This is a genomic window from Streptococcus lishijunsis, assembly GCF_047290665.1.
Lineage (GTDB): Bacteria > Bacillota > Bacilli > Lactobacillales > Streptococcaceae > Streptococcus.
The window spans coordinates 113,899-171,569 of record NZ_JBLBUC010000002.1; the positions used below are offsets into that span (position 1 = coordinate 113,899).

At 41.2% G+C, this 57,671-nt stretch carries 56 protein-coding genes, 1 other RNA gene and 3 pseudogenes (3 of these 60 cut by a window edge); 56 read left to right on the forward strand and 4 right to left on the reverse strand.

Annotated elements, in window-relative coordinates:
• The 24 genes and pseudogenes from ACLN19_RS01865 to ACLN19_RS01980 form a co-directional block, all read left to right on the forward strand.
• Positions 1–334: the 3' end of a phage tail protein gene (locus tag ACLN19_RS01865; protein WP_413382638.1), read on the forward strand. It extends 1,085 nt beyond the left edge of the window; 334 of the gene's 1,419 nt are visible here — the last part of the coding sequence; its start codon lies beyond the left edge, outside the window; it ends in the stop codon at positions 332–334.
• Entirely contained in the window at positions 312–1,994 is a 1,683-nt protein-coding gene (locus ACLN19_RS01870; RefSeq protein ID WP_413382641.1) for a pectinesterase, read from the forward strand. Before ACLN19_RS01865 ends, ACLN19_RS01870 begins: the two co-directional genes overlap by 23 nt.
• Before the next feature lie 8 nt (positions 1,995–2,002).
• Entirely contained in the window at positions 2,003–3,358 is a 1,356-nt protein-coding gene (locus ACLN19_RS01875) for a right-handed parallel beta-helix repeat-containing protein (protein ID WP_413382644.1), read from the forward strand.
• Between the two features lie 13 nt (positions 3,359–3,371).
• The gene (locus ACLN19_RS01880; protein ID WP_413382647.1) at positions 3,372–3,764 is read left to right on the forward strand and encodes a phage holin family protein; all 393 of its coding nucleotides are present in this window, start codon (positions 3,372–3,374) and stop codon (positions 3,762–3,764) included.
• 87 nt (positions 3,765–3,851) lie between these two features.
• Positions 3,852–4,571: a peptidoglycan amidohydrolase family protein gene (locus ACLN19_RS01885; RefSeq protein WP_413382650.1), complete on the forward strand. Its 720-nt coding sequence runs from the start codon at positions 3,852–3,854 to the stop codon at positions 4,569–4,571.
• Positions 4,572–4,716: 145 nt separating this feature from the next.
• Positions 4,717–4,932 carry a hypothetical protein gene (locus ACLN19_RS01890; protein WP_413382653.1) on the forward strand — a complete coding sequence of 72 codons (216 nt, stop codon included), beginning with the start codon at positions 4,717–4,719 and terminating at the stop codon, positions 4,930–4,932.
• On the forward strand, positions 4,901–5,377 hold the full coding sequence (locus ACLN19_RS01895) for a DUF2335 domain-containing protein (protein WP_413382656.1): 477 nt from the start codon (positions 4,901–4,903) through the stop codon (positions 5,375–5,377). Before ACLN19_RS01890 ends, ACLN19_RS01895 begins: the two co-directional genes overlap by 32 nt.
• A gap of 56 nt (positions 5,378–5,433) precedes the next feature.
• Complete coding sequence (locus ACLN19_RS01900; RefSeq protein WP_413382659.1) at positions 5,434–5,619, forward strand: competence regulator inhibitor paratox; 186 nt, start codon at positions 5,434–5,436, stop codon at positions 5,617–5,619.
• Positions 5,620–5,965: 346 nt separating this feature from the next.
• The gene (gene rimP / locus ACLN19_RS01905; RefSeq protein WP_413382853.1) at positions 5,966–6,475 is read left to right on the forward strand and encodes a ribosome maturation factor RimP; all 510 of its coding nucleotides are present in this window, start codon (positions 5,966–5,968) and stop codon (positions 6,473–6,475) included.
• A gap of 35 nt (positions 6,476–6,510) precedes the next feature.
• Complete coding sequence (gene nusA, locus ACLN19_RS01910; protein ID WP_413382662.1) at positions 6,511–7,746, forward strand: transcription termination factor NusA; 1,236 nt, start codon at positions 6,511–6,513, stop codon at positions 7,744–7,746.
• Positions 7,747–7,761: 15 nt separating this feature from the next.
• Positions 7,762–8,058, forward strand: a complete 297-nt coding sequence (rnpM, locus tag ACLN19_RS01915) for an RNase P modulator RnpM (RefSeq protein WP_413382665.1) — start codon at positions 7,762–7,764, stop codon at positions 8,056–8,058.
• Complete coding sequence (locus ACLN19_RS01920; RefSeq protein WP_413382668.1) at positions 8,051–8,353, forward strand: YlxQ-related RNA-binding protein; 303 nt, start codon at positions 8,051–8,053, stop codon at positions 8,351–8,353. The genes rnpM and ACLN19_RS01920 overlap by 8 nt, the downstream gene beginning before the upstream one ends.
• 19 nt (positions 8,354–8,372) lie before the next feature.
• A pseudogene (locus ACLN19_RS01925) lies at positions 8,373–8,517 on the forward strand (translation initiation factor IF-2 N-terminal domain-containing protein); the annotation flags it as partial.
• A gap of 362 nt (positions 8,518–8,879) precedes the next feature.
• A pseudogene (infB, locus tag ACLN19_RS01930) lies at positions 8,880–11,087 on the forward strand (translation initiation factor IF-2); the annotation flags it as partial.
• Positions 11,088–11,142: 55 nt separating this feature from the next.
• Positions 11,143–11,496: a 30S ribosome-binding factor RbfA gene (gene rbfA / locus ACLN19_RS01935; RefSeq protein WP_413382671.1), complete on the forward strand. Its 354-nt coding sequence runs from the start codon at positions 11,143–11,145 to the stop codon at positions 11,494–11,496.
• A 102-nt stretch (positions 11,497–11,598) separates the two neighbouring features.
• On the forward strand, positions 11,599–12,039 hold the full coding sequence (locus tag ACLN19_RS01940; protein ID WP_413382674.1) for a CopY/TcrY family copper transport repressor: 441 nt from the start codon (positions 11,599–11,601) through the stop codon (positions 12,037–12,039).
• A complete protein-coding gene (locus ACLN19_RS01945; protein WP_413382677.1) occupies positions 12,032–14,266 on the forward strand; it encodes a heavy metal translocating P-type ATPase in 2,235 nt (744 codons plus the stop codon). The genes ACLN19_RS01940 and ACLN19_RS01945 overlap by 8 nt, the downstream gene beginning before the upstream one ends.
• A gap of 10 nt (positions 14,267–14,276) precedes the next feature.
• Entirely contained in the window at positions 14,277–15,170 is an 894-nt protein-coding gene (locus ACLN19_RS01950; protein ID WP_413382680.1) for a cation diffusion facilitator family transporter, read from the forward strand.
• A 12-nt stretch (positions 15,171–15,182) separates the two neighbouring features.
• Positions 15,183–15,386: a heavy-metal-associated domain-containing protein gene (locus ACLN19_RS01955; RefSeq protein ID WP_413382683.1), complete on the forward strand. Its 204-nt coding sequence runs from the start codon at positions 15,183–15,185 to the stop codon at positions 15,384–15,386.
• A 225-nt stretch (positions 15,387–15,611) separates the two neighbouring features.
• A complete protein-coding gene (locus ACLN19_RS01960) occupies positions 15,612–17,624 on the forward strand; it encodes a DUF1430 domain-containing protein (RefSeq protein ID WP_413382686.1) in 2,013 nt (670 codons plus the stop codon).
• Positions 17,625–17,626: 2 nt separating this feature from the next.
• Positions 17,627–18,274, forward strand: coding sequence for an ATP-binding cassette domain-containing protein (locus ACLN19_RS01965; protein WP_413382689.1), 648 nt, complete (start codon positions 17,627–17,629; stop codon positions 18,272–18,274).
• A gap of 148 nt (positions 18,275–18,422) precedes the next feature.
• Positions 18,423–19,253, forward strand: coding sequence for a Cof-type HAD-IIB family hydrolase (locus tag ACLN19_RS01970; RefSeq protein WP_413382692.1), 831 nt, complete (start codon positions 18,423–18,425; stop codon positions 19,251–19,253).
• Positions 19,243–19,374, forward strand: coding sequence for a hypothetical protein (locus tag ACLN19_RS01975; RefSeq protein WP_413382695.1), 132 nt, complete (start codon positions 19,243–19,245; stop codon positions 19,372–19,374). Before ACLN19_RS01970 ends, ACLN19_RS01975 begins: the two co-directional genes overlap by 11 nt.
• A gap of 224 nt (positions 19,375–19,598) precedes the next feature.
• Complete coding sequence (locus ACLN19_RS01980) at positions 19,599–20,444, forward strand: DegV family protein (RefSeq protein WP_413382697.1); 846 nt, start codon at positions 19,599–19,601, stop codon at positions 20,442–20,444.
• A 28-nt stretch (positions 20,445–20,472) separates the two neighbouring features.
• Here ACLN19_RS01980 and ACLN19_RS01985 read toward each other — a convergent pair whose 3' ends face one another.
• The gene (locus tag ACLN19_RS01985) at positions 20,473–21,051 is read right to left on the reverse strand and encodes a hypothetical protein (protein WP_413382700.1); all 579 of its coding nucleotides are present in this window, start codon (positions 21,049–21,051) and stop codon (positions 20,473–20,475) included.
• Between the two features lie 412 nt (positions 21,052–21,463).
• On the opposite strand from ACLN19_RS01985, the gene glyQ reads away from it, so the two are divergent.
• From glyQ to pepC, 20 genes are all read left to right on the forward strand, one after another.
• Complete coding sequence (gene glyQ, locus ACLN19_RS01990; RefSeq protein WP_413382703.1) at positions 21,464–22,381, forward strand: glycine--tRNA ligase subunit alpha; 918 nt, start codon at positions 21,464–21,466, stop codon at positions 22,379–22,381.
• A complete protein-coding gene (gene glyS / locus ACLN19_RS01995; protein WP_413382706.1) occupies positions 22,381–24,420 on the forward strand; it encodes a glycine--tRNA ligase subunit beta in 2,040 nt (679 codons plus the stop codon). Before glyQ ends, glyS begins: the two co-directional genes overlap by 1 nt.
• A 25-nt stretch (positions 24,421–24,445) precedes the next feature.
• Positions 24,446–24,703 (forward strand): DUF896 family protein, encoded by a 258-nt coding sequence (locus tag ACLN19_RS02000; protein ID WP_002916326.1) that lies wholly within the window; start codon positions 24,446–24,448, stop codon positions 24,701–24,703.
• Between the two features lie 179 nt (positions 24,704–24,882).
• Entirely contained in the window at positions 24,883–25,617 is a 735-nt protein-coding gene (locus ACLN19_RS02005) for an ABC transporter ATP-binding protein (protein WP_413382709.1), read from the forward strand.
• Positions 25,618–25,627: 10 nt separating this feature from the next.
• A complete protein-coding gene (locus tag ACLN19_RS02010) occupies positions 25,628–27,241 on the forward strand; it encodes an ABC transporter permease (protein ID WP_413382712.1) in 1,614 nt (537 codons plus the stop codon).
• Between the two features lie 71 nt (positions 27,242–27,312).
• Positions 27,313–28,128 (forward strand): glutamate 5-kinase, encoded by an 816-nt coding sequence (gene proB / locus ACLN19_RS02015; RefSeq protein WP_413382855.1) that lies wholly within the window; start codon positions 27,313–27,315, stop codon positions 28,126–28,128.
• A complete protein-coding gene (locus ACLN19_RS02020; RefSeq protein WP_413382715.1) occupies positions 28,125–29,375 on the forward strand; it encodes a glutamate-5-semialdehyde dehydrogenase in 1,251 nt (416 codons plus the stop codon). Before proB ends, ACLN19_RS02020 begins: the two co-directional genes overlap by 4 nt.
• 75 nt (positions 29,376–29,450) lie before the next feature.
• Positions 29,451–30,401: a 16S rRNA (cytosine(1402)-N(4))-methyltransferase RsmH gene (gene rsmH, locus ACLN19_RS02025; RefSeq protein ID WP_413382718.1), complete on the forward strand. Its 951-nt coding sequence runs from the start codon at positions 29,451–29,453 to the stop codon at positions 30,399–30,401.
• Between the two features lie 11 nt (positions 30,402–30,412).
• The gene (gene ftsL, locus ACLN19_RS02030; RefSeq protein ID WP_413382721.1) at positions 30,413–30,739 is read left to right on the forward strand and encodes a cell division protein FtsL; all 327 of its coding nucleotides are present in this window, start codon (positions 30,413–30,415) and stop codon (positions 30,737–30,739) included.
• 3 nt (positions 30,740–30,742) lie between these two features.
• The gene (gene pbp2x / locus ACLN19_RS02035; RefSeq protein ID WP_413382724.1) at positions 30,743–32,965 is read left to right on the forward strand and encodes a penicillin-binding protein PBP2X; all 2,223 of its coding nucleotides are present in this window, start codon (positions 30,743–30,745) and stop codon (positions 32,963–32,965) included.
• 1 nt (position 32,966) lies between these two features.
• Positions 32,967–33,965: a phospho-N-acetylmuramoyl-pentapeptide-transferase gene (mraY, locus tag ACLN19_RS02040; RefSeq protein ID WP_413382727.1), complete on the forward strand. Its 999-nt coding sequence runs from the start codon at positions 32,967–32,969 to the stop codon at positions 33,963–33,965.
• 103 nt (positions 33,966–34,068) lie between these two features.
• The gene (locus ACLN19_RS02045) at positions 34,069–35,412 is read left to right on the forward strand and encodes a DEAD/DEAH box helicase (RefSeq protein WP_413382730.1); all 1,344 of its coding nucleotides are present in this window, start codon (positions 34,069–34,071) and stop codon (positions 35,410–35,412) included.
• A gap of 139 nt (positions 35,413–35,551) precedes the next feature.
• Positions 35,552–36,367: a transporter substrate-binding domain-containing protein gene (locus ACLN19_RS02050; protein ID WP_413382733.1), complete on the forward strand. Its 816-nt coding sequence runs from the start codon at positions 35,552–35,554 to the stop codon at positions 36,365–36,367.
• Between the two features lie 170 nt (positions 36,368–36,537).
• Positions 36,538–37,344, forward strand: a complete 807-nt coding sequence (locus ACLN19_RS02055; protein WP_413382736.1) for an amino acid ABC transporter permease — start codon at positions 36,538–36,540, stop codon at positions 37,342–37,344.
• Positions 37,344–38,087 carry an amino acid ABC transporter ATP-binding protein gene (locus tag ACLN19_RS02060; protein ID WP_413382739.1) on the forward strand — a complete coding sequence of 248 codons (744 nt, stop codon included), beginning with the start codon at positions 37,344–37,346 and terminating at the stop codon, positions 38,085–38,087. The genes ACLN19_RS02055 and ACLN19_RS02060 overlap by 1 nt, the downstream gene beginning before the upstream one ends.
• Positions 38,088–38,194: 107 nt before the next feature.
• On the forward strand, positions 38,195–38,419 hold the full coding sequence (locus ACLN19_RS02065; protein ID WP_413382742.1) for a DUF4059 family protein: 225 nt from the start codon (positions 38,195–38,197) through the stop codon (positions 38,417–38,419).
• A 93-nt stretch (positions 38,420–38,512) separates the two neighbouring features.
• Positions 38,513–39,427, forward strand: a complete 915-nt coding sequence (gene trxB / locus ACLN19_RS02070) for a thioredoxin-disulfide reductase (protein WP_413382746.1) — start codon at positions 38,513–38,515, stop codon at positions 39,425–39,427.
• 122 nt (positions 39,428–39,549) lie between these two features.
• Positions 39,550–41,010 (forward strand): nicotinate phosphoribosyltransferase, encoded by a 1,461-nt coding sequence (locus ACLN19_RS02075; RefSeq protein ID WP_413382749.1) that lies wholly within the window; start codon positions 39,550–39,552, stop codon positions 41,008–41,010.
• Positions 41,007–41,831: an NAD(+) synthase gene (gene nadE / locus ACLN19_RS02080; RefSeq protein ID WP_413382752.1), complete on the forward strand. Its 825-nt coding sequence runs from the start codon at positions 41,007–41,009 to the stop codon at positions 41,829–41,831. The genes ACLN19_RS02075 and nadE overlap by 4 nt, the downstream gene beginning before the upstream one ends.
• A gap of 151 nt (positions 41,832–41,982) precedes the next feature.
• Entirely contained in the window at positions 41,983–43,320 is a 1,338-nt protein-coding gene (pepC, locus tag ACLN19_RS02085) for an aminopeptidase C (RefSeq protein ID WP_413382755.1), read from the forward strand.
• A 29-nt stretch (positions 43,321–43,349) separates the two neighbouring features.
• On the opposite strand, the gene pbp1a is transcribed toward pepC, so the two are convergent.
• Both pbp1a and recU read right to left on the reverse strand, forming a co-directional pair.
• Positions 43,350–45,572 carry a penicillin-binding protein PBP1A gene (gene pbp1a / locus ACLN19_RS02090; protein ID WP_413382758.1) on the reverse strand — a complete coding sequence of 741 codons (2,223 nt, stop codon included), beginning with the start codon at positions 45,570–45,572 and terminating at the stop codon, positions 43,350–43,352.
• Positions 45,559–46,172: pseudogene (gene recU / locus ACLN19_RS02095) on the reverse strand (Holliday junction resolvase RecU). Before recU ends, pbp1a begins: the two are co-directional and overlap by 14 nt.
• A gap of 81 nt (positions 46,173–46,253) precedes the next feature.
• On the opposite strand from recU, the gene ACLN19_RS02100 reads away from it, so the two are divergent.
• From ACLN19_RS02100 to ACLN19_RS02120, 5 genes are all read left to right on the forward strand, one after another.
• On the forward strand, positions 46,254–46,775 hold the full coding sequence (locus tag ACLN19_RS02100) for an SLOG family protein (protein WP_413382761.1): 522 nt from the start codon (positions 46,254–46,256) through the stop codon (positions 46,773–46,775).
• 122 nt (positions 46,776–46,897) lie between these two features.
• Positions 46,898–47,236 carry a cell division regulator GpsB gene (gpsB, locus tag ACLN19_RS02105; RefSeq protein ID WP_413382764.1) on the forward strand — a complete coding sequence of 113 codons (339 nt, stop codon included), beginning with the start codon at positions 46,898–46,900 and terminating at the stop codon, positions 47,234–47,236.
• A gap of 11 nt (positions 47,237–47,247) precedes the next feature.
• Positions 47,248–47,621, forward strand: an RNA gene (gene rnpB, locus ACLN19_RS02110) — RNase P RNA component class B.
• A 68-nt stretch (positions 47,622–47,689) separates the two neighbouring features.
• Positions 47,690–48,850 (forward strand): THUMP domain-containing class I SAM-dependent RNA methyltransferase, encoded by a 1,161-nt coding sequence (locus tag ACLN19_RS02115; RefSeq protein ID WP_413382767.1) that lies wholly within the window; start codon positions 47,690–47,692, stop codon positions 48,848–48,850.
• 11 nt (positions 48,851–48,861) lie between these two features.
• On the forward strand, positions 48,862–50,316 hold the full coding sequence (locus ACLN19_RS02120) for a cell division site-positioning protein MapZ family protein (RefSeq protein ID WP_413382770.1): 1,455 nt from the start codon (positions 48,862–48,864) through the stop codon (positions 50,314–50,316).
• A 48-nt stretch (positions 50,317–50,364) separates the two neighbouring features.
• Here the strand turns inward: ACLN19_RS02120 and ACLN19_RS02125 are convergent, their stop codons facing one another.
• Positions 50,365–50,847 carry an S-ribosylhomocysteine lyase gene (locus ACLN19_RS02125; RefSeq protein WP_413382773.1) on the reverse strand — a complete coding sequence of 161 codons (483 nt, stop codon included), beginning with the start codon at positions 50,845–50,847 and terminating at the stop codon, positions 50,365–50,367.
• Between the two features lie 162 nt (positions 50,848–51,009).
• On the opposite strand from ACLN19_RS02125, the gene ACLN19_RS02130 reads away from it, so the two are divergent.
• A complete protein-coding gene (locus ACLN19_RS02130; RefSeq protein ID WP_413382776.1) occupies positions 51,010–52,617 on the forward strand; it encodes a ribonuclease Y in 1,608 nt (535 codons plus the stop codon).
• 118 nt (positions 52,618–52,735) lie between these two features.
• Complete coding sequence (gene gmk / locus ACLN19_RS02135) at positions 52,736–53,359, forward strand: guanylate kinase (protein ID WP_413382779.1); 624 nt, start codon at positions 52,736–52,738, stop codon at positions 53,357–53,359.
• A 27-nt stretch (positions 53,360–53,386) separates the two neighbouring features.
• Entirely contained in the window at positions 53,387–53,701 is a 315-nt protein-coding gene (gene rpoZ / locus ACLN19_RS02140) for a DNA-directed RNA polymerase subunit omega (protein WP_413382782.1), read from the forward strand.
• Between the two features lie 72 nt (positions 53,702–53,773).
• The gene (locus tag ACLN19_RS02145; protein WP_413382785.1) at positions 53,774–56,152 is read left to right on the forward strand and encodes a primosomal protein N'; all 2,379 of its coding nucleotides are present in this window, start codon (positions 53,774–53,776) and stop codon (positions 56,150–56,152) included.
• A gap of 11 nt (positions 56,153–56,163) precedes the next feature.
• Entirely contained in the window at positions 56,164–56,718 is a 555-nt protein-coding gene (locus ACLN19_RS02150) for a hypothetical protein (protein ID WP_413382788.1), read from the forward strand.
• 26 nt (positions 56,719–56,744) lie between these two features.
• Positions 56,745–57,671, forward strand: the 5' portion of a protein-coding gene (gene fmt / locus ACLN19_RS02155) for a methionyl-tRNA formyltransferase (protein ID WP_413382791.1). The gene runs 9 nt beyond the window's last position; only the first 927 of its 936 coding nucleotides appear in the window; it begins with the start codon at positions 56,745–56,747; the stop codon falls past the right edge of the window.
• Positions 57,634–57,671: the beginning of a 16S rRNA (cytosine(967)-C(5))-methyltransferase RsmB gene (rsmB, locus tag ACLN19_RS02160; RefSeq protein WP_413382794.1), read on the forward strand. Its footprint extends 1,318 nt past the window's final position; only the first 38 of its 1,356 coding nucleotides appear in the window; it begins with the start codon at positions 57,634–57,636; the stop codon falls past the right edge of the window. Before fmt ends, rsmB begins: the two co-directional genes overlap by 47 nt.

The following is a 57,671-nucleotide window of genomic DNA, read 5'->3' on the forward strand; positions in this document are numbered from 1 at the left end:
ACCGCAGACGGTAGAGCTTGAAATTGGAGCGGATAGTTTGACTATATCCGCTTTTCAATTGCAACAAGCGGCGGCTCAAAAGTCTATTGAGAAGCTTAATCAAGACCTCAAAGCCCAGCAAGCTAAAAATGAAGCAGAAAGACAGCGTCTCTTAGCACAGATTACTAGCCTGACACAAGAGCTGGAGCGTCAACAGAATCTGCTTAATAACTCTGAGGCTAATCAAGAAGTCGTCGCACAGCAGATAGCGAGACTTCAAAGTCAGATTGCGGTATTGCAAGAGCAACTGAACAGTAAAGAAGGGAGAACAGATGAGCTACAACAGTCTGAGTAGTGAGCAGAATCGTCAAAGAGAAGCGCTTGACTCTAATAAAACGTATGACTACACGCATATAGATGCTAGTGTCTTACATCAAATCTCAGAACTTGCGGATTTCGTAAGGTCTAAAGGCTATGGTGTTGATGTCCGAGAAGCTATCGCACAAGGTTTTGAGCGGATATTTGTCGAAGCGACTAAAGCAGGCAATGCTAACATGGAAGTGTCTCAAGCCAGAGGTGCTTTTGAGACTTTGGCTAAGCGCCTAGAGGCTATTGTCTATGACATAGCCACTTCAAAGAATCGTTTAGACAATCTGACGAGTCTGTCTAGCGGTTCAACGACGGGTGATGCAGAATTGATGGATATTCGAACAGCCTTTAACGGTAATAAATATCCTAATGCAGGTACGTCCGTGAGAAAGCAGATGGAGGATATCGTAGCGCTTATGAGAAACTATGTACATGTCATATCAGAACATCTTTTAGAGGTTAATAAGATAGAAGGTGGGATTTATTCGCACAATACGTCAACAGTAGTCCCAGGAACAGCAGATGGTTATATCGCCTACAAGCCTTTTAGGGTAGTTAAGGGGCAGTCTTATCATCTGTGGAATATTGCGCTGTACTTCACCAAAATTCAGTATGACGATGGCTCTATAGCTATGCTATCTGAGAGCTCTAGTCCCATGTCAGTTTCAACGCCTTGGACCCCTGTCAAGTCAGGTATGCTTTATGTCACCGTTACTAAATCGACCTACGATTCCAAAAAGTTTGGGATTTCGAACGGTCCAAGGAAATGGACTGCCTATAATGACAAGAATTCCTATGTCGATAACTACGATGAGTCTAGACAGTATGATCTGACAGTCAAGAAAGATGGCTCTGGTGATTTTACGTCAGTGACCGCAGCGGTTAATGCTATTCCTGATTTTAGTGAGAAGCCTTATACCATTACTATCTACACAGGGACGTATGATTTACTTGCAGAAGCGGGTGGAGATAGCTTCTTAGCCAAAGCAGAAAGTGGTGGTAATCGAAATGGGTTGAGCTTGATTAACAAGAATGTTCGGTTGGTTGGTCTTGGCAGTGTCATTTTGAATATGATTATTCCTGATGAGAAGACGACCGCAAACACCGCCCAGAACATCTCAGCTATTGAGTGCGCTTATCATAATGAGTTAGAGAACATCACGGTTAACGGGCAAAATATTCGTTATGTCGTTCATGATGAAACGGGCAATAGTGCTAAATACAATAATACAGTTCATCGTTTCAAGAACTGTAAGTTTAAGCATCTAGGCAATAAGTCGGGTGTTTGGATTAATGTCGCAGCTTATGCGGCAGGAACGTCATCAGGTTGTCAGTATGAATTCGATAATTGTATCTTTATCTCACCGACCTACTGCGCTTGGTCTATGCATAATAATAGCCAGCAGGAATCCTGTCGCATCAGCTTTGACGGTTGCGTCTTTAGCGGTACTTACACCTTTGACAGAGAACCGCTAGCAGTGAAATTTGGCTATTATGGCCGTAATACTAGTCAAAGTGACATCTTCTTCAAGAATTGTGAGCTAGTAAGGGGGAACTTGGGCATTCGTAAAGAGACGTCATCGGTCGCTTCAGACAATGTCTGGTCAGCTCATAATTTCACAACGTACCCTTTGATTATTTTATAGGAGGTCTTATGACAGATAATTTACTTGATTTGGGATTTACTTATGATGAGGCTAGCGCAGAATCTAGTAACAATAGGCTATTTAAGGAGTTATTGCAAAACGACGAACAACTTTCTATATGCATTCCTGCTAAAAAACGTCTGTGGCTTGGTGATGTTACGATAGAACGTGGCGATATCACGATTTATGGTGGGGGAAGCTTAACTGCTAATTTGACATTTAAAAGTAATAAGATTAAGAGTAATGTTCACGTTAGAGATATAACGTTTATGTACGATACGTTGAAAGAAACAAATTGTCCTCTTATCTTTGAGAAAACAACTCGAGGAAGTATCAAGGATTGTCACTTTAAGAATTGTTATAAAGCTATTAGTTACACATCTCTTGATAGTGCTCAGCACTTTAGCCGATTCGTAATTGAAAGAAATTATTTCCTAGGTGTTCATTATGCACTTTATGGTGAGAAAAGTGTTTCTGGGAAACAGCCTTTGATTGCGGCGGACATTCACTTTATAGACAATATTGTTGAAGAGTGTTTTGTCACACACCTTCACTTAGAGGGATTTGACGGTGGTATTATCTCAAATAATACTTTCTTCTTCCCCTCCTATATGAGACGTCCGATGGATAAGAAGTACAATATTTACATTGACTATTGCGATTGGACCGTCATTTCAAATAATAACTTGTTTGAAGCGGGTCTGGATGCTATTCATGTAGAACATGGGCAACATTTAAACATCACTGGTAATAATATTGCTTGGTGTGGTCAACGCTTGGGAGGTTCTGGAATTAAGATACTTAATCTAGATAACGCTGGAGGACGTTTCAACATTTCTACTATATCGAACAATATTATCATGTACCCAACCGAATCTGGTATTTATCTTGACAATGTTGGTCACATTAATATGACTGGAAATAATATTTTTAGTGCGGGCAATTCAGGATATTATTATGGTGAAAAAGTCAACCTATCTTCTCTTGAGAAATGGGGAATCTATCTAGGTAGTCATTCAACAACTAACCTTATCACTAATAACATGTGTGCTCAAAATGCTATTAACAACCTTGGTTTAAAAAATTTACTTAAAGATAACGTTACTGCAGACGCTAGTGGAAATATTATCCAACCCAAATATAAAGATATCCAAGTCAGCTTGGAGAAGGATAGTAGAGTAGCAACAATCGGTACAGGAATTCCTAAAGATAAATTATTAGGAGCTACAGTTATTTATTCAGATGATGTTTATTACAATGTAGTAACTGCTTGTATTAACGAAGATGGATCAGTGACAGTAGTGAGTCCAGTAGCTTCACCGATGAAGCGAAATTATACCATTAGATTGAATCTATTGAAATAAGGAGGAAAGTAAAGTGCAAAATATACCAACAACGATTGATGTTGTTCGTTTTTTCTATATCTACCAAACCAATATTTGGATTTGGGTAACTATTGGTCTTGTCTTTTGTGATATTTTCTCAGGTCTTATCAAGGCTTGGGTTATGCATAGCATCAATTCGAGTATCGGTGTCAAGGGGCTTGCGAAACATTTTAGTGTGATTTTATTGACCATTGTTATCTATCCTACGGTGGTCTATCTGACTTTTGAGGAAGTTGCATGGATGATGTTAGCTCTAGTCATGGTGACCTATGCTATTTCTATAACAGAGAACTTTAGCGAAATAGGTGTTCCTATGCCTAGGGCAGTAGTTAGTCGCTTGAAAAAACTAAAGGATAATATTGATCCTGATGAGGACAAACCATGATTCTAGGACTTATTATCATGGTGTTTTATGGTATTGCATTTCTAGGGCTACTCTTAAGCCCGTTTGACACAGAAAAGGAGAAAGACGATGACAGTGAATACTGAAGCAGCAATCGCATGGATGATGGCACGTAAAGGTCGTGTAACTTACTCAATGGACTATCGCAATGGTCCCTCTAGCTATGACTGTTCTAGCTCTGTTTACTTTGCCTTACGCAGTGGTGGAGCTAGCGACAATGGCTGGGCAGTCAATACGGAGTATGAGCATGATTGGTTGACTAAGAATGGCTATCAGTTGATTGCAGAGAATAATGACGTTGTGGCACAGCGTGGTGACATCTTTATCTGGGGACGTCGTGGGCAGTCGGCAGGCGCCTTTGGCCATACAGGAATTTTCATTGACCCCGACAATATCATCCACTGTAATTTTGGTGACAATGGTATTTCCATCACCAACTACGACCGCACGGCACAAGCTAACGGTTGGCCATACATGTACATTTACCGTTACACGGGTGCACCTAGTGCGACGACAGGTGTCCAGCAAGCAGCGCAGTCACAGTTTGAGCGTGAGTTGGATGTTAATACCCCACTAGCCAAGTCTGATATGCCTTACTATGAGGCGAGTCTCTCCACAGACTACTACGTGGAAACGAGTCCTGACGTCAACTCTAAAGATAAGGAGTTCCTACCAGCAGGAACGAGAGTACGTGTCTATGAGAAGCAGAACGGTTGGGCACGTATCAACCATCCTCAAGCAGACCAGTGGGTAGAAGACAGCTACCTCATCAATGCGATGGATATGTAACGAGACAACCTCCCTACCAGATGGTAGGGAGGTTTTTTTATGTGTAAAAAATGGGCTATCTGGTAAAAAGAAATAAAAAGTATTGAAAAATCGAAAATAATGTTATAATCTAAATAGATAAGCAGAAGAAAGGAAGGGTAGCCTTATGAATAGGAAGACAACTTTTTTAGTCGCTGAAAATAGTTTTTTCAAAGGTATGGCTAGAGTTTTAGATGTAGGCTCTACTCGAAATAAACATGCTTATAGTGCTTCAAAGTCAGCAGAAGAAGCTGATACAAGAGCAATACTAAACGATTGGTCTATGGTTGGTCAAGATATTTGGAGAGCGTATGGGGAATTTAAAGAAAAAATCGAAGCCTAATAAAGAAGGACACCTATCAGAACAACAAGTTCTTGATATTATTGAAGAACAGCCGGAAGAAGTTCAAGAAGCTGTTGCTAACATGTTAATATCTGAGCAGGTGACTTATAAAGGGCCAATTCCTCCTCCCTCTCTATTACAACAATTTGATAACATCATACCTGACGGTGCGGATAGAATTATGAAGATGGCAGAAGCCCAATCTGGTCATCGAATCGAGATGGAGAAACTTGTTGTTAAAGCAAACAATAGGGATTCTTTCGCGGGAGTTCTTTTTGGGGGAACTATAGGTGTTGTTGCTATCTTAGGCTCTATTTGGCTGATTGCGAATGACAAAAATATTCAAGGTTTTATTTTGTTAATCGGTACTCTAGCTAGTTTGATATCTGTTTACTTAAAGGGCAATATGAGTGATAAAGAAGAATTAAGAGATAAAAATAGCTAAAAAAGCCTTTCAAAGGCTTTTTCTTTTACGAACAGATAGATAAGGAGGACAGAGCTATGCTTTATTATGATGATGTGAAACAAGCGATTGATAATGGTTATATTCAAGGAGATACAATCAATATTGTTAGAAGGGATGGAAAGATATTTGATTATGTATTGCCTGATGAGGAAGTCCGACCTTGGGAAGTGGTGACTGCGGAGAAGGTGGATGATGTTCTTAGGGAGTTGTATGGAGGGTAATTTTACCATTGGCAACACCCGTCAAACACCCGTCAATTGATTTTTATTTGTCATATTTTATCAGCTGATAGTTGTTAAAACTCTTGAAATATCAAGAGTTAATAGAGGATATGTAAGGATAAAATAGGTTGTTTTATCCCCTCCTCTCCTTTGTTAGCAAGGGGTATTTTAAGCACGCTACTAGCTACTATTGTGGTTAAACTATTTTTAGTGCTTGCATTGTGTGTTATTTATTGCTATAATACACTTAGAGTAATACAGATAGGAGGGGCGAAGTTAAGATTGACTTCGCCTCTTACTGTGTATGAAAATGTGCTTAGCACAAGTATTGATACAATTAGCAGCTATGCTAAGATTTGAGAAAAAGGAGGGAAAAATCATCGCAGCAGCAGATATTATTGCACGTGTAATCGAGGTTGTAACCCCAGCTATTATGGAGCCTTTTGAGTTGGTTGATGTGGAGTATGGTAAGTTGGGGAGTGACTATGTGCTCAGTATCTTGGTCGATAAGCCAGGAGGCATAACGGTTGAGGATACGGCAGATTTGACAGATATTATTAGTCCATTATTAGACACTATCAAGCCTGATCCTTTCCCAGACCAGTATATGCTGGAGGTATCAAGTCCAGGTTTGGAGCGTCCCTTAAAGACAAAAGAGAGTCTTGTCAATGCTGTCGGTCAGTATGTCAATATCAGTCTTTATCAAGCAATAGATAAAAGCAAGGTGTTTGAGGGAGACTTGGTAGCCTTTGATGGTGATACATTGACTCTTACTTATATGGATAAGACGCGTCAAAAAACCGTTGATATTCCTTACAAAACAGTAGCTAAAGCCCGTTTGGCTGTTAAACTTTAAGAAAGGACTTTTCTGGCTAGGAGAAGTAAGATATTATGAGCAAAGAAATGCTAGAAGCCTTCCGTATTTTGGAAGAAGAAAAACACATTGATAAGGCCGATATTATTGACGCTATTACTGAATCTCTAAAGGCAGCTTATAAGAACCGCTACGGTCAGTCTGAGAGCTGTGTCATTGAGTTTGACGAAAAGACAGCAGATTTTAAGATTTTTACTGTTCGAGAAGTCGTAGATGAAGTGTTTGATAGTCGTCTAGAGATTAGTTTAGAGGATGCTAGGGCGATCAATGCTGTCTATGAGCTTGGAGATAAGATTCGTTTTGAAGAGTCTGTGGCTGAGTTTGGACGCGTAGCGGCTCAAGCAGCTAAGCAGACTATCATTACCTTGATGCGTCGTCAAATGCGTGAGGTCACTTATAATGAATACCTAGAGCATGAGGGTGAAATCATGATAGGGACAGTAGAGCGCTTTGATGATAAGTATATCTATGTCAATCTAGGAACACTAGAAGCTCAGCTCTCTCATAAAGACCGTATTGTAGGCGAGCATTTCAAATCACATGATATGATTGATGTTTATGTCTATAAGGTTGAAAACAACCCTAAAGGTGTCAATGTTTTTGTTAGCCGTAGTCATCCTGAGTTTATCAAACGTCTTATGGAGCGTGAAATTCCAGAAGTGTTTGATGGCACAGTTGAGATTATGAGTGTTGCTCGTGAAGCGGGTGATCGTACAAAAGTCGCTGTGCGTAGCCACAATGCCAATGTCGATGCTATCGGAACGATTGTCGGTCGTGGTGGTAGCAATATTAAAAAAATTGTGAGCAATTTTCATCCAAAGCGTGTTGACCAAAAGACTGGTGTTGAGATACCTGTTGAGGAAAACATTGATGTCATTCAGTGGGTAGAGGATCCTGCTGAGTTTATCTACAATGCGATTGCACCTGCTGAGGTAGATATGGTGCTCTTTGATGATGAGGATAGCAAGCGTGCCACAGTGGTTGTTCCAGATAATAAGTTGTCGTTAGCTATTGGTCGTCGTGGGCAAAATGTTCGCTTGGCAGCGCACTTGACGGGCTATCGTATCGACATCAAGTCTGCCAGTGAGTATGAAAAGCTAGAAGCAAAGAAAGCTCAAACATTAGAAGAAGCACTTGATGCAACTATTGCTCTAGAAGAGAGTGAAGAAGTTGCAAAAGAGTTGACGATGATTGCAGATGAGCTGACTCAAGAAGCTAAAGAGCTTGTTGATACTGAGGATGCTCAAGCATAGAAATCGAGGTATTCTATGGCTAAGACAAGAAAAATACCTTTACGAAAATCGGTGGTGTCAGGCGAAGTCATTGATAAGCGAGATTTACTGCGTATTGTAAAGACCAAAGAAGGTGAGGTTTTTATCGATCCTACGGGTAAGCAAAATGGTCGGGGTGCTTATATCAAGCTAGACAATGACGAGGCTGCCTTAGCCAAAAAACAAAAGGTGTTCAATCGTAGCTTTGCAATGGATGTGCCAGATAGCTTTTATGATGACTTGATTGCTTATGTTGATCGCAAGATAAAAAGAAGAGAGTTGGGTCTTGACTAATATTGAGAAGTTATCACATATGATTGGACTAGCTCAGAGAGCTGGACGTGTTATTTCTGGAGAAGAGTTGGTCGTTAAAGCGATTCAAACGCAAAAAGCACAGCTTATTTTTCTGGCAAATGACACTAAGAGCAATCTAAGTAAAAAAATCACCGATAAAAGTAATTATTATCAAATAGAAGTCTCCACAGTGCTTTCGGCACTGGAATTAGGCGCTGCATTAGGTAAACCAAGAAAGGTTATTGCCATTACAGACGCTGGATTTTCAAAGAAAATGAGGACTCTTATGGACTAACAGAATAGGAGGACATAATTTGTCAAAAAAGAGATTATACGAAATCGCTAAAGAAGTGGGTAAGCCCAGTAAGGAGATCGTCTCTTACGCTAAAGAGCTAGGTTTGGCTGTAAAAAGTCATTCGTCTAGTGTTGACGATGCAGATGCTAAGCGTATTGCTGGGCATTTTACTGGCGCAAGTACATCAACATCTGTGACAAGTCCTAAAGCAGACATTAAAAAAGACAGCTCTAAGCCTACTAAAAGCGTAGAGAAGGCTAAAGTAGAGCCAAAAGAGCAAGATACGACAGCAAAAGTAGCTAGTAAGCCTCAAAGCCGTAATTTTAAGGCGGAGCGTGAAGCGAGAGCTAAAGAGCAGGAGCAGCGTCGTAAGCAAAGACGTCAGCATAATCGCAAGCCAGAAGGGCGTGCTAAAGAAGATGTCGCTAAGCCAAAGGCAGAGCGCAAGGAAAAATCCTCAAATGCTAAGTCTTTTAGTCATAAAGACAAATCTAATCGTCCTAACCAAAAGCAAACGCAGCAAGGACGCATTGATTTTAAAGCTCGTGCTAAAGCGCTCAAGGCTGAGCAAAATGCAGAATATTCACGCATGAGTGAAGAGCGTTTCCATAAAGAACAAGCTGCCAAGGAAGCTAGGAAAAAAGAGCAGAGAGCTGCTAAGGCTGAAAAATCACGTGACCAAAAAGAAGCGGTACCTCAAAAGCCAAAAGCTCCAGTCTCTCAAGTGGCAGCTCCTGTACAACAGGCTGTGGATACCCGTCGTAAAAAACAAAGTCGTCCTGAAAAATCACGTGATTATCAGCGTGATAACGAAGATGGACCAAAACAAACGAAAAATAAGAGAAGTTGGAATAGTCAAAACCAAGTGAGAAATCAACGAAATAGTAACTGGAACCCTAAGAAGAATAAAAAAGGGAAAAATAACCGTAATGCTGCTCCAAAACCAGTAACAGAGCGTAAGTTCCATGAATTACCGAAGGAATTTGAATACACAGAAGGCATGACGGTCGCTGAAATTGCTAAACGTATCAAACGTGAACCAGCTGAAATCGTCAAAAAACTCTTTATGATGGGAGTTATGGCGACTCAAAATCAATCTTTAGATGGTGAGACCATCGAGCTGTTGATGGTTGACTACGGTATTGAAGCACGTGCTAAGGTAGAAGTTGACGAGGCTGATATTGAGCGTTTCTTTGTTGATGATACTTATATCGATAAGGATAAGCTAGAAGAACGTCCGCCTGTTGTAACCATTATGGGACACGTTGACCACGGTAAGACTACCTTGCTAGATACCTTGCGCAATTCTCGTGTCGTGACAGGCGAAGCTGGAGGAATCACTCAGCATATCGGAGCCTATCAGATTGAAGCAGACGGCAAGAAAATCACCTTCCTTGATACACCAGGACACGCGGCCTTTACCAGCATGCGTGCGCGTGGTGCCTCGGTCACTGATATTACCATTTTGATCGTAGCCGCTGATGATGGTGTTATGCCACAAACTATCGAGGCCATCAACCACTCTAAAGCAGCGGGTGTTCCTATCATTGTGGCTATCAATAAAATTGATAAACCAGGTGCTAATCCTGAGCGTGTTATTGGTGAGTTGGCAGAGCATGGTGTTATCTCGACTGCTTGGGGTGGTGAGAGTGAGTTTGTTGAAATTTCAGCCAAATTTGGGCAAAATATCGATGAGCTCCTTGAGACAGTGCTTTTAGTAGCTGAGATGGAAGAACTCAAGGCAGACCCTAGTGTACGTGCTATTGGTACAGTTATTGAAGCACGTCTTGACAAAGGAAAAGGGGCAGTTGCGACTCTCCTTGTCCAACAAGGAACGCTTCATGTGCAAGATCCTATCGTTGTCGGAAATACCTTTGGGCGTGTGCGTGCTATGGTCAACGATCTTGGACGACGTGTCAAGTTAGCTGGTCCATCAACACCTGTCTCTATCACTGGTCTAAATGAAGCACCTATGGCAGGCGATCACTTTGCGGTTTATGCTGATGAAAAAGCAGCGCGTGCAGCTGGTGAAGAGCGTGCCAAACGTGCTCTTCTCAAACAACGTCAATTGACTCATCGTGTGAGCCTTGAGAACCTCTTTGATACGCTCAAAGCAGGTGAAGTGAAATCAGTTAATGTTATCATCAAAGCTGATGTACAAGGGTCTGTTGAAGCCTTGGCAGCGTCTCTTCTTAAGATTGATGTTGAAGGGGTTAAGGTCAATGTCGTCCATTCAGCAGTCGGTGCTATCAATGAGTCTGATGTGACCTTGGCAGAAGCAAGTGATGCCTTTATCATTGGTTTCAATGTTCGTCCGACTCCACAAGCTCGTCAGCAAGCTGACGCAGATGATGTCGAGATTCGCTTGCATTCTATCATCTACAAGGTCATCGAAGAAGTCGAGGATGCTATGAAGGGTATGCTAGATCCTGAATTTGAAGAAAAAATCATCGGAGAAGCTATTATCCGTGAGACCTTCAAAGTATCTAAAGTGGGTACTATCGGTGGTTTCCTTGTCACACGTGGTAAAGTGACACGTGATTCAAGTGTCCGTGTTATTCGTGATGGTGTGGTTATCTATGACGGTAAATTGGCAAGCCTTAAGCATTATAAAGATGATGTCAAAGAAATCGGTAATGCTCAAGAAGGTGGTCTTATGATTGAAGGCTACAATGACATTAAGATTGACGATGTGATTGAAGCTTATATCATGGAAGAAATCGAACGTCGCTAAGCTCATCATCTCATCATAAAGGCTAATAGTTAGCCTTCTAAGAAAAGAGGAAGTTATGGTAAATGCATTTCGTGCGGACCGTGTCGGAATGGAAATCAAGCGTGAAGTCAATGAGATTTTGCAAAAAAAAGTGCGCGATCCTCGTGTACAGACGGTCACTATTACAGATGTTCAAATGCTGGGTGACTTGTCTATGGCAAAAGTCTATTACACTGTCATGAGTGATTTGGCTTCTGACAATGAAAAAGCACAAATTGGGTTAGAAAAAGCCAAGGGAACGATTAAACGTGAGCTTGGTAAGCGTCTAACATTGTATAAAATCCCAGATTTAACCTTTATCAAAGATGATTCTATTGCTTATGGCAATAAGATTGATCAAATGTTAAGGGATTTGGAAAGAAAAGAGTAAGAAAAAAGGCGTTTAGCCTTTTTTCTTGTTTATTGTGTTGACAATTGTAGATAAAAGAGTTATATTATATCTACAAACGTAGATGAAAAAGGAGTGCTTAAGATGGGAATATCAAATGCAGAATGGGATGTGATGCGAGTTGTTTGGGTGAGAGAAGAGGCGACTAGTAATCTCATCTTTATGATTTTGTCAAGTCAGCGTCAGTGGAGTTTATCGACTATTAAGACTTTGTTAAAGCGTTTGGTGGATAAGGGCTATCTAAGGACAAAAAGGCAAGGGAAAGGCTATGTATATTCCGCACTTATCTCTGAGGATGAGGCTATGAATGTCCAGATTGATGCTCATTTTGCGAAGTATTGTGCACAAAAGCACCCCTTTATACTAGGACATTTACTTGAAAAAACGGATATGACAAAAGCAGATATTCTAGCATTGCAGACAATCTTAGCACAAAAAAAAGAAGTGGATGTGATTCTGTGTGATTGTATCCCAGGACAATGCCAATGTAAGGAACACTTAGAAGGAGACGCAAAGCATGAGTGATCAAGAGAGTGTATTTAGTATTGAGGGCATGACGTGTGCCTCTTGTGCCTTGACGATTGAAAAAGCTGTTACTAAACTCGAGCACGTAGATAGTGCTGTGGTGAATTTGACTACGGAAAAAATGACCGTGAGCTATCATGGGCAGAAGCAGACACAAGCGATCGAAAAGGCAGTAGCAGAGGTTGGTTATCAAGCCAAACCTTATGATGAGTCTTCCAGTCAAGACGACAGACAGCGTAAACAAGATGCTATTAAGCGTATTTGGTGGCAGTTTGTAGCTATGGCTATTTTCACGCTACCTCTTCTTTACATTTCCATGGGTTCTATGGTTGGTTTGTGGCTGCCTGAAATCCTGTCGTTTCATCACGCGCCTTTAGCGTTTGCAACGAGCCAATTGCTGTTGACTCTTCCTGTGATGGTTATTGGCTATCATTTTTATAAAAATGGTCTTTTGTCTCTCGTTAAAGGCCATCCTAATATGGATTCGCTTGTTGCTATAGCGACTCTAGCAGCCTTTTTATACAGTCTTTATAGTCTCTCTCATATCGCTATGGGAGATGTTCATCAAGTTCATGACTTGTATTTTGAGTCAGTAGCTGTTATTTTGACTTTGGTGAGCTTAGGAAAATATTTTGAAGGCTTATCTAAGGGAAGGACTTCATCAGCTATTGAAAAATTACTGACCCTATCTGCTAAGGAAGCTCGTCTTATCCGTGATGGTCAAGAGACTATGATTGCCATTGACAAGGTGCAAAGTGGTGATATTCTCATGGTCAAACCTGGAGAGAAAATTCCTGTCGATGCGACGGTATTATCAGGTGTGTCGTGGTTGGATGAGTCGATGTTGACAGGAGAGTCTATCCCCGTAGAAAAAGCTAAGGATAGCTATGTCTATGGTGGCTCTATCAATGGTCAAGGGGCTTTAGAGATTCGTGCGGATAAGGTCGGTAAGGAGACTCTGCTCGCTCAGATTATTCACTTAGTCGAAGAAGCTCAGCAAAGCAAGGCACCGATTGCTAAAATAGCAGACCGTGTTTCAGGTGTCTTTGTGCCGATTGTGATTTTGCTTGCGTTAGCGACGGGCTTCTTTTGGTATTTTGTCATGGGAGAGAGCTTTGTTTTTGCCCTTAAGACAGCTATTGCAGTCTTAGTCATTGCCTGTCCTTGTGCACTAGGCTTAGCAACACCTACAGCTATCATGGTGGGAACAGGTCGTGCAGCTGAAAATGGGATTTTATTTAAGCGTGGTGATATCCTAGAGATGGCACATCACGTGGATACCATTGTCTTTGATAAGACGGGTACCTTGACACAGGGTAAGCCAGAAGTGATTAAGATATCAAGCTATGGTATCTCTAATGAGCAATTGCTCCAAGAAGTGGCTTCTATAGAGCGTTTATCAGAGCATCCTTTGAGTCAAGCTATCGTCGCTAAAGCAAACGCCCTTGAATTGGAGGTTTTGGATGTGACTAACTTTGAGTCCTTGACAGGCTATGGGCTTAAGGGAGATGTCAATGGACACACGCTCTATATTGGTAATGATAAATTGATGCGTGATAAAATCATCAATATCCTACCAGCTCAAGAGGCGGTCCTTGAGAGCAGTCAGCTGGGACAGACACCGATTTATGTGGGTAGTGGCACTCAAGTGCTAGGCGTTATTGCTGTGGCTGATAAGGTCAAAGCAGACAGTCAAGAGACCATTGCTAAGCTAAAGGCAAGTGGCTTAGAGGTAGTTATGTTGACAGGAGACAACCCTCAAACAGCTCAAGCTATTGCCAAAGAACTGTCCATTGATAAGGTGATTAGTGATGTCTTACCAGACCAGAAAGCTAAAGCCATAGAGGACCTTAAAGCAGATGGACGAAAGGTTGCGATGGTGGGAGATGGTATCAATGATGCACCAGCTCTGGCTAGTAGTGATGTTGCTATTGCCATGGGAGCTGGGGCTGATATAGCGATTGAGTCTGCAGATATCATTTTGATGAAGCCATCCCTAGCAGATGTGACAAAGAGCTTGACGTTGAGTCGTCTGACAATCAGAGTCATCAAAGAAAATCTTTTTTGGGCTTTTATCTATAATATCTTAGCCATTCCTGTGGCTATGGGCGTATGGCATCTTTTTGGTGGACCTTTGCTCAACCCTATGCTAGCTGGGCTTGCTATGGGTTTTAGCTCGGTATCTGTGATTTTAAATGCCCTGCGTCTAAAAATTATGCGTTTATAAGGAGATATGTATGCAACACCATCATCATCCTAGGCTTGACAGCACTAAGCCCATTTTCATTGCTTTTATCTCTAATCTTGCTTTCTCCATTGTAGAGCTTATCTTTGGGACAATGTTTAACTCAAGTGCTATTGTAGCGGATTCTGTCCACGATTTTGGGGATGCTTTAGCCATTGGTTTGTCGTATTATTTTGAGCGTTTCTCTAAAAAAGAAAGTGACGGCGACTATACACTTGGTTATCTACGCTTTAGTCTTTTGGGGGCTATGTTGACATCGGTTATTTTGATTTTAGGTTCTTTATTTGTCGTTGTTGACAATATCGGAAAGCTAGCTCACCCAGAGCCTGTCAACTATAATGGGATGCTCATTTTAGGTATTGTGGCTATTATTGTCAATAGTTTAGCTAGTCGTGTGCTTGATGGGGAGCATTCAGAGCAGGAGTCTATCCTTAGTCTTCATTTTTTAGAAGATACCTTAGGTTGGTTTGCGGTGATTGTAGTCTCTATCATCTTGCGGTTTACCGATTGGTATATCTTAGATCCTCTCTTATCTTTGGCTATTGCGATTTTTATCCTCTATAAGGCTCTTCCTAAGTTTGTGACCAATTTGCAGGTCTTTTTGGAAAAACGTCCTGAGAGTTTAGCCATTGAGCCTTTAAAGCAAGAATTATTAGCCATTGACGGACTAAAGCGTATCAATCAGCTCAATGTCTGGTCAATTGATGGGCGTCATCACATTGCTATGGTGCATATCCAGTGTGATGAGAAAGCAGAGGTGGATTTGATTCGAGACCAAGTTCATCATCTTTTAGAAACACATCAGATTATCGAGTCAGCTGTTGAGTGTGATCGCAGTCGTTTTGAGCACCGCCATCATTGTCATCAGACAAAAAAGACTACATAGAAAGAGGTCATCATGGAACAAACGTATAGAATATCAGGACTAAAATGTCAAGGGTGTGTTGATACAGTGACCCAAAAGCTCTCACAAGTTAGAGGTGTGGAGCAGGTCAGTGTTGATCTTGACAAGTCTCAAGTCACGATCAGTGGCAAGCCCTTTAAACTCTCTTTAAAGAGAGCCCTAAAAGATACTAAGTATCGCTTAGGCGATAAGGTATAATATAATTGAGCCATCAGTGAGACATGACTGGTGGCTTTTAAGGTATCTTGTAAACGAATCCGATTTTTCTAAAAAGAATTGACAGTTTTAGTTGACTATGCTAAAATTAAATAAAGAAAACGTTTTCAATAATTTATCTTTTAGCGAGAAGATAGTCGTGTTTTAGGGTGTGTATAATGACGAGTTGAGTTAGGTCTATCCTAGCTTTTCTTATAGGAGATGCGTATGAAACGGTTGTTTATCTTTTTATCGAGCCTTTTTCTGGCAATGTTTACGATCATCCTCCTCAGGCAAAATAGTGATCAGCTTCTCTTTTCTCAGTACGAAATAGTTGATGTGATAGGTATTTTGCCAAATAAAGAAATAGCAGATAAAGCGATTGTCAACGCTAGGCTTGAGACACTAGCTAGAGAGACAAATAGTGTCATTGCAAGGCGCATTAGAGAACCCAATGCTTCTTTAGAGATTAGCTTTAGCTATGCGACTTATGGTGAGGGCAAGCTTGCTTTAGGCTTACAAAAAGCTTCACAGACTAGTCGTGAGGCTAGTGATATGATTAGTAGCTATCTCATCGTATCAGGCCCGCTAGAACAAGACGAGCTACTTAAAATGCTAAATAGCTTGGGCTACAATGCTGTGGCAATGCCTGCTCAGTCTTTGTTGAGCTTAGTCATTTATCTGATAGGTGATGAGATGGCTATCATGAGCCTTTTCTTGTCATTTTTGACGTTTGTAGCACTCACAATCATCTATCGTATCAAAGACCTTCGCTCAGCTGCTATCAAGCTAGTCAACGGTCAGTCTCTTTTAAATATTTTGTGTTTTGATATTAAGCGCGATAGCATCTCTAGCTTACTTAGCTTTGTGATTATAGCTGTTGGTGGTCTGCTGACTTTATTCTTCTTAGGGCTTTTTTACCCTATCATGCTGAGTCTTTATGTGATTCTCCTTGGTGCTTATCTTCTGGCCTTACTTTTTATATCAATAGCTTTATCCTTGATTTATATCTGTGGCTTGAAAGGAAGCTCTCTGGGACTTGTGTTAAAAGGCAAATTGCCTTTAAGGAGTCTGTTGAGTCTGATGCTTATGGCTCAAGCTTTTGCGGTACTCTTGGTTGGCTGGAGTCTTCAGCGCTTGACCAGTAGCTATGAGCAGTTGCAAGTAACCCAGTCGGCAAAGGCCCACTGGGATAAGGTAGATGATTATTATAGTTTGGAGTATAGCTATAGTGCTGGCTTTGATAATCAAGATAGCTTAGCCAATGCTTTTTATCACTTTGGACAAGAAGCGCTAGATGAGGGAGCTATCTATGTTTATACCCCTTTATTTCAATCAGCGTTAGCAGGTGAGATACAGCTTGCTAGTCCATCAATATATAGTCCAGAGGGCAATACCCTTTACGTGTCTGCATCTTATTTGGAAAAGGAAGCTATCTCTGTGTCATCTGCTTTTTTAGATAAGATGAAAGCATTGTCTTTAGGGGAGTTTGGGCTTATCATCCCTGATAAGCTGTCAGATAGAAAGGATGAGCTTACGGCTATCTATAGTGATTATATGGCGTCTTTTTCTAAAGAGACTGTCTATCAGGATAGCCAGATGACTTATGAAGTATCTGCCATGTCTGAGGTTATCTCAAGTGGTCACAAGCGCTTTACCTACACGACCAACCCTTTTGTGCCATTTTATGAAATCACAGACCCCATTATTGTGGTAACGAGTCCTAAGGCTATGGGCGCAAGACCTAATAATCAGCTTTTTTGGAGTAATACCTTAGCTGATGGCTTGAAAATCTTAGGCTATGATAGGGGGTTAGGCTTATTGAAAGACTACAATGTGTATCACTGGGTATCAGGCTTAACTAAAAGCACAGCCATTTATGACAGCCGCCTAATTGAGGCGTTGAGCCGTTTTGTGGTACTTGCTTGCGGTGTTATTCTTGGTGTAGTGACGTCTATCTTACTCTTTAATAGCATGAATCTGCTTTATTTTGAGCAGTTTAGACGTGAGATTTTCATTAAGCGTCTATCAGGCTTGTCTTTTGTAGCGATTCATGGCTATTACCTCTTAGCACAGACCCTCCTTATCCTTCTTGCTATAGGTGCTCTAGCTTATTTGAGGACAAGTAGCCTTGTTTTACTGAGTCTTATGCTAGTCTTTATGTCCAATATGCTTGTGATTTTAGCCCTCCAACACCATCAGCAAGAAAAGCTGGCTATGACTGTATTGAAAGGAAAGTAGCGATGATAAGAATCAATCATATGAGCAAATCATTTGCAGGCAGAGCCATTTTTGAGGATTTGTCGTTGACATTTGATAAAGGGTATATCTACGTGTTAAAAGGCGAGAGCGGAAGTGGTAAGACGACCTTGTTAAATATCATAGCCAAGTTAGAAGCCTATGATAGCGGAGAGGTGGACTATGAGGGAGAGTCTCTACGGAGTCTATCTTCTCATCGCTATTTTCGAGATGAGCTAGGTTATTTGTTTCAGAATCTAGGTCTTTTAGAAAATGAGACCATAGATGCCAATCTAGACTTGGCATTTACAGGAAAAAAGATGCCTAAAGCTGCTCGTCAGTCGGCAAAAGAAGCTGTGCTAGGTGCTGTTCATCTAGAGCATCTAGCGCTTGGCCAAAAGATATTTGAGCTCTCAGGAGGAGAGCAGCAACGCATAGCACTGGCCAAGCTCTTTTTAAAAGACCCACCGCTTATCCTAGTTGATGAGCCAACAGCTTCGCTAGATGAGACCAACAGCCAGGCAGTGATTGACCTTCTTTTAGCCCTGAAAAATGAGCATCGTCTGATCATCATCGCAACACATGACCCACAAATCTATAAAATAGCTGATAAGCTTATTGATGTGAAGGATGTCAAATCCTCTAAATCTTAGTAATCACCTTAGGAAACGTAAAAACTAGTCTTTGCTAGCTTAGTGTCATAGCGTAATATTATAAGGTGTCCTCTTTTAGTGTTAGTCTTTCTTTTTAGGCTTAAAAGTGCTACACTAAAGACAGTACAAAGATGAGATTGGAGAGCAGATGACGGTAAAATTGATTGCTATTGACTTAGACGGGACGCTTTTAGATAGCCATAAAGAACTGCCAAAAGCTAACATTGAGGCTATTAAAAAAGCGGTTGCGGCAGGTATAAAGGTTGTCTTATGTACAGGACGTCCAAAATCAGGTGTTCTACCTTATTTTGAGCAGCTAGGCTTGACGGGTCAAGAATACATCATCATGAATAATGGTTGCAGTATCTATCAGACCAGCGATTGGAGCTTGTTGCATTATGAGCGTCTGCTAGAGGATGATATTAGTTATCTAGTGCAGTTGTTAAATGAGTATCCACAGATTTCGTTGACCTTGACAGGTGATAAGAGTTATTATGTTTTGGCTGATTCTGTGCCAGAGCTTGTTGCTTATGATGCGAGTTTGGTCTTTGATGAGGCGAGAGCCGTTGATATGGCTCAATTAAAAGCCGAGCAGGAAGTCATTTTTCAAGCTATGTATATGGGAGAGGCAAAAACCCTTGATGCTTTTCAAGACCACATGGCAAAAGAGCTAAAGCGCTCCTTTAGTGTCGTGAGAAGTCAAGAGTATATCTATGAAGCGCTACCCAAGGGAGCGACCAAAGCGAGTGCTTTAGCGATTTTAGCACGAGATTTACAGATAGAAGCTAGCGAGATTATGGCTATCGGAGATGCGCTAAATGACCTTGAAATGCTGACCTTTGCAGGCGTAGGCGTTGCTATGGAAAATGCTAGTGAGGAGATTAAAAAAGCGAGCAACTTTGTAACCAAGACCAACGACCAAGCAGGTGTTGCTTATGCTATTTGTCACTATGCTTTGGGAGGTCGTGATGAAGTTTAGTTCACGCTTTATCTGGAGTGCTGTTTGCCTAGTGGCTATGCTTTTGAGTTTTGGCTTTAGGCAAGCTTCTCTTGGACTCGTCTTTTTGATTTTGGCAGCGGCAGCTGTCACAATCAAGTAACCATTCTCTTATTTTTAGAATATAATCTTTAATATACATTTTTATAAGAATATGATGAGATTCGAATGTTTTTCTTAGTATCTGAGGGCAAGCCATGCTATAATAAAAGTAGAGAAAAGGGTGAGAATTCGTCTATCAAAGGTTTTCTGCCAGAGATAGACTAATTCTTATTTTTATCGCAGATACTTTGTTTATCAAACTAATTGAGAGTCTGGAGGATGGATATGACGTGGAAAATAGTAGTGGATTCAGGATGTGATATTAAGCAATTAAACGATGGAGCGATTCCTATTGCTTATGAGAGGGTACCTTTCACCCTCCAAGTTGGGACAGAGGTCTTTATGGATGATGAGGGATTGGTTGTCGATGAGCTGATGGGAGCGCTAAGCCACAGTGATAAGGCGGCTTCTTCGGCTTGTCCTAGCCCAGATGCTTTTTTGAGAGCTTATAGAGGGTATGACAAGGTGATAGCCATCACGATTACCAGTCAACTATCAGGTAGTCACAATAGTGCCCAAATAGCCAAGCAAATGCTTTTAGAAGAGCATCCAGATACTCAGATTCATCTCATAGATTCCTTATCCGCAGGTGGTGAGGTTGACCTTTTGGTGATGACCTTGCAGGCACTTATCAATCAAGGTTTGTCCTTTGAGGAAGTGGTGGAGGCGATAACTCGCTATCAAGAGAGGACCAAACTTCTTTTTGTCCTCTCAAGTGTTGATAACTTGGTTAAAAATGGTCGTCTTCCTAAGTTAGTGGGAAAGGCGATTGGTTTGTTAAATATTCGCTTAGTTGGTGAGGCAAGTGATAAAGGAACACTAGAAGTTCTTGATAAGCCACGTGGTGCCAAAAAAGCGCTTAGAGTAGCTTATGAGCGTCTGAAAAGCTCAGGCTATAAAGGCCACAGCATGGTCATAGCTCATCAAGACAACCAAGTCTTTTGCCAGCAATTATCAGACATGATAAAGGGCGATTTTCCAAGTGCAGAGATTACTTGTCTTGAGACATCTGGCTTATGTAGCTTTTACGCTGAGAAATCAGGTGTCTTGATTGGGTACGAAACAATCTAAAAAAAAGAGCATGTGAATGCTCTTTTTTTTAGGGATTATAGGTATATGTATCTGTGGCAAGTGGTTGACTTGTCGTCGTGTCCTCAGAAGTAGCTGTCGCTGGGCTATAATAAGTGTCAAGGCTAGCTTGAGAGCTTTGGACAGGGGCAACAAGGCTTTGTCTCAAGCTATCTAGTTGCGCTTGAAGGTTGGCTTTGTTGGTAGGATCACCAATTTTTTCGATAGCTTCTTGGGCAAGAGCAAGGCTATCTGCTGTCTGTTGGGTATTAGCAAGGGTCAAGGCAAAGTCAGCTGCAAGGACATTTAGCTCTTCTTGGAGCTGTGCTTTGTTAGAGCTGTCTGATAGGGCGTTGATTGCTGCTTGTAAGCTCTCAATGCCTTCTTGAGTTGGATTTTCCTTGACTTGCTCTAACTGCTGAGTGATAGCACTGGTATCTTCTTGGCTACTACTGGTTGTTGTTTTACTGCTTGAAGAGGTACTTGCGTTTGCACTTACTGTGCTTGTGTGACTCTTTTCGCCTCTAAAAAGGAAAAAAGCGCTCGCTAAAAAAACGATAAGAATAAGACTCAAAATAAAAAAGAAAAATTCACTCTTTGACTGTCTCATAGAAACTCCTTAAAAATGATACGTTGCCCTTATTATACCGTTAATAACTGCAAATGAAAAGTAAATTTAGGTAAAAAAAGAAGAAAATATAGAAAAGACTTTCTTTAAGAGCATATGCTTAGGGATTTTGCCTAGACAGTGTCTATCTTTTGTGTTACAATAACTAGCAGAAAGAAGGACTTGTGCTAATCTTTTAGCGAGCCTGTGGTGGTGAGAGACAGGTAGAGGGACATAAGATTTTGGCGCTTTCAATAGTATGATTTTGTGACAGTAAAAAATGAAGTAATAAAATAGGGTGGAACCGCGTTTTAACGCCCCTTGTCTCTGTGGCAGATGGGCTTAATGTGCGGTTTTTTCGTCTTTTTAGGCTCTCTGCTAGGGTCAGGTCACATGGAAGATGAGGAGAATGTAGATGTCCAACAAATTGACGTTTCAAGAGATTATCTTGACCTTACAGCAGTATTGGAATGAACAAGGTTGTATGCTAATGCAAGCCTATGACAATGAAAAAGGGGCGGGTACTATGAGTCCCTATACGTTTTTACGTGCCATTGGTCCAGAGCCTTGGAATGCTGCTTATGTAGAGCCTAGCCGTCGTCCTGCCGATGGTCGCTATGGTGAAAATCCGAACCGTCTGTATCAGCATCACCAATTTCAGGTTGTGATGAAGCCTAGTCCGAGTAATATCCAGGAACTCTATCTCAAATCCTTGGAGTTACTAGGCATCAATCCTCTAGAGCATGATATTCGTTTTGTAGAGGACAACTGGGAAAATCCTTCCACAGGCTCTGCTGGGCTAGGTTGGGAAGTGTGGCTTGATGGGATGGAGATTACCCAATTCACTTACTTCCAGCAAGTCGGAGGGCTTGAGACCTCTCCTGTAACAGCTGAGGTCACTTATGGTTTAGAGCGTCTAGCCTCTTATATCCAAGAAGTTGATTCGGTTTATGATATCGAGTGGGCTCCTGGGGTAAGATATGGTGAAATTTTCAAACAACCTGAATATGAGCATTCTAAATATAGCTTTGAAGTGTCTGATCAAGCCATGCTTTTAGACAATTTTGATAAGTTTGAAGGAGAAGCAAAGCGTTGCTTAGAAGAAGCCTTGGTTCATCCAGCTTATGACTATGTGCTAAAATGCTCACACACCTTTAATTTGCTTGATGCGCGTGGTGCGGTATCTGTGACAGAGCGTGCTGGCTATATCGCTCGTATTCGTAACTTAGCGCGCTTGGTAGCCAAAACCTTTGTCAAGGAGCGTAAACGCCTTGGGTATCCTTTGTTAGATGAGAAGACCCGTGCCGAATTGTTGAAGGAGGAGACGAAATAATGACAAAGAATCTATTAGTGGAACTTGGTTTAGAGGAGATGCCTGCTTATGTTGTGACACCTGCTATGGAGCAGCTTAAACAAAAAATGGCAGCCTTTCTAAAAGCAAATCGTCTAGCCTATGAGACGATTCAAGTCTTTTCAACACCACGTCGCTTGGCTGTACGTGTGCTTGGCTTGGCTGATAAGCAAGAGGATTTGACCGAGGACTTTAAGGGGCCGTCAAAGAAAATTGCACTTGATGATAAAGGGCATTTTACAAAAGCAGCGCAAGGTTTTGTACGTGGTAAAGGCCTTACTACAGACGATATTACCTTTCGTACTGTAAAGGGTGAGGAGTATGTCTATGTCACTAAGCAAGAGCTAGGAAAGCCAGCTAAAGAAGTCTTGAAGGCAGTTGGTGACGTCTTTTTAGGCTTGAGCTTTCCTGTCAGTATGCATTGGGCAAACAATTCATTTGAATACATCCGTCCTGTGCATACTTTTAGCGTTCTTTTAGAGGATGAGGCCCTTGACTTGGACTTTTTAGACATCAAGTCAGGTCGTGTTAGTCGTGGGCATCGTTTTCTTGGTAAGGACATTTTATTGACGCATGCAGACAACTACGAGGCAGATATGGCTGAGGTCTTTGTTATTGCGGACAGCCATGAGCGTAGAGAGATGATTATTGAGCAAATCAAAGCCATCGAAGCGGATAAAGGGGTTGTTGTTGATATTGATGAGGATCTATTAGACGAGGTGCTCAATCTTGTGGAATATCCAAGTGCTTTTATGGGAAGTTTTGATGCCAAATATCTAGATGTGCCAGAGGAAGTCTTGGTGACATCAATGAAAAATCATCAACGTTATTTTGTCGTGCGTGATAAAGAAAGCAAGCTCCTTCCAAACTTTATTTCAGTGAGAAATGGTGACCAACACGCTATTGAAAATGTCATCAAGGGTAATGAAAAAGTGCTAGTAGCACGTCTTGAAGATGGCGCGTTTTTCTGGCGCGAAGATCAAAAATTACGCATTGCTGACTTGGTTGAAAAACTCCAACAAGTGACTTTCCACGAAAAAATTGGCTCTTTAAAAGAGCATATGGTGCGTACAAAAGCTATTGCAGCTTATCTAGCTGAAAAAGTAAGCTTGTCAGAAGAAGAGACTGAAGCACTGCTGCGTGCAGCCGATATCTACAAATTTGACCTGTTGACGGGTATGGTTGGAGAGTTTGATGAGCTGCAAGGGATTATGGGTGAAAAATACGCCACATTGGCAGGTGAGTCGCCTATGGTCGCAAGTGCCATTCGTGAGCACTATTTGCCAGACTCAGCAGATGGTGCCTTGCCAGAGAGCAAGGTCGGTGCGCTTTTAGCGTTAGCAGATAAGCTAGATACTCTCTTGTCATTCTTTTCAGTAGGCTTGATTCCAAGTGGGTCTAATGACCCTTATGCGCTACGCCGTGCAACACAAGGAATTGTGCGTATTTTGGAGCATTTTGGTTGGGAGCTTGCGTTTAGTGAGTTACTAGATGATTTGTATGCTTTAGATCTGTCTAGTCTTAGCTATGCTCATCAAAAAGAGGTCGAAGACTTTGTGGCAGCACGTATTGAAAAGATGATGGATAAGGCTATTGAAAAGGATATCCGTGAAGCTGTTTTGGCCTCTTCTACTTCAGTTGTGACTAAACTATTAGCGGCGAGTCTATTGCTACATGAAAAGAGCAAGGAAGAGGGCTATAAATCAGCTGTTGAGAGCTTATCACGTGTCTTTAATCTAGCTGAAAAAGCGGACAGCTCAACTGTTATCAAGCCAGAGCTATTTGAAAATGACTCTGAAAGAGCCCTTTATCAAGCCGTTGTTGACTTAGAGTTGGGTGCTGATTTGTCAGAAAATCTTGAAAAGCTCTTTAGTCTCAGCCCTGTTATTGACGCTTTCTTTGATAATACCATGGTTATGGCAGAGGATGAAGCCCTTAGAGAAAATCGCTTAGCTCTTTTGGCTAGTCTAGTGGCTAAGGCGCAGACTATTGCTGCCTTTAATAAACTCAATACAAAATAACGATTTATCATAAGGAGGATAGAAAATGGATCCTAAGAAAATTGAACGTATCAATGAGCTTGCTAAGAAGAAAAAGACAGAAGGCTTAACTGCTGAAGAAAAGGTTGAGCAGGCAAAGTTGCGTGAAGAGTACATTGAAGGGTATCGTCGTTCGGTTCGTCATCATATCGAAGGTATTAAGATTGTAGATGAGGATGGCAACGACGTGACCCCTGAAAAGCTACGTCAAGTCCAACGTGAAAAGGGACTTCATGGTCGTAGCTTAGATGACCCTGAATCTTAAATAATGATTAAAAAGTTTGTTTTTTGGCACAACGATGCGAAAAACAAGCTTTTTTTATGAGCTAAAAAACCAACAACAAAGCATGAAAGCGATTGCCTATTTTTTCTAAAAGAGTTATAATGATAGTGATATAAGTTTATAGTAGCGCTAATATCTGTTCTAGTGAAAAGGAGAAGGTTATGATTAGGTTTGAGCATGTTTCTAAATATTATGGAGATAAAGAAGCGCTTTCAGATTTGCAGTTGACGATTGAAGACGGTGAAATTTTTGGTTTGATTGGGCATAATGGTGCTGGCAAGACGACGACTATTAGTATTTTGACGTCTATCATCGAGGCAAGCTATGGTGAGGTTTATGTGGACGATCTTTCTTTGTCTAAGCATAGAGATGTTATTAAGCATAAGATAGGCTATGTCCCAGATTCGCCCGATATGTTTCTCAACTTAACGGCACAGGAGTACTGGCAGTTTCTTGCCAATATCTATGGTGTAGCTAAGGAGCAATCAAAAGAGCGTATTGACCAGTTGGTAGATTTATTTGATTTATCTGAGCAACGCTATGAGGTGATTGATAGCTTTTCGCATGGTATGCGCCAAAAGGTTGTTATTATCGGTGCTTTAGTGTCCGATCCAGATATTTGGGTCTTAGACGAACCCTTGACAGGGCTTGATCCACAAGCGTCCTATGATTTAAAAGAAATGATGAAAGCCCACGCTAAAACAGGTAAATGTGTTCTTTTTTCAACCCATGTCTTAGCTGTTGCTGAGCAGTTGTGTGATCGCATTGCTATTTTAAAAGAGGGGAAGCTTATCTATGTAGGCACTGTTGAGGAGCTAAAAGACCAGCATCCAGATAAGGATCTTGAGACCATTTACTTAGAGATGGCAGGTCGTAAGGCTAAAGCAGAGGATTAGGAGGTCTCTTATGAACTGGTCAACTATTTTTGAACTCGTTAAAGTCAATATCCTCTACTCAAATGCGACAGCCTTAGCCAGTCTCCGTAAGAAACAGAAAAAGCGCCCTAAAGCTCATTTTTCTATCGCAAAGGCCATGATAAGACAACAAGTGCTGGGAATTATCTTAGTAACTGTTATTTACAGTTTCTTGTTTTGGGGGATTGATTATAGTCAACATACAGCTCTTTTTAGCCTGCAGATAGCCGTGTTGACGGCCCTAACAGTGTTGACAGGCTTTTCAACCATGTATAGCATCTTTTTTGATAGTGATGATATTAAGCGTTATGTTTATCTACCAGTTAAGCCTAGCGAGTTGTTTGTAGCTAAATTGATAGCTTCTTTGGGGATGACACTGGCTTATCTTATTCCTATTTTGCTCTTGTTTATCGTGGCTTATTGGCAGATAACGGCCAATATCTGGTCTTTGCTACTAGCTGTCCTTAATTTTTTACTCTTAGCTAGTGCTTCGATTAGTCTTTCGGTGATTCTGACACAAGGTATGGGAAGTTTGATTTTTCGTAGTCGTCATCGTAAGCGCATTAGCTCTATCATGACAGCAGTGGTGACTATAGGGAGCTTAATTCCTTTGATGTATCTCAACTTTACGATGGGTGAACGTACCGGTGCAGGGCTGGCAGGTGCCAAACACATCAGTCAGGGAGTAGAGGGACTGCCCTACTTTAAAGGCTTTTTATCTATTTTGGTAACACCTTTTAGTCTGGAGAGCCTTCTACATTATTGGTTAGGACTTTTAGTGAGTGCTCTTTTACTAGCTCTTATCGTCAGTTATATCATGCCACGCTATTATCATAATAGTCTTTATCAGCTGCCTAAAAATGCTTCTAAAAAGAAGGTAAAACAAGCTAGGGAGCGTAGCTTAAAGAAAGCTCTATGCTATCATCATTTCGCAACATTAGGACATGCTCCTTTAATTATTCAGACTTACGTCCTTCCTATGATTATAATCATATCAGGCCTGTTTCCCTTGCTTAACAATGGAGTTAATCCTTCTCTTTTAAGCAATCAATTTGTTGGTTTCTTTTTTGTCATGGGCTTGTTCATGGGTGCCATAATGATCTCACCTCAAAGTTTTTTAGGCGTAGCCATATCCTTAGAGAGGAATAATTATCTCTTCTTACGCAGCTTACCCCTTAACTTTAAAGTCTTTATCAAAGGTAAGTTTTGGACGGTTTTAGCCGTGCAGATCTTACCTGTTATGTTGTTAGTGGTTGGTGCGGCGGTTACGTTAGGCTTGTCTGTATGGCTGGTGCTGATGCTTCTTTTGGGAATGAGCTTATCAGCTGTGCTTCAAGGACAGTACATCTATGCTAGAGATTACAGGCTTCTGGATTTAAATTGGCAAGATGTGACCCAATTATTGACCAGAGGGTCATCTCAGTGGCTTACCTTTATCATCATGCTAGTTGAGCTGATTGTCGGAATAGGCGTGATGATAGCGATCGTATTTTTGACAATGAGCCTGCCTATATTGGCTAATGCCCTTATTTTTGTACTTAGTCTGATTGTATTTTTTGTCTTGCAATGGTGGCTTTATAAGCGCTTTTGGCGTCTTATTTCTTAAGAGGTTGGTCAATACCAACCTTTTTTAGTTAAGAGATGGCTGAAAAGAAGGCTTTATGCTATAATCGTTACATGAGACGAAATTTTGAACATGTAAAAAAACTAGTCATTAAGGTAGGGACAAGTTCTTTAGTTATGCCTAGTGGTAAAATCAATCTGGATAAAATTGACCGCTTAGCCTTTGTGATTGCTAGTCTGATGAATAAAGGGCTAGAGGTTATCTTAGTCTCCTCAGGAGCTATGGGCTTTGGCTTGGATGTGCTAAAGAGAGATAAGCGTCCGCAAGATATGGCAAAGCAACAAGCTGTCTCTAGCGTGGGACAGGTGGCTATGATGAGCTTGTACTCGCAGATTTTTTCGCATTATCAGACGCATGTATCACAGATTCTTTTGACAAGAGATGTGATTGAGTACCCCGAAAGTTTAAAAAATGTAACCAATGCTTTTGAGAGCTTACTTGCTATGCGTATCTTACCTATTGTCAATGAAAATGATGCTGTGAGTGTGGATGAGATGGACCACCAGACTAAGTTTGGAGACAATGACCGTCTGTCAGCTACGGTTGCTAAGATTACAGGGGCAGATCTTCTTATCATGCTCTCAGATATAGATGGGCTTTTTGATAAAAATCCTAATATCTACGATGATGCTAAACTTCGTAGTCATGTTTCGGTGATTACAGAGGCGATTTTAGAGTCTGCTGGTGGTGCAGGTAGTAAGTTTGGTACAGGGGGGATGTTAAGCAAGATTAAAAGTGCTCAGATGATGTTTGAGGATGGTAAAGAGATGGTTTTGATGAATGGTGCTGACCCTAGAGATATTTTGCGTGTCTTAGCTGGTGAGCAACTGGGGACTTATTTTGCACAGAAAAGAGAGACATCACGATGAAAACAATTACAGAAATGGGACAAAAGGCAAAGGCAGCTAGTTTTGATTTAGCCGCTTTGGGCAGTCAAGCTAAAAATGCAGCATTAGTGCAACTTGCCAAGGATTTACTGAAAGAAGAATCCTATATCTTGGCTGAAAACGCTAAAGATTTACAACAATCGATAGAACACGGTATTTCAGATATTATGCGTGATCGCCTAGCTCTTAATCATGAGCGTCTGCTTTTAATTGCAAAAGGTGTGGAGCAGGTAGCCAAGCTTAGTGACCCTATTGGGCAGGTGATTAAAGGCTATACTAATAGTGATGGTTTGAAGATTGTCCAAAAGCGCGTGCCTTTAGGCGTGATTGCTATGATTTTTGAGAGTCGTCCCAATGTATCTGTGGATGCTTTTAGCCTTGCTTTTAAAACAGGCAACGCCATTATCCTACGAGGGGGGCGTGATGCGATACATTCTAATACAGCTCTTGTGCAGGTGATGAGACAGAGCTTAGAGAGACAAGGCTTTAATCCAGATGCGGTGCAATTGGTAGAAGACACTAGTCATAAACAAGCCAAAGAGCTGATGTGTGCTGTTGATTATGTTGATGTTTTGATTCCAAGAGGCGGTAAGACCTTAATTGAGACGGTTAAGGAAAAAGCTAAGGTTCCTGTTATTGAGACGGGTGTAGGTAATGTCCATATCTATGTGGATGAGTATGCGAATCTTGATATGGCGACTTCTATTGTGGTCAATGCCAAAACGCAGCGTCCAAGTGTATGTAATGCCGCAGAGAGTCTGGTGGTACATGCTAAGGTTGCCGAGCGCTTTTTACCGATGCTTGAAAAAGCTATCAATGTGGTTCATCCTGTCGCTTTTCGTGCAGATGAGCGTTCGCTGCTCTTTTTAGAGAATGCTTCTTTAGCCAGTGACGATGATTATGCTTGTGAATTTTTAGATTATATCATGTCGGTCAAGACGGTTGATAGCATTGATGAGGCCATTGATTGGGTTAATCATTATAGTAGTCATCACTCTGAGGCTATCGTTACAGATAATCTCCAACATGCTGAGCGTTTTCAAGATAGTGTTGATGCCGCGGCTGTCTATGTCAATGCTTCGACTCGCTTTACAGATGGTTATGTTTTTGGGTTGGGAGCAGAGATTGGTATCTCAACACAAAAAATGCATGCTAGAGGCCCTATGGGGCTAGAAGCGCTGACTAGCAGTAAATTTTATATCACTGGAAATGGTCAGATTAGACAGTAGCATGGTGCGATTTCCTGTTTAAAGGGAATCGCTTTTTCGTTTATCCTTTAGCAAAATTATGATACAATAAAAGTTATGACTAACGAATTTAAACACGTCACTGTTTTATTAAAAGAAACGGTTGATATGCTTGATATAAAGCCAGATGGTGTATATGTAGATGCTACCTTAGGTGGCGCTGGGCATAGCAGCTACCTTTTGTCAAAGCTCAGTGATAAGGGGCACCTCTATGCTTTTGACCAAGACCAAACTGCTATTACACATGCCAAAAAGCGTCTTAGCTCTTATGTGGATAAGGGACAGGTGACTTTTATTAAAGCCAATTTTAGATATTTGCGTGAGGAACTTTTGGCGCATGGAGTGGATGAGATTGATGGCATTATTTATGATTTGGGTGTCTCTAGCCCACAATTAGACCAAAGAGAGCGCGGTTTTTCTTACAAGAAGGATGCTCCGCTTGATATGCGCATGAATCGTGACCAAGATTTAGATGCCTATGAGGTAGTCAATCACTATGACTACAATCGTCTGGTGAGCCTTTTTTTCAAATACGGTGAGGATAAGTACGCTAAGCAAGTGGCTAGAAAGATTGAAACCTATCGAAAAGACAAGCCTATCGAGACGACAACAGAGCTTGCTGACATCATCAAATCAGCTAAACCCGCTAAGGAGCTCAAGAAAAAAGGGCATCCAGCCAAGCAGATTTTTCAAGCTTTGCGTATTGAGGTCAATGACGAATTGGGTGCGGCAGATGAATCTATCCAAGCGGCAATTGATTTATTGGCTGTGGATGGGCGCATCTCTGTGATAACCTTTCATTCTTTGGAAGATCGTTTGACTAAGCAACTCTTTAAAGCGGCCTCAAGTCTTGATGTCCCTAAAGGTTTGCCTTTTATTCCAGAAGATAAATTGCCAAAACTAGAGCTAATCAATCGTAAACCGATTGTTGCTAGTCAAGAAGAGTTGCTGGCTAATCATCGCTCCCACTCAGCTAAGCTGCGTGTTGCTAGAAAAATGCGAAAGTAAGGTAGAATGTTATGACGGATGATAAAAAACATAAAGAAGCGCTGTCGTCTGTTTTGCAGCGCAGGCTAAGGACATTTTCCAGTATCGAAAAGGCCTTTTATGCTAGCATTATTGTGACGGCTATTGTCTTATCAGTGGGGATTATTTTTTTACAGAGTTATCACTTACAGCAAAGACAGCAAATCTCACATCTCAATAGTCAGATTGCTAAAAAGCAGACAGAGTATGATAATGCCAAGCAAGAAGTCAATGAACTCACAACCAGAGAGCGTGTCAGCGGTATTGCTACCAGTGCTGGATTGTCCAACAATACTGGAAATATTCAAAAGGTGGAGTAGCCTATGAAACGTAACCGTTTTTTAAGATATGTGATTAAAGACCGCAAATCGCCTCAAAAAAATCGAGAACGTGTCGGGCAAAATCTGATGATTTTAGCTGTTGCGCTCTTCTTTATTTTTGTGATTAATTTTGTGGTGATTATCGGTACAGACAGTAAGTTTGGACATGATTTATCTGCTGAGGCGAGTCAAGTTTATCGAAAGGTTGTCAAGGTCCAAGCTAAACGTGGCACTGTTTATGATAGAGATGGCAATCCCATCGCTGAGGATGCTTCCACTTATACTATCTACGCTATTATTTCTAAGGATTATAAGGATACCAATGGGAACAAGCTCTATGTGGAGCCTTCCCAGTATGATACAGTAGCGACTATACTCAATGAGCAGCTTGGTATTGAAAAGAGCGATGTCTTAAAGCAGCTAAAGCAAGATGGACTTTTTCAGGTTTCTTTTGGCGTTAAGGGAAAAGGCATTTCCTATACGACGATGACTGCTATCAAAGAAGCCATGGATTCTGCTGGTATCAAGGGAATTGGCTTTGAGACCAATCCAGGACGTACCTATCCTAATGGTATTTTTGCCTCACAATTTATCGGTTTTGCCCAGCTCCAAGAAGATGAGACAGGTAATCATCTGGTGGGGACAACAGGGCTTGAGGCGTCTTTAAACACCATTTTATCAGGTGAGGATGGGCAAATTACCTATGAAAAAGATAGCAACGGTAATGTCCTTTTAGGCTCTATTATCAGCTCACAACCAGCTGTCAATGGTAAGGATGTTTATACGACCTTGTCTGAGCCCTTGCAGACGCTACTAGAAGGACAGATGGATGCTTTTCAAGCTAGTGTCAAGGCAAAGAATGTGACAGCTACCTTGGTCAATGCTAAGACTGGTGAAATCCTTGCGACTTCTCAGCGTCCTACTTATAACCCTACTGATATCCAAGGCTACAATGATCTGGACAATAAAAATGACCTGCTTTATCAAACTTATTTTGAGCCTGGCTCAACCATGAAAGTGATGACCTTGGCGTCAGCTATCGATGCAGGTGTCTTTAATACGACGGAGTATTATTATAGCGATAAGTACGAAGTAGAGGATGTCACAGTACGTGACTGGGATGTCAATGAAGGGCGAACAGAAGGACTTTATATGAATTTCCCTCAAGGTTTTGCCCATTCTAGTAATGTCGGGATGTCTATTCTTGAAGATAAGATGGGAAATGACAAATGGTTTAGCTATCTATCTAAGTTTCGCTTTGGTTATCCGACACGCTTTGGCATGTTAAATGAAGATGCTGGGCTCTTTCCAGTGCTAAACAATGTTAACGGCACGATGACCTCTTTTGGTCAGGCTATTGGGGTAACACGTGTCCAAATGCTACGAGCTTTCTCAGCAGTAGCTAACAACGGTGTGATGTTGGAGCCTCAGTTTATTAAGAGTATTTACGACCCAAATAACGAGACTAGCCGTAGTGCTACTAGTGAGGTTGTCGGCAAGCCTGTGTCTGCGGATGCAGCCAGTCAGACACGTGATTATATGGTCAGTGTGGGTACAGATACCGTATTTGGCACTTTGGTCTATAAGGGAGAACCTATCATTCAAGTCGGTAACGAAAGTGTTGCTGTCAAATCAGGGACAGCACAGATTGCAGAAAATGGGGCTTATTTGACAGGAAGAAACGATACCATCAATTCTGTCATTGCCATGGTTCCCTCAGATGACCCTGAATTTATGATGTATGTTACCGTCCAGCAACCTGAAAACTGGCTTGGTACAGAATGGTCAACTCTCTTTAATCCTGTGCTTGAGCAGGCGATGGCCATGAAAGAGACCCTCAATACCTCAACTGTCAAAGAGAGCCCATCATCGCGTTATCAATTAGCCAATGTTATCGGTGATAATCCAGGCTCAACAGCGGTTGTCTTGCGTCAAAACTTAGTGCAACCTGTTATTTTAGGTAATGGTAGTAAGATTACCAAAGTCTCTAAAAAAGCGGGTAGCCAATTGGCAGAAAATGAGCAGATTTTACTCTTGACGAATAAGGTAAGCGAACTACCTGATATGTATGGATGGACCAAGAAAAATGTCGAGACCTTTGCCAAATGGATGGGCATTGAGGTGACCTACAAGGGTAAAAAATCAGGAACTGTAACCAAGCAAAGCGTGGATACAGGAAAAGATATTAAAAAGGTGAAAAAAATAACAATAACATTAGGAGACTAATATGACAATCAGTTTACTGGCAGGTGTGATTGCCTTTCTATTGACGGTTTTTGCTATGCCACGCTTTATATCGTACTACCAGTTGAAAAAAATTGGTGGGCAGCAGATGCGAGAAGATGTCAAACAACACTTAGCAAAGGCAGGAACACCTACGATGGGTGGGACCGTCTTTTTGGCAGTTGCCATTGTTGTGGGACTACTCTTTAGCCTTTTTGGAAAAGCGCCTTTAGGAGCATCGTTAGGGATTTTACTTGTCGTCTTGATTTACGGTATTATCGGGTTTTTAGATGACTTTTTAAAAATCTTCCGTCAAATCAACGAAGGACTTACCCCTTGGCAAAAGATGAGTTTGCAGATTATTGCAGGATTGCTCTTTTACTTTATTCATGTCAAACCTAGTGGGACTGATGCGGTCAATATCTTTGGTTATCAATTGCATTTGGGGATTTTATACCTACTGTTTGTCCTTTTCTGGGTTGTCGGCTTTTCAAATGCGGTCAATTTGACAGATGGTATTGATGGTTTAGCGTCAATTTCAGTTGTGATTAGTTTGAGTGCTTATGGTGTGATCGCTTTTGTCCAAAAGCAATTTGATGTCTTAATTGTCATTGCAACCATGATTGGGGCCTTGTTAGGATTCTTTGTCTTTAATCACAAACCCGCCAAGGTCTTTATGGGTGATGTTGGAAGCCTTGCGTTAGGGGCAATGCTTGCTGCTATCTCGATTGCTCTTCGTCAAGAATGGACGCTACTGTTGATTGGTTTTGTCTATGTCTTTGAGACATTTTCAGTAATGCTACAAGTCACTTACTTTAAATACACTAAGAAAAAGGCAGGTGAAGGCAAGCGTATCTTTAGGATGACACCTTTCCATCATCACTTAGAGCTAGGTGGCTTAACAGGTAAAGGGGCGACTTGGAGCGAGTGGAAGGTCGATGGCTTTTTATGGGCTGTTGGAGCTATTATGTCTCTTGTGACCTTAGCGATCCTTTATCTATAAGAAAAAGAGTATGGGTAAGAGCCCATCTCTTTTTAGTTGGCTTTTTGCTTTTAGGGGGCAAAACATGCTATAATGAGTAGAAAGAAAACAAAGAGAGAGACTTATGACTTTTAGAGATTTTAATGTAAAACCTTATATCCAAGAAGCTTTGGATGCCCTAAACTTTGTCAATCCAACCCCTGTTCAACAAAAATTGATTCCTATTGTGCGCTCAGGTCGGGACTTGGTTGGCGAATCAAAGACAGGCTCTGGTAAGACCCATACGTTTTTGATACCTGTCTTTGAGCAGCTTGAAGAAGAGAGACAAGAAGTACAGGTCGTCATAACAGCGCCTAGTCGTGAATTAGCGACCCAAATCTATCAGGCAGCAAAGCAGATAGCCAATCATTCAGATAAGCCTATTCGTCTGGCTAATTACGTGGGAGGGACTGACAAGCAACGTCAGCTAGACAAGCTGCAATCAGCCCAACCTCAGATTGTTATAGGGACACCTGGACGTATTTACGACCTAGTCGCCTCAGGTGATTTAGACATCCATAAGGCAAGAACATTTGTTGTCGATGAGGCTGACATGACCATGGACATGGGCTTTTTAGACACGGTGGATAAGATAGCCTCTCGTCTGCCAAAAGAAGTGCAAATCTTAGTCTTCTCAGCTACCATTCCTCAAAAATTACAGCCCTTTTTGAAAAAATATTTGACTAATCCTGTTATTGAAAAAATCAAGACACAGACCATTATCGCAGATACGATTGATAACTGGCTTGTCTCGACAAAGGGACGTGATAAAAATGCGCAGATATTGGCGATTTCAAAGACCTTACAGCCTTTTTTGGCGATGATTTTTGTCAATACCAAGGAGCGTGCAGACGAACTACACAGTTATTTGTTACATCAAGGTCTAAAAGTAGCTAAAATACACGGCGGTGTTGCCCCACGTGAGCGTAAGCGCCTGATGAATCAAGTTAAAAACTTAGATTTTGAGTATATTGTTGCCACAGACTTAGCCGCACGTGGTATTGATATTGAAGGGGTCAGTCATGTCATCAATGATAGTATCCCACAAGACCTTTCCTTTTTTGTTCACCGAGTAGGACGTACAGGACGAAATGGTCTTTCGGGTGTAGCGATTACCCTTTATCAACCAAGTGATGATTCGGACATTCGTGAGTTGGAAAAAATGGGTATCCGTTTTGTCCCTAAAGTCTTAAAAGACGGTGAATTTCAAGAGACTTATGATAGAGATCGCAGAGCACAGCGTGAAAAATCGTATCAAAAATTAGATACCGAAATGATAGGTCTTGTCAAAAAGAAAAAGAAAAAAATCAAGCCAGGCTACAAGAAAAAAATTCAGTGGAAGGTTGATGAAAAACGTCGTAAAGAGCGTCGTGCCGCCAATCGTGCGAAGGGACGTGCTGAACGTAAGGCAAAACGTCAAACCTTTTAGGCGACCAAAAGAGCTAATCAGTAGCTCTTTTTTAGTGTGATAGCCTTTAGTTATAACCTTGATAAAAAAGCTCTATTAGGCAAGAGCAAAAAAACGTGTTACACTAGCTATAAAGACTATAAGAAAGTTGGAAATAGCGATGAAACGTTGGAGACAATTAGCCTTCTTGTTAGGACTTGTAGCAGTTCTAGGGACTTCTTTAGCGGCGAGTGCCGACAGTAAAAAGACAGTAGTGGTGGCAACTGATTTAGACACAGCCCCTTTTACTTATAAAAAAGGCAAAAGTTTTAAAGGATATGATATTGATGTTGTCAAGGCGATTTTTAAGGGGTCTGATTATAAAGTGACCTTTAAAACGGTTGCTTTTGATAGTATTACGGTTGGTATAGATGCTGGTAAATATGATATTGGGGCCAATGACTATGGTTACAATGATGAGCGTGCCAAACGTTATTTGTTTTCAGAGCCTTTATCTAAGTCAAACTTTGCTGTTGTTTCAGCAAAAGGAAAGTCATATAGCTCCTTAGATGAGTTGTCAGGCAAGACGACAGCTGCTATGTCAGGGACAAACTATGTTCAAGTGTTAGAAAATTGGAATAAAGAACACCCAGACAAAAAACCAATTACCATAAACTATGTTGATGGTACCTCAGGTGTGGTTAGTCGTTTGAAAGATATTGAAACAGGCAAGATTGACTTTATTTTATACGATGCTATCTCAGCGTCTTACATTGTCAAAGATCAAGGGATGGATCTTACAGTGACCAATCTAAAAGATGATTTAGGTGGTCAGACAGAGGGCTTGGAGTATCTCCTTTTTGCCAAAACGGAAAAAGGTGAGGAATTAAAGGCTTTTGCTGATAAGCGTATTAAGGCTTTAAAAGAAGACGGTACGTTGAAAAAGCTCAGCCAAAAATACTTTGGTGGCGACTATGTCTCAGGTATTGACAACTAATACATTAAAAAAGCTATCTTGTGATAGCTTTTTCTTATCACGGTGATAGAGGAAAAATATTTTACAAAGATGACATGAAGGTGCTACAATAAACTAAATATTTTACAAATCTTATCCTAAGGTGCTACAATAAACGAATAATATGATAAACAAGGAAAAGGAGATAGCAAATGCAGGTATATATAGCCTCTACTTGGGCTTGGTATGAAGCCTTGATGGAGCATATCCCATCAGGTAAGACCTTTAGCTTACGTGCCGTATTTAACGGTATTCCAGAAATTCTAGGGCGCTTACCCGTAACGCTTAGTCTGACGTTTTTTGGTGCCCTGTTTGGCTTGTTATTAGCCCTTTTGTTTGCTATTGTAAAAATCAATCGCACTAAAATTCTCTACCCTATTCAAGCTGTGTTTGTGAGCTTTTTGAGAGGGACACCGATTTTAGTACAGTTGATGCTAACTTACTATGGCATTCCCCTCTTTTTAAACTATCTCAATAAACGCTATGGCTTTGATTGGAATGTCAATGCTATCCCAGCGGAAGTCTTTGCCATTGCGGCCTTTGCTTTTAACGAAGCGGCCTACACCAGTGAGACCCTGCGGGCAGCTATTCAAGCTGTCAATGACGGTGAAATCGAAGCGGCTAAGAGTTTGGGGATGACCTCAAGCCAGATTTATCGACGTGTGATTATTCCAAATGCTGCTGTCATTGCGACTCCTACGCTTATCAATAGTCTTATCGGTCTAACCAAAGGAACCTCTCTAGCCTTTAACGCTGGTATCGTAGAGATGTTTGCAGAAGCTAAGATTTTAGGAGGCTCTGATTACCGTTATTTTGAGCGCTTTATCTCAGTTGCCTTGGTTTACTGGGTGATTAGTATTATTTTTGAGCGTATTGGTAGTTTTGTGGAACACAAAATGGCGATTAAAAGTCCAGATAGGATTACAGATGATATTGACAATGCAGGAGGTGTTCGTTAATGATTCAAATCAACCATTTAACAAAATCATTTTCTGGTCAAAAGGTGCTAGATGATATTAGCCTTGACATCAAAAAAGGGGATGTTATTGCCTTGGTCGGCGCTTCTGGTGCAGGTAAATCAACCTTTTTACGTAGTCTCAATTATTTAGAAGAGCCTGATTCAGGTACGATTACAATTGATGATTTTTCGGTTGATTTTAAGACTATCACCAAAGATGAGGTACTACGTTTACGACGTAAACTCGCCATGGTCTTTCAGCAATTCAATCTTTTTGAGCGTCGTACTGCACTGGATAATGTCAAGGAAGGGCTAAAAATCGTAAAAAAAATGTCTGACGAAGAAGCTAGCGCTATTGCCAAAGAAGAGCTAGCAAAAGTAGGCTTATCTGATCGCGAAAACCACTACCCTCGTCATCTCTCAGGTGGTCAAAAACAGCGTGTGGCTATTGCTAGAGCCTTAGCTATGAAACCTGATGTACTGTTATTAGATGAGCCGACTTCAGCGCTTGATCCAGAGCTAGTCGGTGAGGTGGAAAAAGCGATTGCTAACGCTGCAAAGCAAGGTCAAACGATGGTTCTTGTCAGCCATGATATGAATTTTGTCTATCAAGTAGCCGATAAAGTGCTTTTTTTAGAAAAAGGGCATATTCTTGAGGCAGGGACACCAGATGAAATTTTTAATCATCCTAAGGAAGAGCGCACACGAGAATTTTTTGCTAGTTATGCCAAAACCTATGTTTAATTCATGACTTTTTGATATAATGAAAGAACATATCGTAAGGTTGAGATCTGATCCCAACCTTTTTTGAGACGAATGCTATTGACAAGGTAGGTTGTAAAAAATAAAGCATGTTTTTTCAAATGGTTCAATTTTATGGTTTGGGGCTCTTGTGTTCTTTTGTGAGTGTTGTTTTTTGTAATCTCATATGGCTTTTGATTCGTATGCGTTTAGAAAAGGATAAGACATTTAAAGAGCGCCAATCCTTTTTATATGACATGACAATTATTACCGTGATTACGGTGCCCATATTAGCTTTTGCCTTTGCCACGGTCTTTATCATGCTGAGAGCGTAATAGTTGGGGAATTGCCTTATTTAAGCTATAATAAGCTTAGTATAAAGCGATTTTGAGTGCTTTAGGGAGCTTTTAATCCAAAGGAGAATGACAATGTACGATACACTTATTATTGGTTCAGGTCCAGCAGGTATGACAGCTGCTCTTTATGTAGCTAGATCTAATCTAAAAGTTGGTATTATCGAGCAAGGAGTACCAGGCGGTCAGATGAATAATACCTTTGAAATTGAAAATTATCCAGGCTATGAGCATATCTCTGGTCCAGAATTGTCCATGAAAATGTATGAACCTCTTGAAAAATTCAAGGTGGATAATATCTATGGGATTGTCCAGACTATCGAGGATAAGGGAGCTGTGAAAAAAGTCATCACAGAAGATGCTGTCTATGAAGCTAAGACGATCATTTTAGCGACTGGTGCCAAATACCGTCTTTTAGGTGTCACAGGCGAAGAGGAATTTACTAGTCGTGGGGTATCATACTGTGCGGTGTGTGATGGAGCTTTCTTTCGTGATCAAGACCTTTTAGTGGTTGGAGGCGGTGATTCGGCCGTTGAAGAAGCGATTTATCTGACCCAGTTTGCTAAAAGTGTGACGATCATTCATCGTAGAGATGAGCTCCGTGCTCAAAAAATCTTACAAGACCGTGCCTTTTCAAATCCTAAGATTTCGTTCATTTGGGATTCTGTGGTTAAGGAAATCAAGGGAGATGCTATTAAGGTCAGCGGTGTTACTATTGAAAATGTTAAAACAGGTGACCTCTCTGAAAGAGCCTTTGGTGGTATTTTTATCTACGTTGGTATGAATCCTGTCTCAAGTATGGTAGCTGATTTGGGGATCTGCGATAAGGACGGCTGGATTGTGACAGATACACAGATGAAGACAGAGCGACCAGGGATTTTCGCTATTGGCGATGTGCGTCAAAAAGAGCTACGTCAAATTACCACTGCAGTTGGTGACGGCGCTATTGCTGGTCAGGGTGTTTACCATTACATTACCGAACATAGTTAATCAAAGAGTCTGAGCTAGCTCAGGCTTTTTTGAATCGCTATTTTGCCAAAAAAGTCACAAAGTTCCGATTTTAGTCCTAAAGTGTGGTATAATGGTAGGCATAATAAGGACGAGGAGTTTGTATGTTTCAAGATGACAGTTTGACCTTGCATACTGATTTGTATCAGATTAACATGATGCAGGTTTATTTTGAGCAGGGAATTCATAACAAAAAAGCTGTTTTTGAAGTTTATTTCAGAAAAGAGCCTTTTAAAAATGGTTATGCCGTGTTTGCAGGTTTGGAGCGTATTGTTGACTACTTACAACAGTTACAGTTTACAGAAAGTGACCTAGCTTACCTAAAAGAAGAGGGCTATCCAGATGATTTTCTAGCTTATCTGAGAGATTTAGAGATGTGCTTGTCTGTACGCTCTGCTAGAGAAGGTGATTTAGTCTTTGCTAATGAACCTATCGTGCAGATCGAAGGTCCTCTGGCTCAGTGTCAGTTGGTTGAAACGGCGATTTTAAATATCGTTAATTTTCAGACTTTAGTAGCGACTAAGGCAGCCCGCATTCGCTCTGTTATTGATGATGAGCCTTTGTTAGAATTTGGAACAAGGCGCGCACAAGAGATGGATGCGGCTCTTTGGGGGGCGCGTGCAGCTGTTATTGGCGGAGCCAATGCTACATCAAACGTGAGAGCTGGTAAGCGTTTTGGGATTCCTATATCTGGTACACACGCGCACGCACTGGTTCAGACATTTGGTGATGATTATGAAGCCTTTAAAGCTTATGCCAAAACGCATAAGGACTGTGTCTTTTTGGTAGATACTTACGATACACTTCGAGTGGGGGTTCCGAACGCTATTCGTGTGGCTAAAGAAATGGGAGACAAGATAAACTTTTTGGGTGTCCGTCTTGATTCTGGGGATTTGGCTTATCTGTCTAAAAAAGTCCGTCAACAACTGGATGAGGCAGGCTTTACAGAAGCAAAAATTTATGCCTCAAATGACCTTGATGAAAATACCATCTTGAACCTTAAGATGCAAAAAGCTAAGATTGATGTCTGGGGGGTTGGGACAAAGCTGATTACAGCTTACGATCAGCCTGCTCTAGGAGCTGTCTACAAAATTGTCTCCATCGAAAACGATGCAGGGGAGATGATAGATACCATCAAGCTCTCAAATAATGCTGAGAAGGTCTCGACTCCAGGTAAAAAACAAGTCTGGCGTATCACAAGTTTGGCAAAAGGTAAGTCTGAGGGAGACTATATTACCTTTGCAGATAGTGATGTTAGTGAGTTAGACGAGATAGAGATGTTTCATCCAACCTACACTTATATCAATAAGACGGTCAAGGATTTTGAAGCGGTGCCTTTGTTAGTCGATATTTTTGACCAAGGAAAACTCGTTTATGACCTGCCTAGTCTGACAGATATCAAGGCTTATGCTAGACGTGCCTTTGATAACCTCTGGGATGAGTACAAGCGTGTGCTCAACCCGCAAGATTACCCTGTTGATTTAGCACGCGATGTCTGGCAAAATAAGATGGATTTGATTGACCGTATCCGAAAAGAAGCTTACGAAAAAGGAGATGTCAAATGACCTTACAAGACAGCATTATAGAACAATTAGGTGTTAAGCCTAGCATTGATCCAAAAGAAGAAATCGAGAAATCTATCGTCTTTTTAAAAGAGTATATGCGAAAACATCCTTTTTTAAAAAACTATGTTTTAGGGATTTCTGGAGGGCAAGATTCAACCTTATCTGGTCGTCTAGCACAACTAGCCATAGAAGAGCTCCGTGATGAGACAGGTGATGAGGCTTATCAATTTGTCGCCATTCGCTTGCCTTATGGTATTCAAGCTGATGAGGATGACGCTAGACGTGCGCTAGATTTTATCAAACCTGATGTTAGTCTGACGATCAATATCAAAGAGGCTGTGGATGCTCAAGTCAAAGCTTTGCAAGAAGCAGGTCTTAGTGTGTCAGACTTTAATAAAGGGAATATCAAAGCACGCCAACGCATGATTAGTCAATATGCGGTAGCAGGTGAGCTGTCAGGCGCTGTGATCGGTACGGATCATGCCGCTGAAAATATCACAGGCTTTTTCACTAAATTTGGTGACGGTGGTGCAGATATTTTGCCTATCTTTAGACTTAATAAACGCCAAGGTAAGCAACTCTTAGCCGAGCTTGGGGCTGATAAGGCTCTCTATGAAAAAGTTCCTACGGCTGACCTTGAAGAAGACAAGCCAGGTCTAGCGGATGAAGTGGCACTAGGGGTTAGCTATGAGGCTATTGATGATTACTTAGAAGGTAAGACTATCTCAGACAAAGACAAGGCGATTATAGAGACTTGGTGGCAAAAAGGGCAGCATAAACGTCATCTGCCGATTACTATTTTTGATGATTTTTGGAAATAAAAAGCAGGATAATCTTATCCTGTTTTTTTGATATCAGCTAAAAGAGACTTTAGCTGTAGCCAACTAGCGCTTGAAAAATCTTTAGAAAGGTCTATAATAGAAGTAATCGCTCTTAAGGAGGAAAACCTTAAGGCAAACAAAGGAGGTCTCTATGTCAGAATTAAACCAAGCATTTACAGATAAGCTGTACCAAGCTTACGAACAAAATAGTCACTATCGTGCCATGGAAAATGCCATTACACATAATGGTCTATTAACATCGCTTGAGACACGTCAGAGCGCAGTTGAAAATGATTATACCTTTTCTATTGACGTGACCGAAGATGACGTTTCAAACCAAAAACAATCTGGTCGTTGCTGGATGTTTGCAGCACTAAATACATTTCGTCACAAGATGATTAGTGATTTGAAGCTTGAACAGTTTGAGTTATCCCAAGCTCATACCTTTTTCTGGGATAAATACGAAAAATCAAATTGGTTTTTAGAGCAAATTATAGCAACAGCCGATCAAGACCTTCACAGTCGTAAGGTGAAATTTTTGCTAGATGTGCCACAGCAAGATGGTGGACAGTGGGATATGGTTGTTTCTTTATTTGAGAAATACGGCGTTGTCCCTAAATCAGTCTATCCAGAATCAGTAGCATCAAGTAATAGTCAACAATTGAATCAATATCTTAATAAGTTATTACGCCAAGATGCTCAAATTCTCCGTGATATGATAGCCAGTGGTGCTGAGCATAAGGCTGTTGAAGCAAAGAAAGAAGACCTTCTTCAAGACATCTTTAACTTTTTAGCGATGACTTTAGGTTTGCCACCACGTCGTTTTGATTTTGCTTATCGTGACAAAGATAAGGTCTATCATAAAGAAACGGCTATTAGCCCGCAAGAGTTTTACAGTAAGTATGTTAATTTGAAACTAGATGATTATGTTTCTATTATCAATGCACCAACTGCTGATAAACCTTACGGAAAATCCTACACTGTGGAATTACTAGGCAATGTCGTTGGTAGTCGTCCTGTTAAATACCTCAATCTTGAGATGGAGCGTTTTAAAGAGCTAGCTATTGCTCAACTAAAGAGTGGTGAGAGCATTTGGTTTGGTTCTGATGTTGGTCAATCAAGTGACCGTAAATCAGGTGTGATGGCTACAAATACCTATGACTTTAAATCAGGTATGGATATTGATTTGATCCAAGACAAGGCCGGACGTCTTGATTACAGTGAGAGTTTGATGACACATGCTATGGTATTGACAGGTGTTGACCTTGATGCTGATGGCAAACCACTCAAATGGAAAGTTGAAAATTCTTGGGGAGACAAGGTTGGCCAAAAAGGTTATTTTGTGGCTTCAGATAGCTGGATGGATGAGTACACTTATCAAATCGTTGTCAGAAAAGAATTTCTCAGTGAAGAAGAACTGGCTGCCTATGATGCGGCTCCAACGGTGTTAGCGCCTTGGGATCCTATGGGAGCTTTGGCAAGTAAATAATAAAAAAACGACCATTGGTCGTTTTTTTATTATGGGTTTGTACTATTGTTAGTATCAGGGGCAAAATCGTCTTCAAAACGAGAGGAATGCTCTTCTTCAAAATCATTGTCTTCTGGACTGCTTGAAGAGGTCTGAGTTCTTGAGGATGAAGAAGTCGATTCGCTACTGGTGCTTGTCTCGTCTGTCTCTTCTTCCTCGCTACTTGTACTACTTGAGGATGAAGAGGGTAGATAAGTACTATAACTACTTGCTTGGTTGAGGTAGTTAGTCCCAGTACCTGTAAGATAGAGATAACCACCGCTTCGATAAAGCCCAGTAGGCATTGTAAAGTCTGAGCTATAACCATTTGTCAGATAGGTCATCATAGAGCGATAAACATCTGCTGCGACGTTAAGTCCGTCTCCATAGATTGGTGTGAGACGGTTTTTATAGCCAGTCCAAACAGCCATAGCGTACTGGTTAGTATAGCCGACGAAGTTTTCATCAGGAGCCATAGTACCAACAACGCTATTGTAGATGCCTGTTTCACTTTCGATTTGAGCGAGCTCATCATCGCTATAGTTAGATGTTCCTGTCTTACCAGCTTGGATAACACCGTTGATAGCTGCGCGTGTCCCTGTACCATAGGTAAGAACCGTTTTAAGCATATCAGTCATCATATAAGCAGTTGTCGCACTCATCGCTTGGCTACCTTCGGCTTCGTAGGTTTCACTAGTACCATCACTAAAATCAATTTTATTGATGTATTGTGGTTTGTAGTAGGTGCCACCATTAGCCAGGGCTGCGTAGGCTGCGGCCATTTTTTCTGAGCTTGCGCCGTATTTTTGAGAGCTGTCACTTGTGTTACTTGAGATGGCGTTTGAGTAGTGCATCTCAGGATAGTCAATGCCTAAGCCGTTTAGGAATTTTAAGGCGTAATCAAGTCCAGCTGCTTCTAAGGCTCGAACGGCAGGGATATTACGGGATTGTTGGATAGCTGTTTGCATAGTCATCCACCCCATATACTGACGATCCCAGTTGTAGATTTGCGTGCTTGTTCCAGGCCAGTAATAAACAGAGTCATTCAAGCGTTGTGCTGTTGATGTGTAAGCACCGCTTTCAATAGCTGGCGCATAATCTGTGATAGGCTTCATCGTTGAGCCCCAGTCGCGATCGGTAAGGACTGCTTGGTTGGTTCCAAAAGAGACGTTGGTGTCTTGATTTCGACTACCTAATTGTGCGATGACTTTACCGTTTGTGACATCGATGACGGTTGAGGCGACTTGCATATCATCATCTGGATAAGCCACATAGACGTCACTATTGTAGATGTCATAGAGTTGTTGTTGTGCTTCTGGAATGACATTGGTATAGACTTTAAGCCCTGCTGTAAAGATGTCTTGACCTGTTTTTTCCTTGACTTGCTCAATGACTTGTTTTAAGTAATTATCCATGTATTTAGGATAACTTGTCGTCTCTTGTAGCTCTTGTAGGCCATCTGTGATAGGAGTAGCAATCGCTTGATCATATTCTTCTTTAGTGATATTGCCATCTTGATACATTTCAGATAAGACTGTATCACGACGTGTTTGAGCAGCTTCTGGTTGGTCATAAGGATTGTATTGACTAGGTGCTTGAGGGATACCAGCCAAGAGAGCCAATTGGGCTATGGAGAGTTCTTTTAGCTCTTTACCATAGTAGGATTTGGCTGCCGTTTGCATACCGTAGTTACCATTACCCATATACACTTTGTTGATGTAGAAGGTTAAAATCTCTTCTTTAGTGTATTTGCGCTCCATCTGAATGGCAAGCCAGACTTCCTGAATTTTACGCTTTAAGGTCTGGTCGGACTCTTTAGTCGAGAAGTAAGCTAGCTTTATGAGCTGTTGATCAAGAGTAGAGCCCCCTTGAGTGCTTGAGCTAGTCAAGTTGTGCCAAGCAGCTCCTAAAATACGATAGACATCAACCCCTCTATGCTTGAAGAAACGCTTGTCTTCGATAGAGGTGATCGCTTCAACAAGCTTGACAGGGATAGTGTCTGTGTTGACGTTTTCACGCTTTTCAGAGCCTAAGTCAGCTATTAGATTGTTATTAGCATCATAGACCAGGCTGGAATTGGATGATTTGAGTGCTTCTTCAGAGAGCTTAGGTGCTTTTACAGCATAGTAAGCAAAGAAAAGACCACCAGCAATCACTCCTATAATAAAGAGACTGACAAGAGCACTTAAGCCATATTTCAGCCATTTGAATACTGTTGTTTTAATGATAATCACCGCCTAAAATAAATGTTCTTCCACAATATCTAAGTAAGGAACTTGTGGATACGCTCCTAAGCCAATCTTAAATCCATTTTTTTTGATATAATCAAGAGGCATGGATTTGCTACCATAATCACGCTGGTAAAAGCGAATGAGGGCACTTGCTGGCAGGAGATAGGTTTCTTTCAAGGTTGAAAAGTGCAAAAGCACAAAACATATACCATCTTGCTCTAACACATTTGCCATGTGGTTAATCTGGTGCTCGTGAAAATTTTTCATGGGCATAACGGTTTTTTGCTGGGTTTCTTTAGCTTCAAAATCGATATAGCGACCCTTAAAGACACCAGAGTAGTCAGTGGTAGAGGCTTGTCTAAAGTAAGCTTCTACAATTTTGGCACGGCTACGTTTGGGGTAGTCAACTTTGACGATTTGAACAGGTGTAGGCTTTTTGTGAATAACAGCTATCTTTCGCGACAAATAGTAGTCGTTACTAGCATTGATAGCTGCTTCAAAAGACATTCCCCGATTAGCAAAATCAACCGCATTTGAACGCAATGGTTTGCTAGTATTAGAGTGCTTATGATGACGAATAAGTCCATGAGGATAGTTTACCATTGTTGAAAACTCCTAACATCATTTTCCTTATAAGGTATAAGCATTCCCATTATATCATAAATTTAGAAAGGTTGGCATAAAATGACTGCAATTCTGGTTACAGGTTATAAAAGTTTTGAATTAGGGATCTTTAAAGACAAAGACCCCAAGGTGACAATTATCAAGAAAGCGATAAGGCGCGATATGATTCGCTTTTTAGATGACGGGGTGGATTGGTTTATTTTTATGGGCAATCTAGGTTTTGAATATTGGGCACTAGAGGTGTTAAGAGACCTTCAAAAAGAGGGGTATCTCTTTAGTATGGCAACACTTTTTCCTTTTGAGAATCATGGAAGCAACTGGAATGAGGCTAATCAAGAAAAATTGCAAGCTTTTAAGGCACTGGATTTTGTGAAATATTCTTTTCCAGCCTACACCAATCCCAGTCAATTTAGAGTGCACAACCAGTTTGTTATAGAAAATACAGACCAAGCTTATCTTTTTTATGATAGTGACAATGAGACACATCTCAAGCACCTTTTGGCTATGATGCAAGAGCAAAAAGATTATCCTATCACCTACCTTACCTTTGATACCTTAAATGAGCTAGCTATTGAAGAATAAGGTCATCACCTTGTATATCTTGAAGACTTTAACTTGATTTTTTGGCTAAATTTAGGTATGATTAAGGAACGTTAGATATAGTATGAGATAAAACGATTTGAATGTAAGGGAGTCAGTGTAGTATGAATGTGACATTTGTCCCTAAGGATATCTTTGAAAAAGATTTTAAGGTAGCCATGCGGGGTTATGATCGAAGTGAAGTGGATGAGTTTTTAGATCTTGTTATCAAAGATTATGAGGCTTTTATGGCAGAGATTGACCGCTTAACAGCGGAAAATACCTCTCTTAAAAAAGGACGAGTAGCTGAGATGAGTAGTGAGTCTGCTTATCAAAAAGCCAATGCCTTTTTTGAACAACCAGTTGTCAATAACAGAGTCTCACAAACAGCGACTAATCTTGATATTTTAAAGCGTATTAGCCGTCTTGAAAAAGAAGTCTTTGGCAAGCAAGTGAGAGAGTAGTAATATGTGCAATTTTTGGATAATCGCGTAGCACATAGAGTGTTATGAGGAAAGTCCATGCTAGCACTGACTGTGATGTCGGTAGTGTTTGTGCTAGGCGAAGCAATAAGCCTAGGGAGGTAGTTTTCTACCTTACGGCGAGCAAAAGGGCTAAGTCTTTTGATATGTCTTAGTAGCTCTGAAAGTGCCACAGTGACGAAGTTTTTAGGGAAACTTAAAAAGTGGAACGCGGTAAACCCCTCAAGCTAGCAACCCAAACTTTGGTAGGGGCATGGGATAGTTGGAAAAAAGAACAATCTATCCTGACTGCTTTTTGGCAGTAGACAGATGATTATCGAAGGTAGCAAGACCTAGTTGCTACTGGAACAAAACATGGCTTATAGAAAATTGCATTATAGGTTTTTGGCTGAGGTAGTTTATCTCAGCCCTATTTTTTGAAGATAAGGAATTGAGATGAAAGAACAGTTTAAATTGGTGGCGACAGCAGCAGCTGGGCTAGAGGCTATTGTTGGTCGGGAGATAAGAGAACTAGGCATTGAGTGTCAAGTCGATAATGGTAAGGTTTACTTTGAGGGTGATGTCAAAACGATTGTGACAACTAATCTATGGTTGCGCTCTGCAGATCGTATCAAGATTATTGTAGGGATTTTTCCTGCTAGGACCTTTGAAGAGCTTTTTCAAGGGGTCTTTAAGCTAGATTGGGGAAATTATCTGCCGTTAGGCGCTAAGTTTCCGATTGCTAAGGCGAGATGTGTCAAGTCTAAATTACACAATGAACCAAGCGTTCAAGCGATTACAAAGAAGGCAGTTGTCAAAAAGTTGCAGCAGCTTTATCATCGTCCTGAGGGTGTACCACTTCAAGAAGTCGGTGCTGAGTATAAGATAGAGGTGTCTATCTTAAAGGACAAGGCGACAGTTATGATAGATACGACAGGGCAAAGTTTGTTTAAACGTGGTTATCGTGTGGCTAAGGGTGGTGCACCGATTAAGGAAAATATGGCAGCAGCTATTTTAGAGTTATCCAATTGGTATCCTGATAAGCCTCTGATTGATCCGACCTGTGGTTCTGGGACTTTTTGTATTGAGGCGGCTATGATGGCAAAACACATAGCTCCAGGTTTAAGACGTGCATTTGCTTTTGAGGCTTGGGATTGGGTTGATGACAACCTTGTGTTAGAGATGAGGCAAAAAGCTAAGGCTCTTATCAAGGAGGATATTGAGCTTGATATTTCAGGTTTTGACATTGATGGGAGAATGATTGAGATAGCCAAGCAAAATGCCAAGGAAGCAGGCGTGGCTGAGGTTATTTGCTTTAAGCAGATGCGCCTGCAGGATTTAAAGACAGATAAGATTAACGGTGTTATTATCTCTAATCCCCCTTATGGCGAGCGCTTACTTGATGACAAAGCAGTCCATATTTTGTATAATGAAATGGGTGCAACTTTTGCGCCATTAAAGACTTGGAGCCTCTTTATTTTGACAAGTGATGAGACATTTGAGCAACAATTTGGGCGCCAGGCAGATAAAAAACGAAAATTGTATAATGGCGTTTTAAAGGTTGACTTATATCAATTTTTTGGTCAGCGTGTAAAACGTCCTAAAAAGAGCGATTAGGAGATGTTAGTGTGACAGAAGATAAAAATAAGCACTCACAAGCCAATCAACCTTCTGATGGTATTGATTTTGAAGAGGCACAAAATATGACCGTTGGCGAAGCGGTTCGAAAAGAAGCAGAAGTCAAGGCAGGGATTACAGACCAAGACGGTGTCTTAGATCGCTATATCAAGCAACATAGAGATGAAGTCAGCGCTGAGAAGTTTGAGAGTAAGGTCTCTGATTTAGAGCAGCTAGACACAAAAGCTTTGGATGATTTTATTGAGAAAAAACGTCAAGAACTCGATGAAATAGCACAGCTAGAAGCCAAGGCTGACCAAGAGCTAGATCTGGATACTGTGGATGTTACCCCAGAAAAAGAGCCAGCTCATCAAGTCGCAGATCCTGCTCCTTTGCTCTCTGAGGAGTCTGATAAGCTTGATACGGTGGAGCCTTTTGTTGAGGATGATAGCAAAGAAAGACGGACAAGACGTCTAGTCTATGGTGGTCTTATTGCCTTTGTCTTGGGCATTTTGTCCTTTGTTCTTTTGTGGTTTGGTTCTCAACAGGAGACAAAGACGACTAGTAGCGCTAGCTCAAGCTCAAAAACGACAAAAACAAGTACAAGCACAAGTACAAACGCCAAAGCTAAAGAGCTAAATGAATCCTTTAACAATCAGTATGGCGCTTTCTTTACAGATGATAAGCAGACTGATTTGAAAAATAGTGAGTTTTCAAAATTAGCAGACTTAAAAGCAACGCTTGATAAGCTAAAAGATACAGACTACTACGAAGAAGCTAAGAAAAAATACGATGCGCTTTCAGCACAGATTGAGGCGATTCAAAGTGTTAATAGTCAGTTTGAATCTGATGTGATTGTGGATGGTCAAAAAGTAGATGCGACAGTCAAGTCGGATGCGAATTTTGACAATCTAGCTAGCAAGACGCTCAATACTGGAAATGCTAGCTTGGATAAGTTGATTCAATCAGCTATCTCAGATGGACGAAATCAATTATCAGCTCAAGCTACCTCTAGCCAATCAGAAGCAAGTGCCTCTAGCAATCAAGACAACAATACAGCTCAAGCATCTACACAAAGTTCGCCTCAAGCTAGTGAGCAAGCTAATACACAGGAGGTCAATACAGCACCTGCTACTGCAGTGACAGGCTATGGTATCACAAACTACAATCCTGCTAGCCTTCAGCGTAACCTAAGTCGTGTCCCTTACAATGAGAGTGCGATTGCTGATAGCAGTAATGCCGCTTGGACTTTCAATCCTGGGGTTCTTGAGAAGATACTAGATACGTCACGTCAACGTGGTTATATCACAGGCAATGAGTTTATCTTGGAGCGTGTCAATATTATCAATGGTAATGGTTATTACAACCTCTTTAAACCAGATGGAACCTATCTCTTCTCGCTAAACGATAAGACTGGCTACTTTGTTGGAAATGCACCTGGTCACTCAGATGCGCTTGATTATTAAGCTATTAGAAAGTAAAAAACACCTAGATTATCTAGGTGTTTTTTGGTGTTAGACGATGTGACGGTGATAAGGGTCTGCTGAGATGCCCTCATCTAAAATCAGCTTAGCCCATTCTTTGGCACTAAAGAGACTATGGTCTTTGTAGTTACCACAAGACTCGATAGTAGTCCCTGGTACATCTTCCCAAGAGGTACTATTTGCGATCTCTTCAAGGCTAGACTTGATGACTTTAGCAATATCAGCGCTTGAATGACGTCCCCACATAATCATATGAAAGCCTGTACGGCATCCAAAAGGTGAGCAGTCAATCATACCATCAATGCGTGAGCGAATCAGCTTGGCAAGCAGGTGCTCAATCGTGTGAAGTCCAGCAGTTGGGATGGCATTTTCATTGGGTTGTACAAGTCGAATATCAAAGTTTGTAATCACATCCCCTAAAGGTCCAGATTCTTCTGAAATCAAGCGGACATAGGGTGCTTTTACGGCGGTGTGATCAAGCTCAAAACTTTCTACAATGACGTCTTTTGACATAATCTTCTCCTTTAATGAATCGTTTAAGTATCTTCTTTTTTATCATATCATAAAAACTTAAAAAATGCTTACCATTTTAAATTGAGAAATAGTTGTGTTTATGGTAAACTTTTAGGTGTGCTTTCTTTGTGAAAGTTAATAATATTAGATTGAGGTATCAACATGCTGAATGTTATCATTGCGGTTGTTTGTGCCCTCATTGGTTTGGTTATCGGTTATGCAGTGATTACAGCGCGCTTAAAAGCGTCAAAAGAAGCTGCAGAACAAACTCTTTTAAATGCTGAACAAGAAGCTGTCAATGTTCGTAGCAAGGCTGAAATGGAGGCGAATCAGATTCGTCAGTCAGCAGAGCGTGATGGAAAAGCTCAACGAAAAGAAATTCTCTTAGAAGCAAAAGAAGAGGCTAGGAAGTATCGTGAAGATGTTGATAGAGAGTTCAAATCAGAAAGACAAGAGTTAAAACAAATGGAGAGCCGCTTGAGTGAGCGTGCTTCAACACTTGATCGTAAAGATGAAAAATTGTCTGATAAGGAAAAACTCCTTGAGCATAAAGAGCAGGGTCTAAACGATAGAACTAGACATATTGATGAGCGCGAGCAAGCAGTCGTAGATTTGGAAGAACAAAAACATCAAGAATTGGAGCGTATTGCTCAACTAACAAAAGAAGATGCTAAGCAAGTGATTTTAGAGCAGACGGAAAAAAGTTTGTCACATGACATTGCTAGTCGTATTCGAGATAGTGAGCGAGAGATTAAGGAAAAAAGCAATAAAATTGCCAAAAATATCCTAGCTCAGTCTATGCAACGCTTGGCGGGAGACTTCGTCTCAGAGCAGACGATAACAACAGTCCATCTACCAGATGATAGTATGAAGGGGCGCATTATCGGGCGTGAAGGGCGTAATATTCGTGCGCTTGAGAGTCTGACAGGGATTGATATTATCATTGATGATACGCCAGAGGTGGTTGTTTTATCTGGTTTTGATCCTATTCGTCGTGAGATTGCAAGATTGACTTTAGAGACTCTAATCCAAGATGGTCGCATCCATCCAGCACGCATCGAAGATTTAGTTGAAAAAAATCGCTTAGAGCTAGATGATCGGATTCGTGAGTATGGAGAGGCCGCTGCTTTTGAAATTGGTGCACCTAATCTTCATCCTGACTTGATAAAAATCATGGGACGCTTGCAATTTAGGACCAGCTATGGTCAAAATGTCCTGCGTCATTCTGTTGAGGTAGCCAAATTAGCAGGTATCTTGGCAGGTGAGCTGGGTGAAAATGTTGATTTAGCACGACGCGCAGGTTTTTTACATGATATGGGTAAAGCCATTGACCGTGAGGTTGAAGGAAGTCATGTGGAAATTGGTGCCGAATTTGCTCGGAAATATAAAGAACATCCTGTCGTGGTCAATGCGATTGCTAGTCATCATGGAGATGTTGAGCCTGAGAGTGTCATTGCTGTGCTTGTCGCAGCGGCAGATGCCCTAAGTTCAGCACGACCAGGAGCTAGAAATGAATCTATTGAAAACTATATCAAGCGCTTACGTGACCTAGAAGATATCGCTAAAAGCTTTGATGGTGTGCAAAATAGCTTTGCCCTTCAAGCTGGTCGTGAAATCAGAATCATGGTACAACCAGATAAGGTCTCAGATGATGATTTGGTGATTTTATCACATAAAGTCCGTCAAAAGATCGAGAAAAATCTAGATTATCCAGGGAATATCAAAGTCACACTCATTAGAGAATTACGTGCTGTTGATTATGCTAAATAAAAACCGAAAACATTGTTTTTCGGTTTTTCGTTTAGCTTTTGAGTGACGGCTCAAAAAGAGCGCTTGAAATAACGGGTGTTTTTTGGTAAACTAAAGAGACTAAAAAGGGAGGTTTGACATGTCAGAACGTGGTTTGCTAATCGTCTTTTCTGGTCCGTCTGGGGTTGGAAAAGGAACAGTGAGGCAGGAAATTTTTTCTAACCCTAACCATCAGTTTGAGTATTCTGTTTCAATGACGACACGTCCGCAGCGTCCAGGTGAGGTGGATGGTGTTGACTATTATTTTCGTAGCCGTGAGGAATTTGAAGAACTCATCAAAAAAGGTGAGATGTTAGAATATGCTGAGTATGTCGGTAATTACTACGGCACTCCGCTGACTTATGTCAATGAAACCTTAGACAAGGGGATTGATGTTTTCCTTGAAATCGAGGTCCAAGGAGCGCTCCAAGTGAAAGCAAAAGTACCAGATGGTGTCTTTATCTTTTTAACCCCACCTGATTTAGATGAGTTGCAAGACCGCTTAGTTGGGCGTGGGACAGATAGTGAGGAAGTCATCGCACAGCGTATTGAGCGTGCTAAAGAAGAGATTGCCCTGATGAGTGAATATGATTATGCTGTGGTCAATGATGAGGTGACCCTTGCTGCAGAGCGTGTTAAGCATATCATTGAGACAGAGCATTATCGCGTAGAGCGTGTTATAGGGCATTATCGTGATATGGTCAAGACCACACAAGGTCGTTAATTCAATCTAGAAAAGAGAAAAAAGCTTATGATGTTAAAACCGTCTATTGATACCTTATTAGATAAGGTTCCGTCTAAGTACTCATTGGTTATTTTACAAGCAAAGCGTGCCCATGAGTTAGAAGCAGGTGCGACACCGACCCAAGACTTTAAATCAGTCAAGTCCACTTTGCGTGCCCTTGAAGAAATCGAGTCTGGTAATGTCACTGTACATCCAGACCCTGAGGCAAAGCGTAGAGCAGTGCGTGCTCGTATTGAAGCAGAGCGTCTTCGTAAAGAAGAAGAAGAGCGTCAAATCAAAGAGCGTATTGCTAAAGAAAAAGAAGAAGGTGAAAAAATCTAAGGTTGTCTAATCTTAGATTTTTCCTATTGTTTGCTATAATAAAAGATAGCCTATCAAAATAAGGAGGTCGTTATGGCAATTGCTCAGGTTATTGTGGATGTGGCGCTGATGCAGACAGATAAGCCCTTTTCTTACCAGATTCCAGAAGAGTTGATGGCATTTGTTGATGTAGGCAGTCGTGTCCATGTACCTTTTGGACGTGGTAATCGCTTGGTACAAGGCTTTGTGCTAGCTATTTGTGATGGGGATGAGACAGGCCTCAAAAGTATCGCTGAGCTGTTGGATGTTGAACCTGTGTTAAGTAAGGAGCAGTTGTGGCTAGCTGATAAGATGAGACATCAGGTTTTTTCTTACAAAGTCTCTATCTTAAAAGCTATGCTACCTAGTCTTCTCAACTCAACTTATGACAAAGAGTTACGTCCGACAGCTAAGACCTCCAAGGATGTGCTAATGACATGGTTTTCAAAAAAAGATAACCTGTTGTATTCTGAGATAGATAAGGATCAAAAAAATCTCGTTAATCGTCTTGTGGCAAAAGGTGAGCTATCTGTACGCTATCTGGCTAAAGATAAGAAAACGCTTAAAAAGCGACGTTATTATCGGGTAGATAAAGAGCGTTTAGAGCACTTAGAGATAAGCCCGCGTGCTAAGAAGCGCCTTGAGTTAAGAGAGTTTTTAGGCCATCATCAAGAAGAAGCTCCCTTGAGTGACTTGTTAGCCAGCTTTTCTCGTGATGTGGTTTCTTTTTTCAAGGAGCAAGGGGCTATTATTATTGATGAGCGTGTGGAGAGCCGCTCCAGCGATTATTTTACAGATATTGAGACGACGCCTTTTTTGGAGCTTAATGAGGAGCAATCTGAGATAGTCACAACGATTAGCCAGCAGGTCGGCAAGACCAGTAAGCCTTTTTTATTAGAGGGGATTACAGGCTCAGGAAAGACAGAAGTGTATCTTCATGTGATTGACAAGGTGCTAAAGCAAGGAAAGACAGCTATTGTCTTGGTACCAGAGATTGCACTTACGCCTCAGATGACAGAGCGTTTTATCTCACGCTTTGGCGAGCAAGTGGCGATTATGCACTCTGGTTTGTCTGATGGCGAAAAATATGATGAATGGTGTAAGATTAAGGCGGGTAAGGCAAAAGTTGTTGTTGGTGCTAGGTCAGCTATTTTTGCACCTTTAGACAATATAGGTGCTATTATTATTGATGAGGAGCATGAGGCAAGCTATAAGCAAGAATCTAACCCACGCTATCATGCCAGAGATGTCGCTCTGCTTCGTGCGACTTATCATAAGGCAGTTCTACTCTTAGGATCAGCTACACCAAGTATAGAAAGTAGAGCAAGAGCTAGTCGCCATGTTTATCAACTGCTACGTCTCACTAAGCGTGCGAATCCTAAGGCTATTTTGCCCAAGGTTTCGGTTGTGGACTTTAGAGATTACATCGGTGAGAAAATCCCTAGCAACTACACGCCAGTCTTACTGGATAAAATGGCTGAGCGCTTAGAGCGTAGGGAGCAAGTCGTCCTTATGCTCAATCGAAGAGGCTATTCAAGTTTTATCATGTGCCGTGAGTGTGCTTATGTGGATAACTGCCCTAACTGTGATATCTCTTTGACCTTGCATATGGATACTAAGAGTATGAATTGCCATTATTGTGGCTTTTCAAAGGCGATTCCTAGACACTGTCCTAGCTGTCATAGCGCCAGTATCCGCTATTATGGTACAGGGACGCAAAAAGCTTACGATGAACTACAAGAGCTTTTCCCTAAAGCACGTATCTTGAGGATGGATGTGGATACCACACGAAAAAAAGGTGCTCACGAGAAGATACTGAGGCAGTTTGGTGCTGGTGAGGCTGATATTTTACTAGGGACGCAAATGATAGCTAAGGGTTTAGATTTTCCTAATGTGACCTTGGTGGGTGTCTTAAATGCTGATACAGCTTTAAATCTGCCAGATTTTAGAAGTTCGGAGCGTACATTTCAGCTTTTGACTCAGGTGGCAGGTCGAGCTGGGCGTGGACATAAGTTGGGTGAGGTGATTATTCAGACCTACAATCCTAAGCACTATGCTATTGAGCTAGCTAAAGAACAAGACTATGAGCGTTTTTATCAGTACGAGATGAGCATACGTCATAAGATGGGCTATCCACCTTATTATTATACAGTTGGCTTGACCTTGTCGCATAAGGATGAGGCAGTGGTAGAAAAAAAGGCTTATGAGGTCTTTGGCATGCTAAAGCAAAGTGTCAGCCAGCAAGCGCTTATCCTTGGTCCGACCCCAAAACCTATCGCAAGGACGCATAATTTATATCATTATCAGATCATTGTCAAATACCGCTTTGAGGATTATCTAGAGGCTTGTCTCAATAGGCTTTTAGATTGGACACAAGAAAAGGACAATAAAGACTTACGTTTGTTGATTGACTCTGAGCCTCAGCAAATGTGATTAGAAGGGATATGATAGAGATGGTGAGTGTTATATTGTTGCTATTAGGGATTGGCTATATCAGCTATAAAGCCCTTGTTTTTGAAGAGATAGGACGCTTTGAGCAGGTCATTTTGCCTGCTTATGCGTTGATCTTATTGACTGTTCACTTTGAGATAGGTCTTTGGCATTTGGCTATATTAGCTGTGATTGTCTTAGTGTCATTTGCAATTGCAAGCTATCAGCTAAGGGATGTGGTTATCAAGGACAATGGGACGTTTGATAAATACCAGCGTCCGATTATTGAAATAAAAAAAGGCCCTTCCTTTTTGATAGGTTGGGGAGTGACTCTTGTGCTTAGTATCGTCTTACAGGTCTTTTTGACAGGTGAGGAGATGACTTCTGCATCAATTGTTGAGGATATCTTAGGTGACTTGAGGCGTGAAATTTTTTCATTTACGACCTTTAGCACGACTAAGAGTTGGTATATCTGGGCTTTGACAGGTTTTGTCAGCGCATTTTATGCTTATCTATTGACGAAAAAATACCCCAAAGTAAAGGAAAGTCTTAGACGGCGCCATGCTTAATCAAGGCGCTTTGGAAGGAGAAATACATGACAAAATTACTATTTATGGGAACACCTGCATTTTCAGCGACAGTTCTAAAAGGTCTCTTAGAAGATGACCGTTATGATATTTTAGCTGTTGTGACACAGCCTGATAGGCTTGTCGGACGTAAAAAAGAATTGACCATGACGCCTGTCAAAGAAGTAGCACTAGCTCATGCAATTCCAGTTTATCAGCCTGAAAAATTATCTGGTAGCCAGGAGTTGAAAGACTTGATGGCTTTAGGAGCAGATGGGATTGTCACAGCCGCTTTCGGTCAATTTTTACCAAGTCAACTTCTAGACAGTCTTGATTTTGCAGTTAATGTACATGCCTCTCTTCTTCCCAAATACCGTGGTGGTGCACCTATTCATTATGCCCTTATCAATGGTGATGATGAGGCAGGTGTGACCTTGATGGAGATGGTCAAGGAGATGGATGCTGGTGATATGATTGCAAAAGCCAGTATTGCCATTAGCGATGAGGACAATGTTGGGACTTTATTTGATAAATTAGCAGTGCTTGGTCGTGATTTACTACTTGATAAGTTGCCGGCTTATATCAATAAAGACTTGATACCTGAGCCACAAGATGCTAGCCAAGTAAGCTTTTCACCTAATATCCAACCTGAAGAAGAGCGTATTGACTGGAGTAAGTCAGCGCGTGCTATTTTTAATCATGTTCGTGGGATGAATCCTTGGCCTGTGGCACATACCTTGTGGAATGGCAAGCGTTTGAAGCTCTACGAAGTGACAGAAGTAGAAGGAAGTGGCAATGCAGGAGAAGTCATTCAAAAAACCAAATCTTCCTTGGTTGTAGCAGCTGGTCAGGGAGCTGTTGCTCTTAAGCTTGTTCAACCAGCAGGTAAGCCAAAGATGGCCATTAAAGACTTCTTAAATGGGCTTGGACGTGAGATTCAGGTGGGTGATTATTTT

Excerpts from the sequence above, each read along its gene's own strand:
- glyQ (WP_413382703.1), top strand. The coding sequence starts at position 21,464 with ATGTCCAACAAATTGACGTTTCAAGAGATTATCTTGACCTTACAGCAG.
- ftsL (WP_413382721.1), top strand. The coding sequence starts at position 30,413 with ATGACGGATGATAAAAAACATAAAGAAGCGCTGTCGTCTGTTTTGCAG.
- gmk (WP_413382779.1), top strand. The coding sequence starts at position 52,736 with ATGTCAGAACGTGGTTTGCTAATCGTCTTTTCTGGTCCGTCTGGGGTT.
- ACLN19_RS02065 (WP_413382742.1), top strand. The coding sequence starts at position 38,195 with ATGTTTTTTCAAATGGTTCAATTTTATGGTTTGGGGCTCTTGTGTTCT.
- proB (WP_413382855.1), top strand. The coding sequence starts at position 27,313 with ATGAGACGAAATTTTGAACATGTAAAAAAACTAGTCATTAAGGTAGGG.
- ACLN19_RS01900 (WP_413382659.1), top strand. The coding sequence starts at position 5,434 with ATGCTTTATTATGATGATGTGAAACAAGCGATTGATAATGGTTATATT.
- ACLN19_RS02060 (WP_413382739.1), top strand. The coding sequence starts at position 37,344 with ATGATTCAAATCAACCATTTAACAAAATCATTTTCTGGTCAAAAGGTG.
- ACLN19_RS02055 (WP_413382736.1), top strand. The coding sequence starts at position 36,538 with ATGCAGGTATATATAGCCTCTACTTGGGCTTGGTATGAAGCCTTGATG.
- ACLN19_RS02020 (WP_413382715.1), top strand. The coding sequence starts at position 28,125 with ATGAAAACAATTACAGAAATGGGACAAAAGGCAAAGGCAGCTAGTTTT.
- ACLN19_RS01885 (WP_413382650.1), top strand. The coding sequence starts at position 3,852 with ATGACAGTGAATACTGAAGCAGCAATCGCATGGATGATGGCACGTAAA.
- ACLN19_RS02125 (WP_413382773.1), bottom strand. The coding sequence starts at position 50,847 with ATGTCAAAAGACGTCATTGTAGAAAGTTTTGAGCTTGATCACACCGCC.
- ACLN19_RS02100 (WP_413382761.1), top strand. The coding sequence starts at position 46,254 with ATGACTGCAATTCTGGTTACAGGTTATAAAAGTTTTGAATTAGGGATC.
- ACLN19_RS01975 (WP_413382695.1), top strand. The coding sequence starts at position 19,243 with ATGAAGTTTAGTTCACGCTTTATCTGGAGTGCTGTTTGCCTAGTGGCT.
- ACLN19_RS01945 (WP_413382677.1), top strand. The coding sequence starts at position 12,032 with ATGAGTGATCAAGAGAGTGTATTTAGTATTGAGGGCATGACGTGTGCC.
- glyS (WP_413382706.1), top strand. The coding sequence starts at position 22,381 with ATGACAAAGAATCTATTAGTGGAACTTGGTTTAGAGGAGATGCCTGCT.
- ACLN19_RS01895 (WP_413382656.1), top strand. The coding sequence starts at position 4,901 with ATGGGGAATTTAAAGAAAAAATCGAAGCCTAATAAAGAAGGACACCTA.
- pepC (WP_413382755.1), top strand. The coding sequence starts at position 41,983 with ATGTCAGAATTAAACCAAGCATTTACAGATAAGCTGTACCAAGCTTAC.
- ACLN19_RS02115 (WP_413382767.1), top strand. The coding sequence starts at position 47,690 with ATGAAAGAACAGTTTAAATTGGTGGCGACAGCAGCAGCTGGGCTAGAG.
- ACLN19_RS01955 (WP_413382683.1), top strand. The coding sequence starts at position 15,183 with ATGGAACAAACGTATAGAATATCAGGACTAAAATGTCAAGGGTGTGTT.
- ACLN19_RS02150 (WP_413382788.1), top strand. The coding sequence starts at position 56,164 with ATGATAGAGATGGTGAGTGTTATATTGTTGCTATTAGGGATTGGCTAT.
- rsmH (WP_413382718.1), top strand. The coding sequence starts at position 29,451 with ATGACTAACGAATTTAAACACGTCACTGTTTTATTAAAAGAAACGGTT.
- rnpM (WP_413382665.1), top strand. The coding sequence starts at position 7,762 with ATGGCTAAGACAAGAAAAATACCTTTACGAAAATCGGTGGTGTCAGGC.
- ACLN19_RS01970 (WP_413382692.1), top strand. The coding sequence starts at position 18,423 with ATGACGGTAAAATTGATTGCTATTGACTTAGACGGGACGCTTTTAGAT.
- ACLN19_RS01870 (WP_413382641.1), top strand. The coding sequence starts at position 312 with ATGAGCTACAACAGTCTGAGTAGTGAGCAGAATCGTCAAAGAGAAGCG.
- mraY (WP_413382727.1), top strand. The coding sequence starts at position 32,967 with ATGACAATCAGTTTACTGGCAGGTGTGATTGCCTTTCTATTGACGGTT.
- rimP (WP_413382853.1), top strand. The coding sequence starts at position 5,966 with ATGCTAAGATTTGAGAAAAAGGAGGGAAAAATCATCGCAGCAGCAGAT.
- ACLN19_RS02075 (WP_413382749.1), top strand. The coding sequence starts at position 39,550 with ATGTTTCAAGATGACAGTTTGACCTTGCATACTGATTTGTATCAGATT.
- ACLN19_RS02050 (WP_413382733.1), top strand. The coding sequence starts at position 35,552 with ATGAAACGTTGGAGACAATTAGCCTTCTTGTTAGGACTTGTAGCAGTT.
- ACLN19_RS01960 (WP_413382686.1), top strand. The coding sequence starts at position 15,612 with ATGAAACGGTTGTTTATCTTTTTATCGAGCCTTTTTCTGGCAATGTTT.
- pbp2x (WP_413382724.1), top strand. The coding sequence starts at position 30,743 with ATGAAACGTAACCGTTTTTTAAGATATGTGATTAAAGACCGCAAATCG.
- ACLN19_RS02045 (WP_413382730.1), top strand. The coding sequence starts at position 34,069 with ATGACTTTTAGAGATTTTAATGTAAAACCTTATATCCAAGAAGCTTTG.
- gpsB (WP_413382764.1), top strand. The coding sequence starts at position 46,898 with ATGAATGTGACATTTGTCCCTAAGGATATCTTTGAAAAAGATTTTAAG.
- ACLN19_RS01875 (WP_413382644.1), top strand. The coding sequence starts at position 2,003 with ATGACAGATAATTTACTTGATTTGGGATTTACTTATGATGAGGCTAGC.
- ACLN19_RS02010 (WP_413382712.1), top strand. The coding sequence starts at position 25,628 with ATGAACTGGTCAACTATTTTTGAACTCGTTAAAGTCAATATCCTCTAC.
- ACLN19_RS02145 (WP_413382785.1), top strand. The coding sequence starts at position 53,774 with ATGGCAATTGCTCAGGTTATTGTGGATGTGGCGCTGATGCAGACAGAT.
- ACLN19_RS02005 (WP_413382709.1), top strand. The coding sequence starts at position 24,883 with ATGATTAGGTTTGAGCATGTTTCTAAATATTATGGAGATAAAGAAGCG.
- ACLN19_RS01940 (WP_413382674.1), top strand. The coding sequence starts at position 11,599 with ATGGGAATATCAAATGCAGAATGGGATGTGATGCGAGTTGTTTGGGTG.
- rpoZ (WP_413382782.1), top strand. The coding sequence starts at position 53,387 with ATGATGTTAAAACCGTCTATTGATACCTTATTAGATAAGGTTCCGTCT.
- ACLN19_RS01890 (WP_413382653.1), top strand. The coding sequence starts at position 4,717 with ATGAATAGGAAGACAACTTTTTTAGTCGCTGAAAATAGTTTTTTCAAA.
- nusA (WP_413382662.1), top strand. The coding sequence starts at position 6,511 with ATGAGCAAAGAAATGCTAGAAGCCTTCCGTATTTTGGAAGAAGAAAAA.
- rbfA (WP_413382671.1), top strand. The coding sequence starts at position 11,143 with ATGGTAAATGCATTTCGTGCGGACCGTGTCGGAATGGAAATCAAGCGT.
- trxB (WP_413382746.1), top strand. The coding sequence starts at position 38,513 with ATGTACGATACACTTATTATTGGTTCAGGTCCAGCAGGTATGACAGCT.
- ACLN19_RS01985 (WP_413382700.1), bottom strand. The coding sequence starts at position 21,051 with ATGAGACAGTCAAAGAGTGAATTTTTCTTTTTTATTTTGAGTCTTATT.
- ACLN19_RS02130 (WP_413382776.1), top strand. The coding sequence starts at position 51,010 with ATGCTGAATGTTATCATTGCGGTTGTTTGTGCCCTCATTGGTTTGGTT.
- ACLN19_RS01965 (WP_413382689.1), top strand. The coding sequence starts at position 17,627 with ATGATAAGAATCAATCATATGAGCAAATCATTTGCAGGCAGAGCCATT.
- nadE (WP_413382752.1), top strand. The coding sequence starts at position 41,007 with ATGACCTTACAAGACAGCATTATAGAACAATTAGGTGTTAAGCCTAGC.
- ACLN19_RS01950 (WP_413382680.1), top strand. The coding sequence starts at position 14,277 with ATGCAACACCATCATCATCCTAGGCTTGACAGCACTAAGCCCATTTTC.
- ACLN19_RS01980 (WP_413382697.1), top strand. The coding sequence starts at position 19,599 with ATGACGTGGAAAATAGTAGTGGATTCAGGATGTGATATTAAGCAATTA.
- ACLN19_RS02000 (WP_002916326.1), top strand. The coding sequence starts at position 24,446 with ATGGATCCTAAGAAAATTGAACGTATCAATGAGCTTGCTAAGAAGAAA.